Genomic DNA, 57,671 nt, shown 5'->3' with positions numbered 1-57,671 from the left:
TTGCCGGCTCCATGATGAAGATCGCGCTTTTCGCATTCGCAGTCATGTACATGTCAGGTACTCCAGTGAGCTTCGCGCAGGCCATCGGCTTCATCCTCATGCTGGGCATCACCATGATTGCAGCACCAGGCGTGCCGGGTGGTGCCATCATGGCTGCCGTCGGCATCCTCGCCAGCATGCTCGGCTTCACTGACGAACAGAACGCACTGATGATCGCCGCTTACATCGCTATCGACTCGTTTGGCACTGCGTGCAACGTCACTGGCGACGGAGCCATCGCCATGGTTGTCAACAAAATTGCGAAGGGAAAGCTCGACAAAGTAGACGAAAACAAGGACAGCATTATCGCGTAAATACCGGGTTCATATCGCGGATTTCCGCACCGTAGTTTTCTCCGCTTTTCCCAAGGTCCGACGTGCCATGCACGCCGGGCCTTTCCCTTTCAGTAAACTAATTAACGTGGACTACATTTCGACCCGCGATCCAAAGCGCACCCCAGCAAAGTTTTCCGATATTCTTCTCGGCGGCCTGGCCCCCGACGGCGGTTTGTATTTGCCGGCGGAGTACCCGCAGGTCGATGATGAGATGTTGACGAAGTGGCGCGCCGTTCTTGCCAATAACGGCTACGGCGCCCTGGCAGCAGAAGTTCTTCAACTGTTCGTCGACGACATCCCAGCAGAAGATCTGAAGGCTATTTGCGCCCGTGCCTACACCACTCCAAAGTTCTCGGACGAAGCAATCGTCCCTGTGACAGAGCTGGAAGACGGCCTTTACATTGGCCACCTATCCATGGGGCCAACTGCTGCGTTCAAGGATATGGCAATGCAGCTTTTAGGCGAGCTTTTTGAATACGAACTGGGCCGTCGCAACGAGACCCTGAATATTCTTGGCGCTACGTCCGGCGATACCGGTTCTTCTGCGGAGTACGCAATGCGCGGACGTCCAGGAATCAGCGTGTTCATGCTCACCCCAGCTGGGCGTATGACACCATTCCAGCAGGCGCAGATGTTCGGTCTGCAGGACGAGAACATTCATAACATCGCACTGGATGGCGTTTTCGACGACTGCCAGGATGTCGTGAAGGCAGTGTCGGGCGACCTGGAGTACAAGAAGTCGCACCGCATTGGTGCGGTGAACTCAATCAATTGGGCACGCCTGATGGCTCAGGTCGTGTACTACGTATCGTGCTGGATCCGAGTTACGGGCAACAACGGCCCAGAGGCAGACAACTCGCAGAAGGTCAGCTTCTCAGTTCCTACCGGTAACTTCGGCGATATCTGCGCCGGACACATCGCACGCTCTATGGGCGTTCCCATCGACCGTCTCATCGTTGCTACGAACGAGAACGACGTTCTCGATGAGTTCTTCCACACCGGTGGCTACCGTGTTCGTTCCGCGGAAGAGACGTTGGCTACCTCGAGCCCATCGATGGACATCTCCCGCGCCTCGAACTTCGAGCGTTTCGTTTTCGACCTGCTAGATCGCGATGCCGAGCGCATTGCGGAACTATTCGGAGTCAAAGTGAAGGAAGGTGGCTTCTCCCTCACTGCCGATCCCGTATTCCCCAATGCTTCGTCGAAGTACGGTTTCATGTCGGGTCGCTCACACCACGCGGACCGCATCGAGACGATCCGCGACTGCTGGGAGCGCCTCGGTGTCATGGTTGATCCGCACACTGCGGACGGCATCCACGTGGCCCGTGAAGTACGCGATCAGGTTGCTACCCCAATTGTTTGCCTCGAAACTGCACTGCCAGTGAAGTTCGCCGAGACAATCCTCGAAGCAACTGGTCAGCAGCCAGATACTCCAGAGCGTTTTGCGGGCATCATGGATGCACCACGTCGCGTCGTCGATCTGCCAAACGATGTCGAAGTTGTGAAGAACTTCATTTCTGAGCACGTGGCGAAGTAGTCACGTCGCTGTAGCGTCACTCGATAACGGGTGGGCACCTATCTCGGTCTTTTTCTGATCGGTTGGTACCCACCCATTTTCTCTTTTTGACGATCGATCCTGCGCCGTTGAATCTGCGCCGCCGCACCTTTCCCCAGTTCCTTCGCTGAGCCATTAAAGCCATAGGACCATCCCATGATCACCCCCGACCCCCGCACACGAGAAACAGCACCCCCACCCCCGAACTCGCACATTTTCACCCCCACTTCCAGATTTGGAATGAATTCAATAAATACCCGCCGGAGCTGGGTTTACACCGACAACCAACTAGGTAAACCTGCTCTAATAACACCCTAGACCTCCCGAAACTGACTTCGAGCTGTCACAATCGTCGGTGCACATTCACCGTCTTGGCGTTATCGTCGCCTACCCGCCCTCTTTCCAGCTCGGAGTTCCGTTGTCCCCATCAGACTTCACACAGTTCGTAACTAACCGATATCAATCCCACACAATCGGACATTTGGAAACTTCGACGACGTCGTCAGCCATCGCTGATGTTGTGCGCGACCGCGCACATCACGCCTTCGGCCTCGTCGGTAATGCGAACTCACATGTTGTCTCGGATCTCACCTCCCAGGGGTTCCCCTACACGGCGGTCCGTCACGAAGCAGCTGCTGTAACAGCGGCTGATGCTTTCTACCGAGCGTCGTCACGTTCGGAGAGAATCGCAGTTGCGACAACGACCTGTGGCGCTGGTTTCACCAACACCATTACTGCGCTGGCCGAAGCGAAGTACGCGCGAATTCCCCTTGTTTTCATCGCGGGCACCGCGCCGGCTGCTGCGCCACGACACTTCGATGTCGACCAGGCTGCGCTTCTCGACGCAATGGGAATCATCTACCTCACCGTCTCACCGTCGTCGGCACGAATCGAAACGTCGATTGCCTTTGATCTCGCGGAGTCACTGCGAGAGCCGGTCGTCATTCTGCTTCCACATGATCTGCAGGAGAGCCAGCTGGAGCATGATGGTGCCATCGCACGCAATGCTCATCATGATCCGTATTGCGTCTCGTCGGCGGCAGCCCCGCACGCCGCTGATGCGTCGATGCCAGCCTCTGACACGCACGCTGGCGATTCCCTCGCCGACATTGCTGAGCTGCTGTCCACCGCCCACCGGCCTGTCATCGTGTCGGGTCGCGGTGTAGTGCTGTCACACACAGAAGAAATGGCGGCAAAGCTTGGCGACGAAATCGGCGCCATCCATCTCACCTCCGCGATGGCGAACAACGTCTTCGATGCAGCTCCAGAGGCGGACAGTGAGCTATTCGCCGATGTAGTCAGCCTTGGTATATCCGGTGGGTTTGCTCACGCAGAGGTAGTCGATGTCATGCGCAGCGTAGATGCCATCTTGGTTCTGGGCGCTAGTTTCAACCCATTCCAAGCTCGCGGCGGCAAGATGTTCCCTGCCCACGCAACTGTGGCGCACATTATCGACGAGCCACATCCAGCAGCTATGCCCGTCGATAAGCGGGTGTACGCCGATCTGAGAGATGCTCTACCTCAGTTGCTCAGACTGATCACGAAGAATGAGTACGCCGATGGCTGGGATCTGGCAGAGCTCCGCCTCCAATTGCAGCGTGGCGACTTCACGCCAGCGCCAGCTCATACCGTGGGTGAGGACGGACGGCTCGACCCACGCGCTGCTCTACATGCGTTGAATCTCTTGCTGCCTCAGCAACGCTGCGTGTGTACAGATGGTGGCCACTTCTTGGGCTGGGTGCCGCAGTACTTGGACACGCCGGATCCAGATGCGCTCGCACTTGTGGGATCGGCGATTCAGTCCATCGGGCTTGGCTGTGGCTCTGCTGTGGGCATCGCGGCTGCACGACCGAGTAACTACACAGTCCTTGTTACCGGCGATGGTGGCGGATTGATGGCCCTGTCAGATCTGGAATCTGCCATTCGCGCAATGCGCGGCAGAAACGGAACCCCTGGGGGCGCAATCGTCGTGATGAATGACGCTGCATATGGCGCCGAACTGCACCAATATGCCGCCGCTGGTCTTGACACCGAGTCCATGGTCATCGATGACATTGACTTCGCAGCACTTGGTTCAAGCCTCGGCGCACGTGGCATCACCATTCGCACCATGGCTGACTTCGATCTGGTGGCAACTGCACTTCACGACAATCCGGCAGATGTTCTCGTCCTCGACGTGAAAATCTCGCAGTGTGTTGTCGCGGACTTCATCAAAGAGGTTTTGCAGAAACGTTAGAACGATCCGCCACCGCCGGCACCGGAAAAGCCCGAGCTAAACGACGTACTATTGCCACCGTCCGTCGTCGCAGCGACATCAGCATCATGCCAGGTTGACATCACCATGAACGGCACCCAGTTGTTATAGCCAGAGCCAACGCGGTAGTTCGCATCCCACAGAGCAGGTGCGTGGCGTTCGCCGTCCTTCATATCGAGGTCATCGAATTCCTTCTCACGGATGATGTCCATCACCAGCGCATAGTCGTGAATCAGCTGCGCGTAATTGTCCATGAACGCGTCGCTTCGTACATCTCGACGCAGCTGATCAGCAGATGCCTCTAGTTGCGCAAGACGCTCTCGAATTTCGGCGCCCTTGACATCGGATTGTGCCTTGATGATGTCGTCGCGAAGCTCGCTTAGTTCTTCAATACGCACCGCATCGTCACCATGTTCCATGTCCCATAGACGGTCGATATTCTTCTCCGCATTGGTCATGCGCTCGGTGGCTTCATGCGCCTTGTTGATGTCGCCAGCTCGCTGCCTCAACACCGCATCGGTCTTCTTGCCCTCCGGCATCTTCTCGTGCATTTCTTCAATCCGGGTATTGATGTGCATCATGCCATCTACCAGTGAATTCACTGCAAGAAATTCGTCGCGTACCTGCTCCCATTGGGAACGCAACTCGGCATTCGCGAATGGCGAGTTCAAGTTGTGCGCCCGCACGTCGATCTCCCCCAGACGCAGCCCGACACTGGCGTAGTGTTTCTGCACAAATGCCAACTTCTCACGGGCTGTATTCGCCTTCTTCTTGCGAGATGCTGCAACTGCGACCGTCGTCACGCCCGCAGCTACTGCCACAGTCGTAGCAGCTACAGTGAGCCCAATAGTCTTTTCTTTTTTCGCATCTTCTTCAGCTTGTCGACGATCACGCTCGATTGTGCTCGTATCGACGGCATACTTCGCGCTAGCGACGAGACCATCAACGAGCTGCTTGTCTTTCAGCGCGGGTCGACCGGCTTCCAGAATGTTGTCGAGACGAGTGTCGTTACGAAGGTCAATGTCTGTGGCAACATCCTCACCGGCATAAGCACCGTTAGAGCGAGGATCTTTACCGTAGGCAAAAATGAGCGCGCCATCACGAAACACGTCCTCCAGGATGAGGGGCGAGTTCTTGTCACGGAGGTGCTCTTCGACTGAGTCGTTGATGTTATCGTCAACATCTTCCATCAAGAGGTACTCAATGTCAGTGACTGACCCGGGCACTAGAAGTGCTTCGGTCTCTTTGAGCAGTCGGGTTTCATCAGCGGGAGTAAGCAGATCATCTGCATCGTCGATTGAAACGTTGATCTCCGATGCTGGCTTGAGCTCGCTGTGTGTACCGATTGACGCTTCCGATGCCGTAGCAACCCCCAAACCAATACCAGCACTGACCAGCGCCAGCACTGAAACACCGGTGCTTGCGAAGAACCGCACCACATAGCGATGCCGTTGGGATTGAGTACTTGTGTAACTTTTGCGGGTCATCGCTACTGTCGCCTTCATTGCCAAGATCGAATAAACCGGGTTGGTGTTTCGCAGTTACTTTCCAGTCTAAAGAGTTCTACACTCGTCCAGAGTGAGCACTTCGTCGAACCCCAAGGATCCCGCACATTCCACTAGAGGGCATTCTTCGCACTCCCCAGCGAGAGACCGCCAAGTTCGCGACCGCCCGCACCCACGTGAGAAGCTTGCGGCCCGCGCCCTCGTCGTGTGGGCCGCTGCCGTATTGGTGTATATCGTTGCCATCACAGGTCGTACGTCACTTGGTGTTGCAGGCGTACAAGCGCTGGACAGGTTCGACATTGACGCTTCCCGGCTCGCGGTATTCACCGCAGTTCAGGTTGGTGTGTACGCACTGGCGCAGATTCCCGTCGGCATCATCATTGACCGCATTGGCGCTCGGAAGACGATGGTCGCCGGAGCACTTCTCATGGCGGTGGGCCAGGCCGTACTTGCCCTCTCCACTGCATATCCGGTCGCAATTGGTGCCCGAATTCTCATTGGCGCAGGCGACGCCACCGCATTCCTGGCAGTGATGCGACTTCTTCCAGCGTGGTTCCCACTGAAATCCACGCCAGTCTTTACCCAGCTCACCGCAGGTCTTGGCCAGCTGGGCCAGTTCATCTCGGCAGTGCCGTTCTTGGCTCTATTACACGCCGAAGGCTGGGTTCCAGCGTTCTTGTCCATTGCCTCGGGTGGCGCCATTATCGCGCTAGCTGCTGCTGTTGCTGTACGGGATAGACCCGACGATTCGCTGTATCGAGAGTCGTCGGTCAACATTCGGCCAGTCACCACCCAGCCACCTGCAACTCCGCCACAGCGGGCATCAATCCGTTCGATGCTGGGCGTCGTTTTGCGTGATCCGTCCTGCTGGCAGGGATTCTTTACCCACTGGACGGGACTGCTGAATCAAAACGTGTTCCTGTTGCTGTGGGGCATGCCGTTGATGACCCTTGGTATGGGATTGGAGCCATCCCAAGCCAGTGCTGGCTTGGTCATCAATACGGTGGCAGTGATTTGTTCGGGGCCCATCGTTGGCATGATTTCGTCGCGCCTGGGTAGTAGCCGATGGAAGTTCCATACCTTGATGACCACCTCCGTCGCCATGGCCTGGGTCTGGTTCTTCCTCTCTCCTACACCGCACACGTTTATCGTCATCATCGTGATGAACGCCCTCCTCGGTCTTGCCGCATCGACTTCCAACTATGGTTTCGATACCGTCCGCGAGAATGTCGATCGCTCTGTACTCGCAACTGGTACAGGTCTTTCCAACATGGGTGGGTTTGTGGCAGCGATGGTGGCGTCGCAAAGTATTGGTGTCATTCTCGACATTTCCAGCGACGGTAGCGCCTACCAGTGGGCTGATTTCCGCCTCGCCTGGGTTGCGGTGCTCGTGGTGTGGCTGATCGGCATGATCGGGCTGTTCTCCGCGCAGATTGCTTTGCGACGACGCGCTGCAGCAGCACCGTCTCACAAGTTTGAGCTCGCGTAAGGGGCGAACTTCCGTAGCCTGGGTGCATGACGTTCCCTACTATTGCCTCTCCATTCCGAGACACGCTTTTTGATCTCACCGAGTCGTGCCGGCACCGGTCCGGTGGTGCAAATGCTGAGTACATCCCTGCGTTGAAAGACGTAGATTCCCAGCTCTTTGCCACCGCCGTGATGACTCCAACCGGAGATATGTATGCCTTCGGGGACACCTCTCATGAGTTCACCATCCAGTCGATGTGTAAGCCCCTGGCATACGGACTAGCAATCGAATTGATGGGCTTGGACGCCGTTTCGGAACGTGTTGGTGTGGAACCAAGTGGTGACGCATTCAACGAAATTTCTTTGGATAAGTACGGTCGTCCAGTCAACCCGATGATTAATGCCGGCGCGATCACTGTGCACGGACTGCTCATGGAATACGTTGGCCCGGATGGTGACGCCGTAGAAGTCGTTCGCCAAAACCTGTCCGACTTGGCTGGACGGGAATTGAAGATCGACCACGAGGTCTCAGAAGGCGAGGTGGAAACTGGCTTCCGAAACCGCGCCATCGCCAACTTGTTGCGTTCGACCGATACGATCACCTGCGATCCGCTGGAGGCGTTTAAGGGCTACTGTCGCCAAAGTGCTGTCGCGCTGAACGTGTGTGACCTCGTCACTATTGGTGCAACACTCGCTTCGGGTGGAATTCAGCCCATGACCGGCAAGCGAGTTTTCCAGCCTGAGACGGTTCAGTGGGTGCTGTCTGTCATGTCTACGTCAGGCATGTACAACGCTGCGGGTAACTGGATGAATACGGTAGGAATTCCGGCAAAGTCGGGCGTCAGTGGTGGCATCGTCGGCGCGATCCCAGGCGAACTCGCGTTGGCCAGCTTTTCACCGCCACTAGATCAGTTTGGCAACTCTGTGCGTGGCAACGAATTCTTCCACCGCGCATCAGAGGATTTGGGCTTGCATATGATGCGTGTTTCGCAACGTCCTCATGGCGCTCTTCGCCAGCGCGCGTTGGTTGATTTTGATTCTGACGGCATTCAAGACACCACCTTGCTCCGCCTGTATGGAGACATCAACTTCACGTCATTCCAAGTTGTCGACCGCGAGGTCGGCAAAGGTGCCGCGTCAGGTACGCAGCTCTTCCTGGATCTGGTTGAGGTGCGCAGCTTCTCCCCTCTTGCCCGCGAGCTCACTCAGCAGTTGCTCGAATCAGTTGGTGCGCAAACGACCGTGTACGTGCACGACCCGTCGGATCTCCTGGACAAGGATGCCTGCACCACGCCACAGTGGGTCGACCAGGCGAATGTTCGCGAGTACCGTAGCGCGAAACCAGAGCGACTCAAGCCTCGGCGATGGCACAGCCGTTTGGGTCGCACGTATCGACGACGTCGTTAAGTCCACACCCCCACCGGTATAGCTTTCAAGTTGCGGGAGCTCGCCACTACTGCTACATTGTTGACACATCATCATTAACATGAGAGGGTTACACAATGAAGCTTGGCATTATCACCGGCACCACCCGCAAGGGCAACGCAGGCACTGCAATTGGTCAGTGGGTCCACGAGGCTCTGCAGGGCCGCACTGACGTTGAGCTGGCTGAACTGAGTGTCGCAGATTTCGACTTGAACTTCCTCACCGAAGAAACCATCCCAGGCATGGCAAACGGTGTCTACGAAGATGAGAAGACCACTGCATGGGCAGCCGCAATCAAGGAGCTCGACGGCTTCCTGTTCGTCACCCCTGAGTACAACGCAGCGCCACCAGCTGCCATGAAGAACGCAGTTGACCTGCTATTCGCTGAGTGGTCTGAGAAGCCAGTTGGCTTCGTTGGCTACGGCTTCCACAAGGGCGTGCGTGCAGTCAACCAGTGGCGCGACATTGTTCGTAATCTGAAGATGGTCGACGCTGAAACCGCAGTCGAGATCGACCTCGGTGCTGAAATGGCTGATGGATCCTTCGCTCCAGCTGAGGGCCAGGTCGAGGTCCTGAACAAGGTCGTCGACGAAGTTCTCGCAGCAGCCAAGTAATTACCAGCGATACCTCGCTGGCGACGAGCCTTTAGAACAGCGAAAGCTGTTCCGGTTCGCCACCTGAATCATCACCGTCATTTCCTCGAGTGTTTTCACTCGAGGTTTTGTCGTTTGTAGGGTCTGTTTCACCGGTGTCGTCTGCATTAACGATCCCATCAGCACTGCCTGTGCTGTTGGTGCTGCCATCGCCGTCAGCGACCTCGCCACTGTCGGCAGTCGCATCTGACATCGGCATCGGCAACTCCAGGATCTCCTGCAACTGCAAGGAGTGCACCATCTTCATCAGGTGTTCCTCAAAGAGCGGACGCATCGACTCCGTATTGGCGACGTGCACCAGCTGCTGATACAAACGCTCAACGTCCCAATCGACCTGGATCAAAGCCGCACGCACCGAATCTTCGGTGAACACCCACCGGGTGACGGCACCAGTTTTGTCTCGTTCCGCCAAGAAGTCCAAAGCCGCTGCGACATCATTGGTTGGCACGCCGAAAGAATGTGCGTACAGCATTGGTGCCTTACCGTCGTCGTCGCGATGTGGTTCGGACAACACAATGGAGCCCTGCGATTGTGGCCCCTCCACCACCACGATGCTGGCAATGAGCTCTGCGACATCTTTAGGCGCCAAATCTTGCTCAGTAAACCACGCATCTGCAAGGGCGATCGCAATCGCATCGGCATGCCACGGGGCTTCGCCATCGAGGAAAATGCCAAGTGCTTCAGCACCCTCCATGGCGGTGTCAATACTGGATTGCAGATCAACTTGCAGCACATCGAAAGCAGCCTGGAACTGCCACACCATATGGTTATCAATGCAGCAGCGGTAATACTTGTGACCTTGTTCCAACTCCACCGCGAGCATCACAATTTCCCGATGCATCCGTCGCTGCGTTCGCGCCGCCACCTGTGCAAGCAACACCGAATCGCCAACCCAGTACTTTGCGATCTGCTCTTCCGACTTACCCGTCAGCCAACCTGCCACGAGCCATGCCCAACGTTCTACCGTCGTACTGCTGAACCAATAGGACAAAGCATTGGTGGTGACTCCGCCGGTGTCTTCGTCGACAAGTCCGGCACATACAAGCATGTCGACGACCACCGTCATCACATCAGGATTCGCCCCAATGGTGACAGCGAAGTCGATGATCTTCTGCTTGCCTTCCATCTCGAATGGGCACAGCACCTCAGTACCTGCCCACTGCAAGTACGCCGAAGCGCACGACACTGCGCGCTGCCAGGGACGTTGTTGAGCGGCGAAATTGTCCTTTTCTGCAGCCGGGAATTGTTCGCGTTCATGTGGTCGTGGAATGAACCACTCGGAGCCACGCAATGCGAGGGAGACTGGCGAGACCATCGACGCGTTGAGCTCGTCGCCGTATTCCATTGGCGTGGTGAACGACACCGCCAACAAGTGCTCCTCGGCCCATTCGACGGCTTCTGCTCGCGAGGCGCTCCAAGTACGACGATCCAGCCGAATTGCTTCCTGCGCGAAGTACTTCAACTGCTTCTGCACCTTCAACGGCGCCATTGACACCAATGCGCGAACCTTGCGTGGCGAGCACAAGAAGTCACGCAGTCGCGCCAAAGTCTCATGCTCCTGCAAGTTTTCGTTGCCGCCCAACATTCCCAATCGACGCATACGCTCGCGCAGTAGATCCGGCTCCACCAAATCGATCAGACACTGCACCGGCGTTGCCATCGTCGGTTCTTCGCCAAAGACCCGCGAAACATGTGGCGGTAAGTTCCACACTCCCACTGGCTGTTCCCACACGAGTCCCAGATTGCGGGCACGGTGCAGCCTGTTCAGCAGCTCGCTTTTCGACGCCCGCTCTCGCCGCTTGGACACTACGACACCCTTTTCGTGTGGACTGGTGTCATCATCTGATGCGAAATAGGCGACTTCGGCGAGATCGTCCAGCGTGGCTGAATCCTCCAGCACATGAACAAGCTGGATTACCGATACGACATCAATTGTGGCGAACGACAGCGCATTCAACGCAGCATCATCGCTCAGCAGCGCCATGATGGATTCAGCGCGAGTGCGTGGCTGTTCCGCCGTGTGATCACTACCGCTGGCGCGAAGCAAAAAGCGCAGGTCAGAATCGCCCAGAGTGCGAAGGTGATCGCGGTAATCTGGGCGGCTCGAGAAATCGACCTGGTTGTTCATCCGAACCATTATGGCCTATACCTCGTGAGTAGGAGACTCCTCACCCCAGAAAACGCGATCGACGACCCTTCGTGATAGACGGGTGACACGCAAATAGTTCTCCATAAAACCATTGGAATCCATGGGATCCCAGCCCGCGGCACCTGCTACTTGGCCCAGCTGAGGTCCTGGCTGTGGCAGCTCGTCCGTGCGTTTGCCACGAGTCAGAACCAGCGCATTTCGTGCCTTTGTCGCAGTTAACCACGCAGTACGCAGAGTATCGGTGTCTTCTCCATCGAGAATGTTCGCTTTCTGCAGCGCATCCAGACAGTCCAGTGTTGAGGTGTTGTGCAGTTCTGGAACTTCATGTGCATGCAAGAACGTCAACAGTTGCACGGTCCATTCGATATCGGTCAGCGCACCCGAGCCAAGCTTCGTATGTGTACGACGATTCGCTCCACGTGGCAGTCGCTCATTATCGACACGAGCCTTCATGCGCCTCACTTCGCGAACAATCTTTTCGTCGACACCCCCTGCCGGATAGCGCATTGAGTCAATGCCTTCGAGGAAACGCTGACCTAGTTCTTTATCGCCGGCGATCCATGTTGCACGCAGCAGCGCCTGAAGCTCCCAGGTCTCTCCCCACCTCTCGTAGTACGACAGATAAGAATGCAACGTGCGGACGATCGGCCCCGAACGTCCTTCTGGGCGCAGGTCAACATCGACTTCCAATGCTGGATCCTGGCTCGGTTTTGCTAGACGACGACGCATTGCATCACAAATCCGTGTTGCCCACCGAACAGCCGTGGAATCTTCGACGACAGGCTCCCCTGCTTCATCTGTGGCGGGATCGCAGACGAACATCACGTCAGCATCTGAGCCATAGCCAAGCTCTGCACCACCAAGACGCCCCATGCCGATGACTGAGATCTTTGCCGGGACTGGTTCATCGGGGTGGGCCTTCTGCCAACCACGAATCTCTGCCGCAAGCGCTGCTTCCAACACTGCATCCCACACCAGCGACAGGGAGCGACACACATCGCGCACATCCATCATGCCCAGTAGGTCTGCAGAAGCAATACGCGCCAACTCGGCACGGCGAAGTGCACGAGCTACCTTGATGGCCTTGTCGGGATCGTCATGACGCCCTGCCGCCGCCACCAATGACCGGCCCACCGTCTGCGGATCGGTATCCAACAATTTCGGGCCGACGGCACCGTCGCCAAGCATACGAACGGTTTCCGGCGACATCATGAGCAAATCGGAAGCGTATGGTGACGTGCCCAGAATGTGCATGAGCCGATGGCCGACGATGCCCTCGTCGCGCAGCGTGCGAACAAACCATTGCTGGTGGTAGAGGACCTCGGACAGCTTACGGTAGTTCAGCAGACCAGCATCGGGATCTTGGGTTTCCGACAGCCATTCCATCAGTGTCGGCAAAATCATTGCTTGGATGCGAGCCTTACGGGAACCACCCGAGGCGAGCGCGGTGAGGTGCTCATATGCGCGGTCTGGGAAGTCATAGCCAAGTGCTGCGAGCTGACGTTTCGCGGCGTCTGCAGACAACTGCATCGTGCCAACGTCCAGCTCAACTACCGAATTCAACAGAGGACGGTAGAACAGCTTGTTATGCAGCGAACGAATCTGCATCGAGGTTGCGCGAAAACGCTTGTTCAGGATCTCGGCTGCATCGGCCGAACCCTGCATGACTAGTCCCGATGCGCGAGCCAACCAACGACGATTTTCTACGTCTTCAGCAGGTGGCAGCGTGTGCGTCCGACGCAGTTTCTGCAGCTGCAAACGATGCTCCAGCAGCCGCATGAATTCATAGGCACCAATCAGATTTCGGCCGTCTTCGCGGCCGATGTAGCCTGCCTCAACCAGTGCTTCCAAGGCATCAACGGTGGAAAGGACGCGCAGGGTTTCGTCGTAACGCCCATGCACCATCTGCAGTAGCTGCACCGCGAACTCAACGTCGCGCAAACCTCCGACACCGAGCTTCAACTCGCGTTTACGCAGATCATCGGGAACATTCTCGATCACACGTCGCCGCATGGCCTGAATATCCGGTACGAATGAATCTCGCTGGGATGCTTCCCACACCATGGGTCGCAGCGCATCGATGTAGGCATTGCCGAGGTCCAAATCGCCCGTCATCGGACGAGCCTTTAGCTGTGCCTGGAACTCCCATGTTTGCGCCCACCGCTTGTAGTACGCGACATGCGATTCCAGGGTGCGCACCAACGCTCCGCTTTTGCCCTCTGGCCGTAGTGCAACGTCGACTTCAAAGAAGCATCGACAGGAAATGCGGACGAATTCACCAGCAAGACGGGTCGCTCGCGCGTCCGGTGGCTCTGCCACGAAGATTACGTCCACATCGGAGATGTAATTCAACTCCTGGGCGCCGCACTTGCCCATCGCGATGACAGCCAACCTTGTGCTCACCGGCGAATCTGGATAGACCTTTGCGACGGCGACAGACAGCGCTGCTGTCAACGCTGCATCAGCGAGGTCCGATAAGGCCTCTGCGATCTGTACAAAAGGCACGACAGGCTGACCTGGCCGACGTGGACCTCTCGGATAAGTTCCTGCGAGGTCAGCAGCTGCGATGCGCATGATGAGGTTGCGGTACGCACGTTGCATGGCAATTTCGGCCTCACGACCGGTGATCCCGGCGCGATATAACCCCGCGCCTTCCAAATCGGGGCTTGACTCGGTGGGATAGTGCGCTTCGAGGTCATCAGCGGCGGCAACGTTGTCGGGATCGGTGAGAACTGGTGACTCCGGCATCGCTTCCACGGCGGTGAGCAGTTCACGGAACATGTCACCTTGCGTTGGTAGATCCGCTTGGAGTTGGATCCATTCTGTCGGATTGGCGATCAGGTGATCTGCCAGTGCAGCCGAGCCACCCATCAACGCAAACATGCGCGTTCGCATCAATACCTGGTTGCGCAATAATTCATCGAGAGCAGACCATGTTGCCCAGTCAGGCAACGTTCCGGCTGCTTCTTTCGAATCGAGCGCTTCCTTCAGTCGAATGAGGCCAGCGAGTGCCAAGTTCGGATCGGCAGCACCCGCAAGTCCCCACAGAAGTTCCAACGAATCCTCGTTGTACCAGTGCAGCGCTTCGAGATCGTCATGCGTGCGTTGATCCGCATTGAGTCCCAGCACAGCAGGTCGAGGCACTGATTGACGACTCGTGCGTGGACGGTTATTCATCACCATTGTTGTGTTACACCCCAGGGACGTTGTTTAGTAGTCCAGGTTTGTTTTGAGCTCCCATGCCGTTACTTGGCGCTGATAGTCACGCCACTCACGCCACTTGTTGCGGAGGAAGAACTCGTACACATGGTCGCTGAGGGTGTCGGCGACAAGCTCCGAGCGCTCCATTTCCAGCAGGGCTTCTTCCAATGACGTCGGCAAATCCCGGTAACCCAACGCACGACGTTCCCTGCGAGTCAGCTCAGCGATATTGTCCTCTGCCTGTGGTGGCAGTTCATAGCCTTCCTTGATGCCCTTCAAACCAGCAGCCAAGACAACCGAGTAAGCCAAGTACGGGTTACATGCAGAGTCCAGCGAGCGAATTTCTACTCGACGGGAATGCGCCTTGCCTGGCGAGTACATCGGCACTCGAACCAGCGCAGAAATATTGGCCATGCCCCATGTTGCAGCTGTCGGCGCTTCCGCACCGAAGACGGTGCGTTTGTAGGAGTTCACCCACTGATTCGTGACCGCAGAGATCTCTGGCGCATGCGTCAAAATGCCGGCGATGAATCGGCGGGCGGTGGTGGACAGCTGGTTTTCGTCGTCAGGATCGTGGAAAGCATTGTTGTCTCCCTCGAACAGGGAGAAGTGCGTGTGCATACCGCTACCCGGCTGATCTTCGAATGGCTTCGGCATGAACGTCGCGTGGACACCGTTCTTCAACGCGGCCTGCTTAATGATGTAGCGGAACGACATCACGTTGTCCGCCATCGTCAGCGGATCGGCGTAACGCAGGTCGATTTCCTGCTGGCCCGGCGCGTTTTCGTGATGCGAGTACTCCACTGGAATACCCACCGATTCGAGTGATGTAATCGCATCCTGCCGGAATCGCGGTGCCCTATCGTAAACCGCTTGATCGAAGTAGCTGCCATTGTCGGTTGGCTTCGGTGGACGGCCATCGGTGTCCAACGATTCCACCAAGAAGAATTCGATCTCTGGGTGGACGAATGCTGTAAAACCTTCGTCGGCAAGTGCTTGAATCTGACGACGCAGTACGTGGCGTGGATCAGCCCAGCTTGGCTGCCCGTCCGGCATGGTTACATCGCAGAACATGCGTGCCGACGGGAGTTCTTCGTCACTGCGGAACGTTGGCAAGACCTGGAACGTTGAGGGATCGGGTCGCGCGATCGTGTCTGCTTCAGAGACTCGCGAAAAGCCTTCAATTGCGGAACCGTCGAAGCCGATGCCTTCGTCAAAGGATCCTTCAAGTTCGGCAGGAGCAACCGCAACCGACTTCAGATAACCGAGGATGTCGGTAAACCACAGTCGGATAAATCGAATGTCCTGTTCTTCGATGGTGCTGAGCACAAATTCCTGTTGGCGGTTCATATGCTCAAACGTACCTGTGACTTTGACCCCGGCGTGGAAAGTATTGACTACTCTCTAGGTATGAGTACCCGCAAGATTCGTATTAGCGACCTGGCCAAGTGGAAAGAAGAATCTCGTCCCTGGGCCATGCTGACCTGCTATGACTACTCGACGGCTCGCGCGTTTTCCAACGCAGGAATCGAAGTTCTCCTGGTAGGAGATTCTGCCGCGAATGTCATGTATGGATACCCCACTACTGCAGAAATCACGCTCGATGAACTTATTCCGCTCAACAAGGCGGTCGTTCGTGGTGCCCCTAATTCGCTTGTTGTCGCCGACCTACCATTTGGCACATACGAAGCTTCCGATGAGCAGGCGGTGCTGAGCGCAGCGCGCATGATGCGTGAGTCTGGTGCCCACATGGTGAAAATCGAGGGTGGCGTTCGTATCGCACCTCGCATTAAAGCACTCACCAATGCCGGCATTCCGGTGATGGCGCATATCGGGTTCACGCCTCAGTCCGTGAATGCTCTGTCCGGTTTTAAGGTTCAGGGTCGTGGTGCCGGTGCTGACCAGTTGCGAGCAGATGCCCAGGCTGTCGCCGAGGCCGGTGCCGCTGCTGTCGTGATGGAAATGGTGCCAGCAGATTTGGCTGCCGAGATCACGAAGGAATCCCCGATTCCAACGTGTGGCATCGGTGCCGGTAATCAGTGTGATGGCCAGGTCCTCGTGTGGCAGGACGCTTTTGCTGTCCCTGCCGATGGTCGACGCCCATCGTTCTCCTCGGTTTTTGCTGAAGTTGGGCAGATGCTCACCGACGGTGCTGCCGAATACAAGCGCCAAGTAGAAAACCGCTCTTTCCCCACCGAGGCACAGAATTTCTCAGGTTAGGAATTTAGGTTTTCGGGGGTAGAATCGGGGGCATGACTGAAAATGCTGCCCCACAGGATGCTCCGACCAAGAATCTCGAGATCGAAGCGAAGTTTGTTGCCGGTCCTAACGCCGTTGCACCCAGCTTCGATTTCGTTCCCGGAGTTGGTTCTTCCACTACCGAAATCCGTGAGCTCTCAGCAATCTATTTCGATACTGAGGACCTCCGCCTCACTCGAAATAAGCGCACTTTACGACGACGCACTGGCGGCCCCGATGCCGGCTGGCATTTGAAAACCCCAGCAGCGAATGGACGTATGGAGTACGGTGCACCGATGCAGGATGATGTCCCTGCATCTCTCCTGGCACCAGTGCGTTCGTTGGTACGCAACCACGAATTGAAACCTGTTGCACAGGTGGATAATGAGCGTCACGTCACCATGCTTTTTGACGCGGCGGGATCTCCTATCGCTGAGTTCTGCGATGATCATGTGACAGCTAAGTCGTTCCTCGAAGGTGGCGAGGAAACCACGTGGCGCGAGTGGGAAATCGAGCTGATCGGTGACATCGCGGAGACCCCTGAGGGCGCCGAGCTGATGGACCGACTGACTGCCGTGTTGAAGGTCGCTGGCGCTGTGGAGTCCGATAGCCCTTCGAAGTTGGCATCTGCCCTCGGCGACTCGGTGAACTCGGCACCGCTTCCGCCTGCCCCGGCGGACCTCCCCGAAGGCACCCCCGGTCGCGCGGTAGTTGATGCGTTGGCGGCGAACGTCGCAAAGCTCATTGAAGTTGATCCTGCAGTACGTCGCGACGAATGGGACTCCGTGCACCAGATGCGTGTGGCCACCCGTGAGCTGCGCAGCCACATGCAGACGTTCCATGGCATTTTGGTTGGACCACAGATTTCTCGTATCGAGAACGAGCTGAAGGTGCTTGCCGGCATTCTTGGTGTCGCTCGCGATGCAGAAGTCGTTGCCGAGCGTTTCGAGAACCAGCTCAAGCGCGACGAAGCCGATGTGATTAGCGGCGAGACGCGCGAGAATCTGATCACCGATATCCGTCGCGATTACGACCGCGCGCACAAGCACTGCGTGTTCGCGTTGGATTCTGATCGGTACCTGACACTTCTCGACGATCTCGAGGACCTGCTTGCCAATCCCCCGGTGAATCCTGAGGATGAGCACGAGTCTGAGGAAACTCAGGCAGCTGAGAGCACCGAGGAAGTGAAGGGTGCCGAGGCAGTTGCAGACGCCGAGGCTGAGATTGCTCTCGAAGCTCCAGAAGCACCTGAGCACGAGGACTTTGATCGCACCGAGACTGGCGAGATCGTTGAAACCGCGCCAGTGGTCACCCCAGCAACCGCACTCATCGACGACGACGCCGAGGCTGATTCCGAGGCTGAGGTAGCGGCGGCCATCGCAAAACCAGAGCCAGAAGCGGAGTCTGTAGACGTAGCAGAAGTTGAAGTTGCTGAGCCCCAGCCTGCTCCGGAGACTGAGGAGAAGCGCGAGCTGACTCCGGAAGAGGTGCGTGAACAAACCAATCGTGTGCTGGCGAAGCACCTGCGTGGCACGTACAAGAAGTTTGAGCGTCGCCACCGTGCAGCCATCGCTGGCCGCGAGGATCAGTCCTTGTCGGTTCGGGATCGTGAGGAGCGTTTCCACGACGTTCGTAAGGCTGCCAAGAAGGTCCGCTACTCTGCGGAAGCTGCACGGGCAACGGGTCTGCCTACCGACAAGCTGTACGCAGCGTGCAAGAAGTTGCAGTCCTCTTTGGGCGATTTCCAGGACACGTGCACGGCCCGCGAGGTGCTCTTGGAGAAGGCTCGTCGCGCTCAGGTCCATGACCAGGACACGTTCGGCTACGGCGTTCTGTACCAGATCGAGCGGTACGACGGCCTCGTCTCCCTGCAGGCATACGACGATGACGTGGAAGGCGTGATCAAGGCATTCGCGAAGTTGGAAGCAAAGATTGAGAAGGCTCAGGCAAAGGCCGACCGCCGTTCCGCGAAAAAGGCAGAGAAGGCTGCAAAGACCTTGAAAGAGAAGCTGAAGAAGTAGCTTCCACTGACTCAACCGAGCCAGCACATAGCTGTTGACATTTCAACATAAAGGCTATGCGCTGGCTCGTTGCGTTGCGAGAGGCACATGCATTAACCTATTTGATGACACATCAACATCTTTCAACTTGTAGGAGTTTTGCATGACCTTTCCTGCCCTACCGGCAACTATTCGTGACCTCATCGGCCTCATCGCACGCATTGCTTTCGGTGTGGTTCTCACCGCACATGGCTGCCAGAAGCTTTTTGAATGGACTATGTCCGGTACGGCGGAAGCCTTCGCCGGCATGGGAGTCCCAGCCCCATCGCTCAGCGCTTGGATTGCCGCACTCGTGGAGTTCGGAGGTGGAATCCTGATCGTGTTCGGAGCTTTCCAGACGATCGTAGGAATCCTCGTTGCCGTACAGATGCTCGCAGCCTGGATCTTCGCCCACACCGGTAACGGCCTGTTTGTTGCTGATGGTGGCCCGGAACTCGTCATCATGATCGCCGTCGCAGGCCTACTCATTGCAGCATTCGGTTCAGGTCGCTTCTCCGTCGACGCAATCCTTGCTCGTCGTAAGCAGCCAGGAATCGCTGAATCGGCAGCCTAGTTTCTACCGGCTTTGCGACACCCCATAGAAGAACAAAAAACCTCAGTACCTGCCACGGCACTGAGGTTTTGCCTATTCAGGGGATTCGATGGCCAACCAAACAATGGGATTTCCCCGTTATGACTTACTTGTCCTGGGATGCAGCAGGCTTGCCCCACTCGTCGTCTTCTTCGTCCCAATCGTCAGCAGCTTCATTACGCGCTGCGACGCGCTCCATAGCTGCTCGTGCTTCCGCTTCGGAGTCGTACGGCCCCATGCGGTCATCCCAGCCGGTGGCTTTGCCCTTGAAGACTTCACCAGTCGACGGACGGTAGTACCAGGAGTTATCGGCATCGGGATTATCATTCTTGCCAAACATAGCTCGGCCTCCTTCTAGTGCAACGGGTATATTAAATAAGACTTTCACAAAGTTTCGATTAGCATGTGCGAAACCGCATTACTGCGGTTTCCCGGCTGCCAATTCAATATTGCTCATCCGCTGTTCTTTCTACCCACGCTAGCGAAAGGTGCTTCATGTCTGCCGCTCCTACTGTCGTCAACAAGGTGTTCGATGTAGTTGGTGACGGCGCTTCGGTGGCTTTCGCCCCAGGGTCGGTCGATTTGCTGGGCGAAGAATGCGCAGCTACAGGTGGCATGCTCCTTGCCTCTGCAATTCCTGTTTACGCAGCAGTTGGTGTGGAAGAGATTCCTGAACAAGAACTCGTCGTGGTTGTTGGTCGCGAAGAGCACCGTATGCCCTACCCGGATTCTGTGCCGGAGGCATACCCACCTGTCGTGACCGCTGTGATTGCTGCCATCATCGCTTTGCAGCATTCAGTTCATCTCGTGCCTCGCACTTCAGGCGGTGTGAAAGTCACTGTCGTTTCCACCATTCCGGAACGTCGTGGGCTTGGCGAGCTGCAGGCTATTCAGTCGGCCCTTGCCTTGGCACTCAATGCTCGGTGGGGAGATCGAGATGATGTGCCAACTCGTGCTCGATTCGCAACAGCAATGCACGAAGTCTCGCTGCCACATTTCGGTCCTCAGTGGGCTTTGCACCCATACACAGTGTCGCTCCGCAGTCGCCCAGATTCTGTCCTGTGCTGCAATCATTCCGATGATGCAGTAACCCAGGTCGAGCGCCCACAGTCGTTGGCGTTGCTAGTTGCGTATTCGCCGGACATTACCGGCGGTTCGCCACAAGTTGATCGCCAGGTCTTTTTCGATGAGGCCTGCGCAGCGTTCGGCGTCGAAACGCTCCATGGTCTGCCAGAAGCACAGCCACGGGTGCTTGATTGGATTCGGGCTCGCCACGAAGTTCATCCTGACGACGACGTGCCAACTATCAGCCGCGCCAACCAATGGCTGGACGAAGCGTCGGGAAGCTCCGACCGTGCGCGCGCTGTGTCTGGGCACCTCCGCCACGCAGATTTGGCTGCCGTGCTCTCCGGGGTGAAGCGAGATATTGCCGAGCGCGATTCCGCACCTGCGGAAGGTTCGACGCTGGCTCGTCTGCTTGACGGAGCAGCTGACGATATCGTTGTCCGCTGTGTTCCCGCCCCAGGTGCTTCGATGGTCGTGTGGTGTTCGCCAGAAGAAGCTGGCGAACTCGCAACCGTAATCACCGGCAATTGTGGTCGCGTCATCGCAATCGAGGACACCTCCGCAGGCGCTGCCGTCGTCGACGCCTAGTCTGCTATATCTGTTTAATCCGCTGGCCAGGCAAACTCGACATCGAGTTCTGCCGGCACTGCGCGGATCAAGCTCACCAGTTGCTGGGTGCCTTCCTCAGGTGCGCCAACACAGTTCGCAAATACAGGTGGATTTTCCACGAATACCTCGGACTTCTCCCCCTTGTTGTGCAGCACGGCAGCATCAAACGTATGCCCGACCCACGGCTCCAACACAACGGCTTCGGTTTTATTCAAGCACGCACGATCGGCATTCGAAGCCAGCGCTGATGACGACTTCATCGAGTCAATAGCTTGATCAATCTGCTCATCCACCCACGCAGGCACTTCGATCGACGCTGTCTCTCCCCTGCGCTGCGCCGCAATGGCCAGGCAGTACTCCAGTCCAAAACGGTCAATCAGTCGGCGCAGCGGTGCCGTCACATGTGCGTACGAGCCACCTACACCAGCATGCACCGGCATCTCGTCCGTCGTACCCACGCGGACATATCCAGACCCGCGCAAAAGGCGTGCTGCATCCTTCATCACTGCCATGCCCCGAGAGGTCGATGCATCCACTCCAGCCAGGAACTGTGCAATTTCACCGATTGACACTTCGGCACCCGCGCCACTCGCGCTCCCCGATCCACCCGTACCGAGGTCGAACCCCAACGCATGCGCAGCGACAGTGAACTCACGCGTGTCCCTTTTCGACGCTGGCATCAGCGACCGCATCACACCGATGCCAGCCTCCGCCATCATCTCGCCTGCCATCATTCCCGCGAGCAAGGACATCTCCGAGTTCCAGTCCATAACCGGCGGGCGATCATCAAGTCGCAGTTCCCACCGACCGTCATCGGTCGGGACCACACTTTGCGACGGCAACCGCAAATTAATGGCATTCCGTCGCAAAGCGGAGCCTTGTCGTGCCCGTCCTACGTCCGGCAGCAGCGCAATCGATGGATGCGGCTCACCCGCGTCAATGCTGCGCTGGACCTCCATGTATTCCAGGCGAGCAACAGAGCGGATATGAGCCGGATAGATATCGGCGGACTGGGCTTCTCCGTCGTCGCCGACAATTACGTCCCAGACGAGGGCGACGCGGTCTTGGTCAGGAAGCAGGCTCGCTGCGCCTTCACTGAACTCGGCGGGGTGAAGGCGAGTTGGTTCATCGGGTAAGTAGATGGTCTGGCCGCGTCGCAAAGCTTCGAGAGCAACCTCCGAATGTGGATCCAACAATCCACCTACATCCGCGATGGCGTAAAAGACACGCCACCCGGCGTCGACCTTCTCGATGAAAACTGCCTGATCCAAATCCATCGAGCCCGGAGGGTCGATGGTGACAAACGGCACATGCCGCATATCTCTTCTGGACACCCGCCGATCCGAAACATGCTTCGCCCCTTCGTGCAAGGCAGGTGGAAAGGTCTCCGGAATCCCAAGTTCCTGGGCGATTTCACGGAAGTTCAACTCGGCGGCGTACAGCTTCATATCGTCAACAGTAATGGCCGAAATGCCAACTCGCCGGATGTTGCGACAACCACAATACTGCTAATTAGTTTCATGATTCACATTCGCTCGACCCGATGACTCGCCCACGGGGCTGGCCTCAGTAGCGTATGGTCATGTCCAATTTCAATGAAAACACGATGACAAAGGCCATTCTGCCCGAGTCCGAAATGCCCACCCGTTGGTACAACCTGGCCGCTGACTTCCCGGAGCCACTGCCACCACACCTCAACCCAGGCACCCGCGAGCCTCTGCAAAAGGAGGAAATGTCGCAGATCTTTGCGACGGGACTCGTCGAACAGGAATTTTCGACAGACCGGTGGGTAGAAATCCCGGAGCCAATCCGTGATATTTACCGGATTTGGAGGCCTTCCCCACTTGCACGTGCTCATCGGCTGGAGAAGGAACTGGGCACCTCGGCTCGTATCTACTACAAGAACGAATCCGTATCACCGATTGGTTCCCACAAGCCCAACACGTCAGTAGCGCAGGTCTACTACAACAAGCTTGATGGCGTACAGAAGCTGACGACTGAAACCGGCGCTGGCCAGTGGGGCGCGTCCTTGTCATTCGCAGCTCAGTTCTTTGACCTGGATGTAGAAGTCTGGCAGGTCCGCGCATCATATGATTCCAAGCCATACCGGCGCATGCTGATGGAAGTCTTCGGTGGCACTGTGCACCCATCCCCGTCCGATCTCACCGAAGCTGGTCGCGCGATCTTGGCAGAGACTCCAGATACCCCAGGATCGCTGGGCATGGCTGTGTCTGAAGCCATTGAGGTTGCCGTGAATTCCGAGGTGAAGGCACGATACACGCTCGGCTCAGTGCTGAACCACGTCATGCTGCACCAAACCATCATCGGCCTGGAAGCATCCAAGCAGCTTGCGATGTTTGGCGAAGATGGCCCAGATGTCGTCGTCGGTTGTGCCGGTGGTGGCTCGAACCTGGCTGGTCTGACTTTCCCATTTGTTGGCAACAACACCAGTAATGACATTCTGCCGGACACCAAGACCACGCCACGCATCATTGCCTCCGAACCAGCCAAGTGTCCTTCGCTCACTCAGGGCGAGTACCGCTACGACTTCGGTGACGTTGCTGGGCTTACCCCACTGTTAAAGATGCACACCCTCGGCAACGAGTTCGTGCCAGATCCAATCCACGCTGGTGGCCTTCGCTACCACGCTATGGCGCCGATGGTGTCCCACGCTGTGGATCAGGGGCTCATGGAAGCAACTGCGGTCGAGCAGGAAAAGGCTTTCGCTGCTGGCATTACGTTTGCGCGTTGTGAAGGAACTGTGCCAGCACCAGAGTCGAATCATGCTCTGGCAGCTGCATTTGAAGTTGCTGAACAGCACAAGGGCGCTCCGGGGACGGGCCCGGTCATCCTCGTAGGCCTGTCCGGCAACGGCTTCTTGGATCTTCCGTCGTACGAGAAGTTCCTGTAAAAAACACAGGAAACGTTGGCGTGAACGAGCCAACCTATGAGCCGGATTATGTCCCTCGCCAGGGCTTTCGCCTTGGCGAGGTGATGACCATCCATCTCGACGTTCCATTGCTGGACGCCTGAAGCAGCTAACCCGCGAACTCAGGCGAGCAGCCCTCAATCATTCGCGCAGGCACACAAAAGTGCGCCCTTTTGCCTTGCTCCCGGTGGGGTTTACCGAGCCACCGCAGTCACCTGCGATGCTGGTGCGCTCTTACCGCACCTTTTCACCCTTACCTGGTTGCATCCGAAGATGCCCCGGGCGGTTTATTTTCTGTGGCACTGTCCCGCAGGTCGCCCCGGGTTGCCGTTAGCAACCACCGTGCTCTGTGGAGTCCGGACTTTCCTCGACGCCGGGCCTGACACTTGTAGTATTGGTCCCCGTGCCGCGGCCATCCAGCTGGCTCGCTCACGTCCGGAAAGTCTACCGCAAGTGCGCTGTCTCATTAATCAGGGTGACGGAGGTCGGCCCATCTGCATAAAACTCGGCCACAGAAATGGACGCCAAGTCCAGGTGAAGCCGCATATATAACTCAAACCCCGCAGCTAGCCCCTGTCGCAGCAGCGCCTTAATTGGGGTGACATGACTGACCACCAGCACATCCGTTGCACCATAGCGCTGGGTGATCCGCGCTCGTGCTTCAGCAACTCGCGCATCCACCTCAGCGAATGCTTCCCCACCTGGGGGTGGCACGGTCGGGTCTTGCAGCCACGTCATGTGCTCGTCTGGAGTCTTTGCCCGCGCCTGCGAAAAGGTCAACCCTTCCCACTCACCAAAATTGGTCTCGCGGAGATCCTCGTCAGTGTCGACGTCTAGGCCAAGGTGCTGTGCGACGTACTGTGCCGTCTCCTGCGCCCGCAACTGTGGAGAGGCGACAATTCCAGCAAAATTCCATGGTTTCCCACCCGCTTGAGCTGCAATTTGTTCAGCAGCCACCTGCGCCTGTGCGTGTCCCAGATCCGTCAATGCTGGATTGGATGCCGAACCTGAGTACAGACGCTGGATACTCATAGGCGTTTGCCCATGTCGCAGCAGCACCAGTCGAGTGGGCGCACCCACAGCTCCGGTCCAGCCCGGCGCGGAGTCGGCAGCTCCAGATGAGGCCGATGTGTCAAGTGTCATGGTGGTCTTATGCCTTGTCACCAGCGGCGAGAGTCTGAGGACGCACAATGACTGCATTGCACTCCGGGCAGGTGGTGACGGCTTCAACAGGCTGTGCGTCGAAGCTCTTCAACGTCGAAATGTCCAGTTCCATGAAGCAGCTTTGGCACGTCCGGCCGTCGAGACGCGCAACCGGAATGCCATTTTCTTCCCTCAGCCGATCGAAAATCTTCAGAACGTCACTGGGCAGACTGCCACGAAGCTCGTCCATGCGACGTTCCACTCCAGCAATGCGCGCTCGTAGATCAGCGTCAGCATCGGCGAGCTTCTTCTCTGCGTGGCGTACCTTTTCGTCGAACTCGTCGAAACCAACCTCGGAATTGATACCGTGTGCCTTCTGCATGCTCTTGGCATTGTCAATCTTTCGTTGCAATGCATCGACTCGGCGCTGTGTCGACTCCAGATCATGCTTAGCGTCACGGCGGCCAACGGTGTTCTCGATAGCCCCCAGCGCCCGTCGATTAGCATCCAGTCGGCGCTTGAGCTTCTCCATGTCTGATTCCATGCGCTGGATCTCGCTGCCGAGATCGGTCGCATTGAGCGACGATTTCGCAGCATTTGTCTTGTGCTTTGCGCGCTCTGCGATCAGCTGCGAAAGTTCTCCGCGCTCTGGCATCGAATGCCGTCGAGCTTCCAACCCATCAAGCGTTGTTTGAGCCTCGCTCAGCTCGAGAAGCTTGATTTGGTCTGCGATGGAGATTTTCATGAGAAAAGGACTTTCGCTTTCTGGTTGCGTATTGAGTTCTTGCTTTACGACGTTACCGTCCGCGCGACGCTACCGTCCACGGGTCAGTGCGCTCGGAGAGCACCTCCGCCGGTATTCCTAGCTCTCCAGACAGCAAATCTGCTGCCTGACGGCACCACGGGAATTCGCTTGCCCAGTGGGCGGTGTCGACGATGCATGGGGCGGCTTCGCCCTGTGGCCCACCTGCTCGGAGTGCTTCGTCGACAGGATGGTGGCGCAAGTCGGATGTCACGAAGGCATCGACGCCAAGCTTGTGTACGGTGTCCAGGAAAGAGTCGCCGGAGCCTGAGGCCACGGCAACGGTGTGGATCATTCGCTCGGGATCGCCCGCTCCGCGTACTCCCCATTCGGTTTTTGGCAGACGCTCGGCAACGCGCTCGACGAAGTCCTTGAATCGCATTGGGTAATCGAGCGTGCCGACGCGACCAATACCCAGCAACTCCTCTGGCTTGAGGCCTGTTGCCTGAGATTCCACGATGTCAAACGCTGGCTCTTCGTATGGGTGAGCTGCCACCAGTGCGGAAAACACGCGGGTGCGAATGGACTTGGGTGCAACAAACTCGATGCGTAGTTCGTTGACCTGTTCGGTTGCGCCAGCAGCACCCAGGAAAGGTTCGGCATCGTCCGATGGTGTGAACTGTCCGGTGCCTGCAAGCGTAAACGCGCACTCAGAGTATTCGCCGATGGTGCCGGCACCTGCGTCAAACACAGCCTTCTTTACTTCTTCTGCATGTGACTCTGGAACCTTCACGGACCATGAATCCAATGCTGGTGCAGGCTTGGGAGCCAGGGGCGCACCTGGGGTCACGCCAAGGAGTTCAGCAAGTTCGTCGTTGACACCAGGGCGAGCCGAGTCAGCATTCGTGTGCGCCGAAAACAGTGCAACACCTGCACGAATAAGCTTGTGTACGATCCGCCCCTTCGCGGTATCGGCAGCGACGGAGGTGACTCCGCGCAGCATCAGCGGATGATGCACCACGATCATGTCCGCTCCGGATTCGATCGCAGCGTCAGCTACCGCGTCGGTGCATTCGAGTGCAACTGCAATGCGACGCACTGGCTCTGCCGGATCACCACACGTCAGGCCGACGCGGTCCCAACTCTCTGCCAAGTGTGGCGGGTACGCGGTGTCCATCACGCGACGTACGTCTTCTACAGTGACGGTCGCGCGCATGCTCTCTGGGTTGTTAGTGCTCATGATCGGTCCCTTTCACGTAGGAATGTACTGCAGCAACCAGCGTACGAACTTGTGCGGATTCACGCACTGCTAGTCGCCACCAGCTGCTGTCCAACCCGGGAAAGGTGTCGCATCGTCGTACAGCGATGCCACGGTCGTGGAGATACTCGCGAGCGGCTTCCGCATTCGCCACTGGTGGTGTTGCAAGCACAAAGGGGCCCTGACCCGGTGCGACGGACCATTCGGCGTCGCGAAGAATGTCGACCATGTCCTTCCGCTCGGCTTTGATCGCATCTCGAATGGTCGGCAATTCAGCTGGGCCATGGGTCGCGATCGCCAGCATCGCTCGCATTTGTATCGTCCCCATGGGCCACGCCGGCCGACGCTTCGCCAACCTCGCGAGTGTCTCCGGCGTCCCGATCGCATACCCGCATCGAAGACCTGCGAGCGCCCACGTCTTCGTCATCGAGCGCAGCACCAGTAGTTCCCCTTGTGTTTCGCCCGCCAGCTCATCATTGACACAGCCCGCCACACTTGGGTCCACCCCGCCCGGATAGTCTCCCGGATGGATCACATCCATGAATGCCTCATCGACCACCAACAGATCGGTGTGTCCACGCAGCGCCAACACATCTGCACGCGAATGCACAAGCGAGGTCGGATTCGTCGGATTCCCCACCACCAGCATCGGCCACCGCCGGGTGCTAGACGATACCTGCGCAATATCCCACGGCTTATCCGTAATGACCTGCTCTGGAGTAACGTCCGCAGCTGCGAAGGCTACCTCGGGTTCCGTGAACTGCGGATACACAATTGCTGGTGATGTATTGCTTTGCGACGACTCGTCGACAAGCAGATCCGGCAACAAACTGAAGCCTTCGGCAGCACCTGACAGCAGCAGAATATTGTCGGCGTGCACTCCGTGGTTGGCGGCGAGTGCACAGCGGACCTCTGCATCAAGGGCGGGGTCTGGATAGGAGCTGAGCTCACCGAGCGAATCGGTCAACGCGTGGGTGAGCCAGTCGGGCATGCTGCCGCGAACGTTGACGGCGAAATCGATGGTGGCGGTTCGTGATGCGACGTCACCGTGGTATCTAAGGAGGTCCGCGGGAACGGGACGACCGGAAGTGCTCATGAACTTAACTGTAGTGATTGGCGGTGCGGACACTTCTGCAGGTCACGTGCAGCGCACTTAGGCTAGAGCCATGACTTCGACAGCCAACGTCTCCCCACCTACCGTGCTCATAGATGTCGACGGCACAATCTCAGATTCGTTGCCCGGCATTCAGAATGGTTTCCGGGTGGCAATGGCTGCGATTGACCACCCAGCTCCCGATGCTGCTTTTATGGCAAAACTCGCTGGTCCACCCATGGTCGAGTCGATGGCGGCGCTTGGGTTGAGTCCCGCTGCAGTCGCAACGGCGATGGATGCATACATGCACCAGCAGCGCAGTGGCGGATGGGCCGACACCACGATGTTCGACGGCTGGCCTGAATTACTGACGAGTTGGCGTGACAGTGGTTTCCGCTTGGCGACGGCGACGTCGAAAGGCGAACACTTCGCGAAGAAGGTGTTGGACACGTTCGGACTTCTGGAGTTCTTCGACTTCATTGGTGCCGCGGATGATTCGGGCTCCCGGCGCACGAAATCAGCCGTGATTGAGTACACGCTGCAAGGCTTGGGCATTGCGTACACAGATGAGCAGGGCGAGCTGTTGTGGCCGTCGGGCGTGGTCATGGTGGGCGACCGTATTCATGACTTCGCATCGGCAACGCAGTTCGGGCTTCCGTCCATTGCTGTCGGCTGGGGCTATGGAGATGACGAGGAACGCGCACTCGCCTCGTCTACTGCAGCTTCACCGGAAGATTTAGATGCGGAAGTCCGACGACTTCTCGCGCTGAGCTGATGAAGCCGATTTCCCACTAGTTCGTTAGCCGTCTATCTTTTACAGTCGGCCCTAGTCATTTGGATATGTGCTCTCACCCGAGCAATGAAGGGAAATACGGTGCCTACTTTCCAGAATCGTTCTGGTCGCACAGAAACGCTCTACCTGGTGTTTGTGTGTACAGGTAACATTTGCCGCTCGCCGATGGCTGAAATCATCGCCCGCGATGCCCTGGAACACGCGAAGCTTTCCGACGATGTCCTCGTGAAATCATGCGGAATCGGTGGCTGGCATGTCGGCCAGGGTGCCGACGACCGTGCCCAGCGTGAATTGGTCCACAACGGCTATGACCCTTCGCACACGGCAGCGCAGCTTGGCGCAGAGCATGTCGATGCAACGCTGTACATCGCGATGGATCAGGGCCATGTTTCTCAGTTGATCGCTCGCGGTATCCCTGCTGAACGGGTTCGGCTCATGCGTTCTTTCGACCCGGCATCTCCTGAAGGCGCTGAGGTAGACGATCCGTACTACGGCGGTCCGGAAGGTTTCGTGCAGACTCGCGAAGAGATTGAGGCTGCAGTCCCGGGCATCGTGGCGTATGCCCGTAACCTGCTCGCGGATGTCTCGGCTCGATAAGCCTGTTAGTTGCCCGCTGCCGATTACTAGCTGCTAGCTGTTTGCTGTCACGACATTAGAGTTCTTTAAGTTCGACGCGTTCGCCAACACCGTTGCCGCGTCGTACCTTGCGTACCCGGAACGTCCACAACTTATTGATGAGGAAGTTGATCGGAGTTCCCAGCAGTACGCCCACCAGGTTTGCCCAGTAGAACGCAGTCCGAAGTCCCGACGAGTTGTCGAAAACATCAGACGGCAATGCCAACGCCGAAGTCGGGTTGGTGAGCACGGTGATGGCGACAAACGTCACCAACAATCCAGATAAACCAGCCATGAGGAATGGCACAAACTGGCGAAACCAATTCGGACGGTTGTCGGTGCGGAACGTCCAGGAGCGGTTGAGCTGGAAGTTCCACATGTTGGCAATGAGGAATGCAATCGTTGCGTACACGTGCGACCAACGCACATTCCACTGCGTGCCCAAAAGGTTCACAAAGACATCGTGTTCAGTAACGCCGAACTCAAGTCCAGCTTTGCGCGCCACAATTGCGACGAGAGTGTTCACCAAAACGCCCGTGCCACCGACCATTCCGAATTTCAGGAACTGACGAAACACGGTGCGATTGCGTGGCGAAAAAATCTTCTCGAACACAGACGCATCCTCTTTCTTGCAATTTAAGCTGTCGTTCCATTTTATCGAAGCCAAATACTCCTTCCCACATCCCACTCGGTGATAGAGGCCATAATCTGCCGACAGCGTAGAATCAGCGTCGTGATGAACAAGCTCCGTCAGTTTCTAACCCCAGGCTGGGTTCTCATCGTCATCCTTGCGATTGCCTTTTCCTACATCGCTTTCACGATCCTCGCACCGTGGCAGCTCGGAAAAAACGCAACCACGAAAGAACGGAACCAGCAGCTTCGAGAGGCCTTTGAGCGCGAACCTGTCGACATCGCAAAGGTTCTTCCCGCTGGAGAGAAGCTGGAGCACACGCAGGAATGGACGCGCGTTACTGCGCAGGGCCAGTTCCTTCCTGATGCCGAAGTGTTGCTGCGTAACCGACCAGTCGATGGGGACCCGGTCATTCAGGTATTGACTGCGTTCGAAACGGACGCGGGCACCGTGTACCTGGTCAATCGTGGCTATTTGCCGCCGCCATCGTCGGGGTTGCCGGACGTTCCCGAGGCACCGAAGGGGTCGGTGACACTGTCGGGATTCGTTCGAGCAAACGAACGCACGCCGGAAAAACCACCAATCGCTGCGACGGACAAAGATCCGACGCAGGTCTATGGCATCAATACGCAGCAGGTCGCGGAGCTTGTTGGCGATGAGCTGAACAAGGAAACCACCACAGCCAAGGATTCTGACAGCACGGCAACGCTGGAGCACGATTGGATTCAGTTGGACGACAATTCCGACGGTGTCCTCAACGCAATCACGTTGCCACAACTCGAAGATGGCCCGTACTTGTCCTACGGCATTCAGTGGGTCGCGTTTGGCATTCTTATTCCGCTCGCTGTCGTGTGGTTCATTTTTGCTGAGCTTCGCGAACGGCGTCGCGACCGCGAGGAGCAGGAAGAAGCACTTCGACAGGTGCAGAAATCGTCGACCACAACCGGGTCTGCTGGTTCTGCGCGATCGGCAGGAACTTCTCAGCCAGATGCCACCACGCCGACAGAGTCGACAGCCGAGCCGGCATCTCCCGCTCCTGCCCCTACAGCGACAGCCGACACGGATCTCCGCGCCCAGCGACTAGCACAGCGCTACGGCGATTCCGGCCATCGAGCTGGCGGACAGCGTCGACCTAAGAAACGTGGTGGCGAGCGCTTCTAGCGCCCAGCTTCACCGTTGCGCTTCCCCGTCGACGCAAGCGTCATCGACACCGCTAGACCCCCAAGAACAAGTCCAAGGCTTATGTCTTGGACTTTTTTCGTCAGGGCCACCGCTCGTCGCACGTCCGCTACGCGTGGAGCTGGCCCCTGCCCCATCGTCGGCCGATCTTCCACGCCTCCGAAGTACTCGGTGCGCCCTCCGATGGTGACACCCAATGCCGCTGCTGCTGTCGCTTCCGGAATCCCCGCATTCGGGCTCGGGTGCTTTCCTGCGTCTCGTCGCCACGCAGCAATTGCTTCACGACGATTCGGCCCCGACAGCACCGTCGCCAGGCCGGTCCACCTCGCGGGAAGATAATTGACGGCATCGTCGAATATCGCTGATGCCCACCCAAAGTTGTTCCACTTCTCCGTGCGATAGCCGACCATCGCGTCCAACGTGTTTGCGCAGCGATGCAACACCACTCCGGGAGCGCCACAGACAGCACCCCACAACAGAGTGCCGGTCACCGCATCAGAGGTGTTTTCAGCGAGTGATTCGACGGTTGCTCGGGATGCGCCCGCGAGGTCCAATTGTTGAGGGTCACGCGAGCACAACCACGGAACGAGCTCGCGGGAAGACTCCAGATCACCTGACTCAACTCGATTGGCCATTCGCTCTCCCGTTGTGGCTAGCGTCGTGCCACCTAGAGCGGCCCATGTCGTGGCGGACAAGGCAGCGTAATGCACCACTGGTGAAGTCCGGGACAGTGCGGCTGTGGCGACGGTGGGAAGGCCAACCGCGATCGTCGCAAAGAGAACACCGCGGGAACGGGAGTCGGCGTACATCCGGTCAATCAGTGACGTGGCAGCCGTTCCGAACATGGCAACTGGGTGGTGTTTGGCGGGATCGCCGAAGAGGCGGTCGGCGAGGTAGCCGGTTGCGAGTCCCGCAATAGAAACTGCGCAGTGCCGCTGGATGCGACTAGACAATGTCTGCCCAAAGGGCTGCGCGAAAGTCTGCACGGTGTATTCCGATCAATGAGCTGCCACCTATGGCTGACAGAAGATAGAAAAAGAAATGAAAAATCCCTACCCGATGTTAATGAAACATCGAATAGGGATTCGTTGTGCGGCGAGAGGGTTTCGAACCCCCGACCGCTGGTGTGTAAAACCAGAGCTCTACCGCTGAGCTATCGCCGCATGTACTCCGAGCACAAAACAAGCCACGCACAAAGTGCGTTGCTGCCGTGCTTGGCTACTCGCGAAACATTAGCACACTATGTACCCAATGTTCCTAATCCCCAGCTCACAGGCTATTTAGACGTTTCGCTTATGCCCACGCTGAACGAGGCACAGCCCCTGCCAATCGCCTAAACGAAGAGCAGAAGTAGCAGTCAGACCAGCAAGCTGTGCGGATTCGTCAACCAGGCCAGGCTCGATTGCACCAGGCTTGCCTGCACCAGGGGTCAGCAACCAGATGCTGCCGTTGTCATCCATCGGACGAGCGGCATCAACCAACCCGTCGACCAGATCACCGTCATCTGCGCGCCACCACAGCAGGACGACATCGACAACCTCATCGGTGTCTTCGTCTAGCAAGTCATCGTCCAGAACTTCTTCGATGGACTCGCTAATTGCGCTATCGCAGTCGTCGTCCCAGCCGACTTCCTGAACAAGCTGACCCTTCTTAATTCCCAGCTGCTCTGCGTAGTCACGAGTAGCGCCCGTGGCGTCGACCACTTCCGGTGTCCTCCTTAAAAACGTGGCCTCACGCGAGTACCGCACGCAGATTTCGCTGCGCGAGTGTTTTCTCGCTGGGCCATTGTGAAAAATGTACTCCCGCAAAGTTTAGCGCCCAACCACGAATTTCACAGCTATTGGGGCCATATTGTTAGAGAATCCATAAACATTGGCGACGGTTATCGTCGAGAAGTGTGAACCTGCCCTAATTCTTAATCGCTTTGTGAAGACGAGGTACGTGCGTCCTTTTCGGGACGAACGTAGAGTGAGTGACAACAAACAATTTCCATGGGAGGTATCCGATGTCAGACTCGACTGATCGGCATATTGACGACTCTAATTTCGCTCTGATCCGAGACGGAGTTGCCTCGTATCTAAAGGACACGGACCCTGAGGAGACAAGCGAGTGGCTTGAATCCCTCGACGGACTGCTTGAAGAAGCCGGCCCGGATCGCGCCCGCTTCCTCATGCTGCGCTTGCTCGAGCGCGCCACCGCCAAGCGCGTCGCGCTGCCTCCGTTGACTTCAACGGATTACGTCAACACGATTCCAACGACCATGGAGCCTGAGTTCCCTGGCGACGAGTCGATCGAATGGCGCTACCGCAAGTGGATGCGCTGGAACGCAGCCATCATGGTGCACCGTGCACAGCGACCAGGCATTGGCGTGGGTGGCCACATTTCTACTTATGCTTCGTCGGCGCCGCTGTACGAAGTCGGCTTCAACCACTTTTTCCGTGGCAAGGACCATCCAGGTGGTGGCGACCAGATCTTCTACCAGGGCCACGCTTCCCCTGGCATGTACGCCCGTGCGTTCCTTGAAGGCCGTCTGACAGAGGATGACCTCGATGGCTTCCGTCAGGAAGTATCCCACCCAGGCGGCGGTATCCCTTCGTACCCACACCCTCATGGCATGCCTGATTTCTGGGAGTTCCCAACAGTGTCGATGGGGCTAGGCCCAATGGATGCCATTTACCAGGCGCGCTTTAACCGCTACCTCCACGACCGCGGCCTCAAGGACACCTCCCAGCAGCACGTCTGGGCATTCCTTGGCGACGGCGAGATGGACGAGCCAGAATCACGCGGTCTGATTCAGCATGCTGCACTGAACAACCTGGATAACCTCACGTTCGTTGTGAACTGTAACTTGCAGCGTCTCGACGGCCCTGTTCGAGGCAACACCAAGATTATTCAGGAGCTCGAGTCGTTCTTCCGTGGTGCTGGCTGGAACGTCATCAAGGTTGTCTGGGGTCGCGATTGGGATCACCTGTTCGAGAAGGACAACGACGGTGCCCTGGTTAACCTGATGAACTCGTTCGTTGACGGTGACTACCAGACGCTGAAGGCTAACGACGGCGCGTGGGTCCGCGAACACTTCTTCGGTCGCGATCCGCGCACGGCAAAGCTGGTCGAGGATATGACGGATGACGAGATCTGGAATCTCCGCCGTGGTGGCCACGACTACCGCAAGGTTTACGCCGCATACAAGGCAGCGATGGAAACCAAGGATCAGCCAACGGTCATCCTTGCGCACACAATTAAGGGCTACGGTCTTGGCCACAACTTCGAGGGCCGAAACGCTACCCACCAGATGAAGAAGCTGACGCTGGATGACCTGAAGTTGTTCCGCGATAAGCAGCAGATCCCTATTTCCGATGAGGAACTTGAAAAGGATCCTTATCTACCTCCGTACTACCACCCAGGCCCAGATGCGCCTGAGATCCAGTACATGATGGATCGACGTAAGGAACTGGGCGGTTGCCTACCGGAGCGTCGTGAAGCGTACGACCCATTGAAGGTGCCGGAAGTGGAGACGCTGAAGAGCATCTTGAAGGGGTCGGGCAAGCAGAAGGTTGCGACCACGATGGCTGTGGTGCGTATCTTCAAGGAGCTCATGCGCGATAAGGAGCTCGGCGAGCGTTTTGTGCCGATCATTCCGGATGAGGCCCGTACGTTTGGCATGGACTCGTGGTTCCCTACGCTGAAGATTTACAACCCACACGGCCAGAACTACGTGCCGGTTGACCATGAGCTGATGCTGTCCTACAAGGAAGCTACTGACGGTCAGATCCTGCACGAAGGCATTAACGAGGCTGGCTCGATGGCGTCGTTCATGGCTGCGGGTTCGTCGTACGCAACGCATGGCAAAGCCATGATTCCGCTGTACATCTTCTACTCGATGTTCGGTTTCCAGCGCACCGGTGACTCGATGTGGGCTGCTGGCGACCAGAAGGCACGTGGCTTCCTGTTGGGCGCTACTGCTGGTCGTACCACGCTGACCGGTGAGGGCCTACAGCACATGGATGGCCACTCCCCACTGTTGGCTGCGACCAACCCTGCCGTGGTTACCTACGACCCAGCGTTCGCATACGAAGCGGCACACCTGATTCGTGAAGGCATCGACCGTATGTACGGCGAAGGTCGTGGCGAGGATGTCATTTACTACCTGACCATCTACAACGAGCCAACGCAGCAGCCACCAGTGCCAGAGAACCTCGATGTCGAGGGCCTGCACAAGGGCATCTACTTGTTCCAGGAAGGTTCTGGCGACAATCACGTCAACCTCTTGGCATCGGGCATCGGCATGCAGGCAGCTTTGCGCGCAGCCGAACTGTTGGAAGAGGAATACAACATTCCGTCGTCCATCTACTCGGTGACGTCGTGGAACGAGCTGGCTCGCGACGGCCTTGCTCGCGAAACCGAGGTTCTGCAGAACCCAACGAAGTTCCACGAGCGCCCATTTGTCCAGCGCAAGCTCGAAAATGCAGATGGTCCGTTCATCGCAGTCAGCGACTTCCAGCGCGCGATTCCGGAGCAGATCCGCAAGTGGGTTCCAGGCGACTACACCGTGCTTGGCTGTGACGGTTTCGGCTTCTCGGACACCCGCGAAGCGGCCCGCCGCTTCTTCAACACCGACGCGGAATCCATCGTGGTTGCTGCTCTCGCGGGCCTGGCTCGCGAAGGCAAGCTCAATCCGGAGCTTGCTCAGCAGGCTGCCGAGAAGTACCGCATCACCGACCCAACTGCAGTCGCGAACCCAGAGCCGGAAGCCTAGATTCATGACTCGCAGTTTGAGCGAAGCCCTTGGAGCTCTGCTTTCCGACGACGCCACCACCACTTCATCAAAGAAGAAAGGTGGCGCGTCGGGTGCTTCGGCATCGGATCAGCCTAAGGACCGCAAAGCTGCCGTCCGCGGTGATGTGACGGAGATCCTGCGTCGCGTCTCTGGCGGGTTTGGCGATGAGTCCGCCGACGGTGAGGATGCCCCACCACCGGCACTGGATGCACCACTGGCCAGTTTTGGCCTGGATCGCCTCGGTGTCATCGAGTTAGCGGTCCGGTGTGAGGAAGAGATCGGCGTGCGCGTCGAAGATGACGATATCGCTGGTTTCACCACTCTTGGCGACGTCGTCACGTATCTCACTGACCGTATTGAGGACTAGCTCGGCGATTGACCGATTGGCGAACTTGGCGCACTCTGCCAGCGTGATTGCGGCAGAGCGCGCTACATGACTGCGCGGGTATCCCTGATGTCGCGGACGTTGTCGAGATGAACGACGTCGCAGGGTGCAATGATCCACTCGTCGTCGGCATAGCCGGCGGTTCCGGGGCGTAGGGCTTCCAAATGCTGATCCCACGGGCCGCCGAGCGCTTCATCCATGGCTTCAGTCATGGCAGCGCTATCCCCTTCGTGGCGCCGCATGATCGACCGAATCGTGTTTTCGTTCAGAACGACGTTGCCGATGTCGTCCGTGACAGCCGCGTACATGCCTAGTTCCGGCACGCGGCAGTAGCGCGCGCCGTTGCCACCAATCGGTGCGTCGACAGCTAGCTCGAAAGTCAGGTCTGGCCAGCGTTCCAAATCGCTAACAAGTTGTTCTGCAGCGCCGGGTTGTGCGCGCCAACTGAGTTCGGCGCAGATTCGACGGTGACTGTCGTGTGGACGGTGGCTGTTGTGTGGATTGTCCGGACGGACACGCCACATTGCTCGTTCTGGTCGCAATCCTTCAGGCGTGGTGAAACCAGCCCGAGCGATTGCCCAGACGAGATGTGGCTGCAGAGCCTGCGGAGCCGAGTGGATCCACAGAACTCCCGTGCACGCGTGTTCGCGCATGACAAATACCTGTGTGGGTCGATGGAAAGACACTCGCGCCGGAATCTGTACGCGATGAAACTCACGCACAGGCCAGCAGCGTTTGCCCTAAGACGAGGCTCGTCTTCCCCTTACGTCCTCGTTTCGAACCATCACACTGTTGTGATTTATGTTCCATAGTGTGGCCCGTGTTGCAGGACGCGACAACCCTAAAGTGCTGCTTGATTCCCCCATTCATTCAAGCAACACTTGAAGGTTTTAGGAGTCAAGCGCCTGCCACAGCGCATCGTTGAATTCGGTCCACAACGGCTTCGCCCAGTCACCGAATGGGCGCTCGGTGAGCACGATTGCCGCTCGCCCTGTCGCCTTATGCAGCCACACGAATGTTCCAGCCTGCCCGAAGTGACCCACAGTGTCGCCCGGCATATCCGCGCCAAACCACAATCCGCCACGGGATTCCGGCTGGGAGTAAATCTGAAAACCCAGCCCCCAATCAGCCGGCTTCTGCAGGCCATAGCCGGGCACAACACCATTAAGACCTGGGAACTGCACCGTCAGTGCTTCATCGACCGTCGCCGGATCAAGCAGCGTTGGCTCCAGAATTTCGTCCACAAAGTTCATTAAGTCAACAACGTTGCCTTCACCCGCATGCCCGGCAGAACCATGCAGCGCGGACGATTCCATTCCCAACGGCTCAAACGTCGCCAAGCGGAGGTACTCCGAGAAGCTCATTTCGGTTTCAGCAGCGATTGCATCGGCCACCACATCAAAACCTGCCGACGAATATAGCCGACGCTCTCCCACAGGCTTCTCTGGCTTCGGCGATGCGAAGCCAACGCCGGAGGCATGCGACAAGTAGTGACGAACAGTCGCCCCCTCCGGGCCGCGCGGCGACAGATCCGTATCCAGGTCGAACACGCCCTCTTCATACGCCACCAACATCGCGTGCGCACTCAGCAATTTGGTCACCGAAGCCAGACCATAGCGGTCCCTAATATCACCGTGCGTAATCCACTCGCCGGAGCCATCGCGCACAGCTCCTGCCACACGCGGGACCGGCCAATTATCAATGGAACTCAACACAGAAAGGACTGAATCAGCTGGAGTTACTTCTTGCGATGACGTCATGCCTTCACCCTAGCGAGTTCACCGGATCACGGCTGTCGAGGCATTTTTCGACCGCAATTCATAAGCAAAAACCGCCCCTTGGTAGCATGTTCCTGCGCGCTTCACGACGGTCGCTGCTGGGTGTTTACCGCCCAACTTTCCGACTTTCCGTGGAGGTCGCGATGCCCCTATAGCTCAGTCGGTTAGAGCCGCGGACTCATAATCCGCTGGTCGCAGGTTCGAGCCCTGCTGGGGGCACTTTTTTGCGCTTTTCCCCCGCCTCACCCGTTTTCGAACACGTGGGTCCGGCGATCGTGGCAGAGTATGAGTTATGGCTCAGAATATTTCGGGTACAAATCCGACTGTTGTTGTGTGCGGTTCTATTCACCAAGACACGATGGTGTCCATTGACACGTTTCCAGAGCCCGGCCAGACCATGATTGTCAACGAAGGCGTAAAAGCCCTAGGTGGCAAGGGCGCTAACCAGGCTGTTGCAGCTGCGCTCGCAGAGGCTCAAACCAAAATCCTTGGCACTGTCGGTGAAGACATTGCTGCTGACGAAGTCCTAGCGGAACTGACTGCGAAGGGCGTCGATGTCCATGCGGTACAAACGACGTGGGATCGTCCCACTGGCACCGCGTTTATCGCATCCGAGCGCGAAGGCGCCCCACGCATCTTTGTGCAGCGCGGTGCGAATATGGAGACTGACCCGACAGACTTCGCCGATGACATCGCGAAAGCTAACGTTCTACTGTCCCAGGGTGAGCTGATGCCCGAGGCAATCGAGACTCTTGCCTCTCTGGCGAGCCTCAGCGGTACCCGGTTTGTGTTGAATTTGTCGCCGGTGACCGTCGCAACCCCAACGCTGATTGACAATGCAGATCCGCTTGTCGTGAACACCCGGTGTTTGTGGGAAGTGTTGTTGGAACTCGATCTGACCACTGGCATTCGTCGTGGGGATCTCTCCACACAGATCGATGCGCTTCTGCAGTACGCCCCTTCTATTGTGGTGACGCTGTCCGACAAGGGCTGTGTTTACTCTGAAGCAGAAGTAGACGGCGGTGATGGAAAGCTCTGGTACCAACCAGCAGTGACCGTTCCGGCTGATGAGGTCATCGACGGCACGGGTTCAGGCGATGCCTTCTCGGGCACTCTCGCCGCTGAACTAGCTCGTGGCTCCAGCTTGCAGGAGGCCGTTGAGTTGGCTGTGTGCGCGGGCTCGCAGGCCGTGCGCTCACTGGGCGCGACATCCTCGTACGTCGAACTTCCTGTGCTGAAACGCATGGTCGCAGAGAATGTCCTGCCAGAGCGCATTGAGTACGTGGACTCGTCGACAGTTGCGGACTTCGTCGATACGTTGAGCGAAAAGCAAGAAGCTGGCGAGCGACGCAAGCGCGCCGCAACATCCAGCTTCTCCGCCATCCAGGTAGAAAACCTGGACGGCGACTCAGGCAACTAGCCCTGCTCCAGAAGGTCGGTGACCAGCTCGGCAATACGCGAGCGCTCCGACCTCTTGAGGGTCACGTGTGCAAATAGCTCGTGGCCCTTCAGCTTTTCGATAACCGCCTGCACACCATCATGGCGGCCAACGCGCAGGTTATCGCGCTGTGCCACATCGTGTGTCAGTACTACGCGAGAGTTCTTGCCCAGTCGCGACAGCACGGTGAGCAAGACGTTGCGTTCCAGCGACTGCGCTTCGTCGACGATCACGAAACTATCGTGCAAACTGCGACCACGGATGTGCGTCAGCGGCAAAACTTCAAGCATGTCGCGCGCCTGAATTTCCTCCATGACGTTGTCGCTGACAATGCCTTCCAGCGTGTCGTACACTGCCTGCGCCCATGGATTCATCTTCTCGTTTTCCGAACCCGGCAGGTAGCCCAAGTTCTGCCCACCCACGGCATACAGCGGACGGAAGACAACAATCTTGCGATGCAGACCATGCTCCAGCACAGCCTCCAACCCAGCACACAACGCCAGCGCTGACTTACCAGTACCCGCACGTCCGCCGAGTGAGACAATGCCCACGGAATCGTCGAGAAGTAGATCCAACGCAATGCGCTGTTCCGCAGAGCGTCCGCGCACACCGAATGCTTCGAGCTCGCCACGAACAAGCTTGACGACGCCATCCTTGCCCAAGCGACCAAGCGCAGATTGGCTACCTGCGGTCAATTGCACACCGCAGTGGATGGGCAGCTCGGCGACAATTTCACCATCGGTGGTCTGTTCTTCGCTGAGGTCGACGAAACCGTTGCGGTACAGCGTGTCGATGGTGTCAGCGCCGGTTTCTACATGAACGAAACCGGAGTAGCCAGTGAGCACGACATCCTGAGCATGGTATTCATCTGCGGGCAGGCCGACGGCACCGGCCTTGACGCGGAGTGGAATATCTTTCGTCACCAGCACGGTGTCGTGCCCCTCTGACTGCAAGTTCAAAGCACACGTCAGAATACGGTGATCGTTGGTGTCGTTTCGGAATCCCGCAGGCAGGATTGATGGGTCGGAATGATTGAGCTCGATATGCAAAAACCCGCCTTCATTATTGGCGGGTACTGGTTGATCGAGACGTCCGTGCTGGTAGCGCAGCTCTTCCAGATGACGCAGGGCGGTTCGTGCAAACCAGCCGAGCTCTGGGTGGTGTCGCTTGGCCTCAAGTTCACTCACCACAACGAGTGGCAGAACAATCGTGTGTTCTGCGAACTTGCGGAGTGCATGAGGGTCGGACAGCAACACCGAGGTGTCCAATACATAGGTTCGCAAGGTTGACTCCTAGTGGGTTGCTCCTGGTGAGCAGCCCGTTTGGGGTGTAGCTGACAACTTCCCCTTGCCAGCTAGCTCCCAGCGTAGGTGTCGGAGGTGTAAATCACGTTGGTGTGAGATGAATTCCGGGTAAACGTGGTGACTATTTCATTACGGCGAATACCGTTTCGCGCCACGTCCCCGGAACACACAGGTTAATCGCTGTGGCTAATCGTTACGACGAACCTGTCGGCCAATAATTTGCTTCCGCAGCGGATCGACTGCTGCTGTCATTAGTGTCGCGATCACGATGCTTGCGAGGAATATGCCGATGATAACGACGCTACGCATGGTGAACGTGTCTTCGGCGAACTGGCCGAATGTGAGGTAACCAATGCTGTACCCAAAGCCGAAGCCAAGTGCGCCCATCACGAGCATCGGCACAAAGATCTGCTGGATGGCCACGCTGCGGTGGAACGCAAACGGCGTACCAATGAAGTCCAGCGCCCGGGTTAGCGGTGCTTGTTCATACACGGTCGAGGCTTGGTTCAGCAGCGTCGACATCAGCATGATGATGAATCCGACAATGAACGTAATTGCCACACCTGGGACCAAATCGCGCTGGATCGCGAGATCACCGAACTGTTCATCACCGTCCATCGGCATCAAAGTGATGTAGCCCAGCAAAACACCCAGGAATGTCATTGCGCTGACGCGACGCCATGCCTCTTTGCCATTCGTTGCCACTCGACGAGTCGCTACAAAAGCAGTCTTGCCAGGCACAATGCGAGATACCCATGCAAGTACCTGCAACATGAATGGTGCGATGATATTGACAGAGCTGACCATGACAAACAGCACGAGAGCCAAAAAGACGAAGCCGAAAATCTCCGAAGAGGCTAGCTCTGCCGATGGGTCGAAAGTGTTGACATACATGACACCTGCGCCAACGATGACCGCAAAAGCAATGACGCGCCACCACTTCAATGCCTTTGGAATATCACGCTTGGACACGCCCAAAGGAGTCACCAATACTCGCTTCAAACCAATGACCGATGCCACCAGTGCCAGCAGCATGATGATGAACCACACAACTGGGTAGCCCCACCACGGCAATAGGACTTCCCACGTGGAAATGCGTACGTCCTGGAAAGTTAGCAAGGCCCAGAATGGGGCTGTTGCGACAGACAAGATGGTGCCGAGTGCGATTCCGAGCAGCGCCTGTCCGGCTGTCTCCACCATGGTCATCCGGGTTACTGCACCGTTGGAAAGGCCTAAAAGACGGAGCGTCGCTAAGCGTTGTTCCCTACCGGATGCGCCCAACACAGCCGATTGTGCAATGAGAGACATTGTTGTGGGGATGACGAACACGCAGGCGACGAGCGCGAGAAAGATGTAGAACTCCAAGACGCCTTGTGATTTGAGTGGCTCGAGTTCTGGGATGGGATCACGCCACCGTTCGACAAACATCCATGTTCCACCGGCGACAATCATGATCGCCCAGGTGCTCACGGTGACTGCGAGAACGGCGAGAGTAGACAGCCAGCGGCTTCCCGTCTTACTTTCGCGGCCAGCGCGTTGGAAGGAGACACCGAGATCAACGAGGGCCTTCGTCGGAATGCGCGTGACGTCAGATCGAGTGAGCTGAGCTGTTGCCATGCTTAGTTCACCCTTTCGACTGAACGGTTGTTGAGTACGCTGTGGGCGCCCGCTCCGGCGAGCATCCGATCGTCGTGAATAATGCCGTCACGGATCTCGACCCGACGCTGGCACCAGTTGGCGACCTTAGCGTCATGCGTCACCATGATCAGCGTGGAACCGGACTGCTCCACGACTGCGATGAGTTGCTGCATCACTTCGTGGCCGGTCTGCTGATCGAGGGCACCTGTTGGCTCGTCGGCAAAGATCACTTGTGGCTTCGTAGCGATGGCGCGGGCAATAGCGACGCGCTGCGCTTGGCCACCAGACATCTTGCCGGGACGACGCCCAAGCAAATCGCCGAGGCCAAGGCGGGTCAGCATATCGTCGGCAGCTTTCAGCGCGGCTCCCCTGGGCTCACCTCGCAGGATTGCTGGCAATGCAACGTTTTCGCGTGCGGTCAGTTCAGGCAGTAGCTGTCCGTCCTGAAAAACGAAGCCGAATTTGTTTAAGCGAAGCGCCGACCGCTTAGCGTCGCTGAGGTAGCTGATGTTGGTGTCCCCGAGGAAGACCTTGCCCGCATCTGGAACGAGGACTCCGGACATGCAATGCAGCAGTGTGGACTTGCCGGAGCCGGATGGGCCCATGATGGCGACAGTCTCGCCGGGTTGGATGGTCAGCGAGATGCCAGTCAGTACTGGCGAGTTGTTGAACGACTTTGTGATGTCCTGCAGAACCACGGCGCCTGCCCCAGTCGCGCCCTGGTTTCGTGTTGTTGTTTCTGTGCTCATGTTCCCTATTTCACCTGTTCGCACAGCGTAAAACGACAGTGCTAGAAACCAACTTACGGTAGTGCTGGCACTACCCTCCTACTTCGCGACGGACTATCGTGCTCCTGCTGAGCTTCGTATCATGGCGACCATGAAGTCATTGCGGGAGTTGCTGGGCTGGGGTCGTCGGCACGATCGCTATTCCGACGATGCGCCGTCCCGTGGTTCGTTGTCTCGGAATGCCGTATCTCGTAAGTCACTGAGGCGTAATCAGCTTCCCGCAGCCACAACATACGAGGAGATGGCGGTCGCTCGAATCGCGGAGCTGACGGAGTCTCGGCGCTCTATCGCTCAGGCCTACGAAGTTGAGCGTCGACGCATTGAGAATGATCTCCATGATGGTGCGCAGCAGTACTTCGTCGCCGCTGCGTTGAAACTCGGAGAGGCTGAACTCGAAGCCATGGATACCGGCAACGATGAGCTGATGGCTCTTATTGCCGAGACTCGCGCGCGATTGGAAGAAGGCCTTACTGCTTTACGACGCACCGTTCACGGCATTCACCCACAAGTTCTGCGGGATCGCGGACTGGCAGCTGCGCTTGAAGAGGTCGCCGAGGGATACGGCCCGCATGTGACGGTGCAGTGCCCGCATCCGTTGCCGACAATCGACCCCAATGTGCTGGCCGCGGCCTATTTCTTTGCCACGGAGTCTCTGACGAATGCAGCAAAGCACGCACCTGATGCGCCAGTGTCAGTGCTGCTAACCAGCGATGACCGGTTACATATTTCAGTGATGGATCAAGGCCCGGGTGGTGCCAAGGTGGTGCGTGGTCATGGCATTTCCGGCATGACTGAACGGCTCGCAGCTTTCGATGGAGAGGTAACCATCGACTCGCCTGTTGGTGGCCCAACGCGGATTGCTGCCAAAATTCCACTGCTGTTGAATCGTGGCGAAAGTGGCATCGCCGATGGCGCTGGTGGCAGGGACGATACCGACTGTGCCACCACAGGCAGCGCTACCCCGCTAACCCCAGGAGAATCCCAGTGAAAATCATTATCGCCGATGATTCAGCTTTGTTGAGGGAGGGCGTTGCTGGGCTCGTCGAAAAGCGCAGCCATGAAGTTATTGCCAAGGTTGACTCTGCGAATGCCCTCGTCGAGGCGGTTGACTCCGTGTGGGAAGCGACGGGGACGTTGCCGGATTTGGTGATCACCGATGTGCGGATGCCTCCAACAATGCAGGACGATGGTTTGCGTGCTGCAGTGGAGCTGCGTGAAACGTACCCGGATTTGAATGTGTTGGTGCTGTCGCAGTACGTTGCGCCGGCGTATGCCCGTGAGTTGTTTTCGGGCGATAAAAACCGTGCGGGAACTGGCTATTTGTTGAAAGACAGGGTTTCGCACGTCATTGATTTTCTTGGCTCCCTCGACGTGGTCGCGGGCGGTGGCGTGGTCATTGACCCTGATGTGGCGACGGCGCTAATGCGCTCAGGTCATTCCGGGCTTGCCGAGCTCACGGCGCGCGAACGCGAGGTACTCGAACTCATGGCTCGAGGGTTGTCGAATACGCAGATCGCAGAGACGTTGGTGTTGTCAGCGGCGAGTGTGGCGAAGCATGTGTCCAATATTTTTGTGAAGCTTCGTCTGCAGCCTGGCGAAGAAAATCGCCGTGTGCGGGCAATCCTGGAGTATCTGACGGAGACAACTGGGCAGATTTAGTGGCCCACCAACCGCGCCGCTAGCCCGCGTAGGTCATGCGCCCAGAACACCTCGGGCAGCTCTGGCTCCGCGTTGAGGACGGTGTCCACCCATTCGCGAGGCCACACGGATTCTCCCCCAACCGCTCCGACGAGCGCACCCGTAATCGCTGCGTTGGTGTCGGTGTCACCGCCGAAGCCGATTGCCTCGACAACAGCTTCTGCCGGTGTCAGCGTTCCCTCGGCGACAGCTTTGAGCTTTGCGACGGCCAGCCCCAACACCAACCTGACCCAGCCAATGTGCTCGGCGTAGACGTCGTAGGTTCCGCGGAGGCCGTCGTCAAGCGCGCGATTGATTTCGGGAGTCTGGGCGGTGTCGACCATTGCGGTGAGGGTGGCCTGTGCATCGCCGGTGCGAATGGCAGTGGCGATGCCGACAGTGAACGTGGCGTTGGCGTCGAGAACAACATGGTTCGGGTGCGTGAGCGCGGCTTCTTCGTGGGCGAAGGTGACAGCCTGAACGGTGGAAATATTGTCCCGTGCGCAGTAAATACCCAGTGGGCTTACTCGCATGACCGTGCCGTTGGCTTCGGAGTGCGGGTTGAATCCTTCGCCGGAGAGAACGAGTTTGCAGGTATTGCCGATGTCAACGGGATTTGTGGAGTACCAGTACTGGTAGCGGTTGAATACGTCTGCGGGATCAAAAGTACCGAGTGCGTCGATACTGCGGGCAAGCATCATGGCCATTTGAGAATCATCGGTGACTTGCCCTGGAATGCGTCCCCATGGATCCGGGATTGCCATGTCTCGAACGCCGTCTGGGAACTCGGCCTTGATTTGCTCTGCTGTTTTGAATTCGACTGGAGCGCCGAGTGCATCACCGATGAACTGACCGAGGAGGCATCCGCGGGCACGATCCAAGCGGGAAGCGTTGTTGTGCGCCGACGTCGACTGCTCGTTATTAGTTGCGCCAGTTGGCTTGCTGGCGCCTGCTCGATCAGTATTCACACCAGTACCTTTAATTGCCCCTCAATGACAAGCGTATGTACAAGCACAGTGTAAAGAGAGGGGTGACAAATTGCCTGCCGTGCGAAAGGCGGGCGTGTTTACGGGAGCCAGTGCCTAGCGCTTCTTCCGCCGGTAATAGACCTGCCGTCGCACTATCGCGACCGTATCCCCTTCTTCATCGGTCACGGTAGTCTCGAACCAATGCAGGTACTTGTCACCGCCAGCGGTCTTTTCCTTGATGAGCTCATACGTCTCATCATCAATGCGCATGTCCGCCGAGATCGTTCCCCACCCCGGTTTCACAAACTCAACTTCCGCTTTCACGTCCCACACGTTGTACTCGCGCCCGAGCCGAGCCATCGATGCCAGCATGTAAAACGGATCAGTCATCGACATAATCGTGCCACCAAACGCAGTCCCAACCGCATTTTGTGTGAACTTTCCAAGGCGATGCGTGACGACGACTCGTGAGCCATCATCAGCGAACTCCTTGACCTTGATTCCCGCCCCGAGGAACGGTGGCCAGAACTGCATGTACTTTTTCAGTTGGTGTGGAGTGAAGGCCATCGCAGTGACTCCTGTGTGGGCTGGGACACAATTGGATATGTGTGTCAATATATCAATCGCCGTGATGGGTCGGAGCAGGTTTGAGTGAAAGTGCTTGTGAAGAATTTTGCTTGTGCCTGCCCTGGCCACGAGCAAAATCGGCGATCAGAACTGTTATCCAGCTGCCAACCAGGATGAGCATTGGGTGGACAAACACGACATACGCCACGATCAGGCCGTCTTGTCCGTCGGGCGGAGTCGTCGCAAAGACATAGACCATGAGTGCGGTTTGAAGCACAACGCAAGCGAGCGCGCCGACCAAGATGAGTGTCCACCGCCAGACCCGGACATAAGGCCAGCCGAGCAGGTGTGTAGCCAGACCAACGATCAGGGCGGGAATGATGATCGTCAGCGACCACACGATCACGCCTGAGGTGTAAGCGAGATTAGCGTCTGGCAAGAGGAACTGGCCGATCAACTCCCAAACCAGGGCTAACAGGAAGACGATGGAAAAAGCCGTCACCAGAGTTCGGGCGCGTGCACGAGGCCCCTCTTGAGGGATTAAAGAATCCATAATTTAACCATATTCACTGTTCGGACAATTTGCCCCCCCACAATGAAAAAACCAGGCCGGGAAACTTCCCTGACCTGGCGTATTTGCTCCTCCAGCTGGACTCGAACCAGCAACCCTTCGATTAACAGTCGAATGCTCTGCCATTGAGCTATGGAGGAATGCGCTTTGCGTGTTCACACTGCTATGCGCGGTGTTCCCTTGCAACGACTCAGTACTTTACCTAGCACCCTTCAACGAAACAAATCCGCTGGTTAAACACCATATTTTCCCGACCAACACTGAGCGTTCAGCCATAAACACCCCGTCCCGAATTACAAGAATGAAAGTGAGTCACCTACTCCAGCGTCGGCACTTGCACAGCTTCCGCCAGCAACTCGCGGCGATACTCCTCCAACGCAAGGAGGTCGGCGAACAACTGTCGGTAACCGGCCTCATCGTCCGCTGGGCGCATCCGCGACAGCAGCGCTTTCACCTGAGCAATCTGATCGCCCACCCACACTTCCTGCAAGCGCGCCAGCACCGCGGAGGCATAGCCACGCAGCGCTTCGTAGTCCACATGAATTGGTTCGACGCCTAACTCGGTAACTAGACGACGCGCCATCGCATCCGACGTCCCCGCCGAAATATCGGCGACCCACTTCGCGCCGCCGACACCGTCAACGCCTGCGCCGCCAGCCGCAGCTACGCCACCCGCAGCAGCAGCCACACCGCCAGCAGCCTGAATAGCGTCGAAAACAGCCCGGTACGTCGGATGCCCAAATGTCTCTGGAGCGAGCGCATCAAAAACAGGGCCAGTAAGCACCGGTTCTTGAATCGCAAGTTTCAGCGCCTCACGCTGCGCATGCAACACGGGATCGCGCGGATTCGGATACGGCAAGGTCGGCTTCTGGGACCCGGCCCCGGCTCCAGCACCCGCCCGAGCGGACCCAGCTGATGCAGGGGTGCGTCGTAAAGCTTTCTTTGGATCGGCGGGTCGACGCGCCTCGTTGCGCACCCGCTGCACCAGCTCAGCTTCATCGTTCCAGCCGACCCAACCGGCGACTTCGCGGGCGTATTCGTCTCGCAAAGAGGAATCACGGATCTGCGCGATGACGGGAACTACGCGACGCAGCCCCTCAACGCGGCCATTCGCGGTGGTCAGGTCGAAGTCCTTCAACAACGTGCGCAGCACGAACTCGACCAGTGGCACTCGATTAGCCACGAGGTCACGCACCGCTGCCTCGCCCTTTTCCATGCGCAGATCACACGGGTCCATGCCCTCCGGGGCGACCGCCACATACGACTGGCCGGTGAATTTCTGCTCACCTTCAAAAGCGCGCATGGCAGCCTTCTGCCCTGCTTCGTCTCCATCAAAGGTGTAAATCAGCTCGCCACGAAAGAAGCTGTCATCGAGCATCAGCCGGCGCAGCAGCTGCAAGTGCTCGTCGCCAAAAGCCGTGCCACACGACGCGACAGCGGTCGGCACACCAGCCGCGTGCATCGCCATCACATCGGTATAGCCCTCGACGATGACCGCCTGGTGCCCCTCCGCGATATGGCGCTTCGCCAGATCCAGGCCGAATAGGACCTTCGACTTCTTGTACAGCATCGTCTCAGGCGTATTCATGTATTTGCCGAGTTTGTCATCGTCAAAAAGCTTGCGCGCACCAAACCCGATCACGTCACCGCTCATGTTACGGATCGGCCACAGTAGCCGCCGGTGGAAACGGTCAATCGGCCCCTGCCGACCCATCTTGCACAGGCCTGCCTTTTCCAGCTCGTCGAAGCTGAAGCCCAGTCGCTGCAAATGCTTGGTCAACGTATCCCAGCCAGCCGGCGCGTAGCCACAGCCGAACTGCTTGGCATGCTCCGGCGTGAACCCACGATCCGCCAAAAACTTCCGCGCCGTCGCCGCATCCGGCGTGCCAAACTGCTCCGCATAAAACTTCTGCGCTTCACGATTCGCAGCAATCAACCGCTGCCTAGTACCAGGTTCTTCACGACGACCCGTGCCGCCACCTTCGTAGTTAATGCGGTATCCGATTTTCTCGGCGCATGCTTCCACGGCTTCCGGAAATGTGAGGTGTTCCATTTCCATGAGGAAGCTGAACACGTCGCCACCTTTGCCTGTGGAAAAGCAGTGGTAGTACCCATGATTCGGACGGACATGGAAACTCGGGGTGCGCTCGTCCTTGAAAGGCGACAATCCTTTGAGGGAATCTGCACCGCCAGGTTTGAGCTGAACGTAGTCACCCACGATCTCTTCGATCGGAGTGTTTTCGCGAATTGCAGCGATATCACTGTCCGGAATACGTCCCCTAGCCATGAGCACTACCTTAGCGCTATGCACGCGCCCTTTACTGCGGGCACCTGGCGAGGGGCAGATCGCGGAGCCAATCCGACCTTCATGAGAACATAGACTCATGGCTGAGAATTCGTGGAAGAAGATCGCTGGCGGCTTGGGTGCTGCAGCACTGGTTATTGCAGGTTCGTACTTTGGACTAGAGGGCACCGACTCCACAACATCGGGTAACACGGATACCTCTACCGACTCTGGTCAAAACGCAAACCAGACAACCGGCCAGCCAACAGGCAAAACCAAGGGCCAGGAAACGAACAAGCCGGCCAATGATAGGAAGTCGAATCAGCAGGGATCGTCGTCAAGCGATACCTGCCCAGTCACCGAGCTACCAGAAGAAGCAGACGAGGTCATCGACCGAATTCTCGCTGATCAAGACCATATTTACTCACAGCACGATGGCAAGCACTTCGGCAACTACGAGAATGTTCTGCCGAAAGAAAAGAGTAGCTACTACCGCGAATACACCGTGGAAACGCCAGGCATCAATCACCGCGGTGCGCGACGTATCGTGGTTGGCGGTGGCACCGAAGATGATCCAGATGTGTGGTACTACACCGACGATCACTTCGAGAGCTTCTGCGAAATCCCGGACGCAGAAGAATAGCCTCCATCAGCCCCAGGCCGCAGTGAATCCTGCGATGCGATGGTCTAGCTGTTCAACCTGCGACTCCGTCATCGACGCCAACTGATCCACGATGACGCGCAGTCGCCCAGCATCCGAATCCGCTTGCTCGTACAGCCACCGGAACATCGGATCAAGAGCGCCCGGCGCGCCTTCCTTTAAGTACTCGGCGACCCGGTGCAAGCGGTCGCGTTCACGATCTTGACGACGAAGATGCGCCGGCAAATCCATCACGTACAACACAGCGATGGTTTTGAGCATGGTGACTTCAGCGAGAATTGACGCAGGAACGGCAAGGTTAGCGTCATAGCGCCCCAGCGGCATATCCGTGTTCGCTGCCTTGCGGGTACCCGCCACCGATGCGGTGACGAAGCGACCAACCAGCTCCGAAGTCATCCGCTTCAAGGCGACATGAGCTTCGAATGATCCGTCGTAGGAGGCAGCTCGCGCGACGACTGGCAGGCCAGCGAGCCGTCCAGCAGCTTCCACCAGTTCGGCAGGGTCACCGCCAAATGCCTTGGCACCCTTATCAGCGAGGTTCGACAACTCGACCATGTCCCACAGCACGCTGAGGTGAACACGACCCGATACGATACCGTCTTCGACATCGTGCACGGAGTAGGCGACGTCGTCAGCCCAGTCCATGATCTGAGCTTCCAAACACTGCTGACCATATGGAGCGCCCGAGCGAATCCACTGCAGAATCGGCGCATCTTCCATGTAGGCGCCGTACTTCGGGCGGAGATTACCCTCGCTGTCGTATGCAGTCCACGGGTATTTACACGCAGCATCAAGTGCAGCCCGTGTCAGATTCAAACCACACGGGTAGCCGGTATCGTCCAGGACTTTCGGTTCCAATCGGGTCAGAATGCGCAGCGTCTGCGCATTGCCCTCGAAACCACCGCAGCCTGCTGCGATCTCGTTCAACGCCCGCTCGCCGTTATGCCCATACGGCGGATGCCCAATATCGTGCGTCAACCCAGCCAACTCGGCGAGGTCCTGATCCGCACCCAAATCTCCCGCAATGCCACGCGCAATCTGCGCCACTTCCAACGAATGAGTCAGACGTGTTCGCGGCGTGTCCCCTTCCCGCGGACCGACGACCTGGGTCTTATCGGCGAGTCGTCGTAAAGCAGCCGAATGAAGCACGCGAGCGCGGTCTCGAGAAAAATCACCGCGATGAGCCTCCACTGATTCCGAACCAGGAAGTAAAGACTCTTTCTTACCTTCCTGCAAAATGCGCTCGAAATCGGACGGAGAGTAAGCGAACAAAGCAGTCACCTCCCCATTGTGGCTGGCGCACGCGCCTTTGCGCTCCACGACACGGCGACCGAGGTAGGTATCTTAGAAAGCATGAGTCCTAAGAGAACTGCAGCAGCCCTTTGTGCCGGCGTCTGCGCCGGAGTCCTGGTCACACTCGGTCCGGCCAGCGTTGGTCTTGTTAGCGTTGATCTCGATAGTTTCGCGCCGACCGCCGTCGCCGAAGCGCCTGACAGTTTTCCGGGCACTGTGCTTGATACCGCCGGTGTGTTGACGTCGTCGCAGAAGTCCGACCTAGAAGCGCGCATCAAGGAGAATCAGGCTGATTCCAAGGCAGTGCTGTTCGTTGCCTACGTCAGGACTTTCGACGGCATGTCCGGTGAAGAATGGGCCAAGGCGCTTTACGACGCCCAAGGCAGCACCAGCAACACCGCCGTCGTAGCCATTGCTACCGAGGAACGAAACCTCGGCATTTGGGCTGGCGATGACTATCCAGCCTCCGTCGACCAGCTCTCGGATGCCGTCTACGCTCCCTTGACAAACGACGATTGGTTCGGAGCTGGCAACGCTGCAGTCCAGCAAAGTGGGGGCGACGCCACTGGTGTCGTAGGTCTTGGTGCGGGACTTGGCGGCGCAGCTGTATTGGGTGGCGGTGGCCTGCTGTGGGCTCGTCGTAATAAGAAGAAGCGCACTGCTCAGGAAGTTGTCGAGGGTCGCGCAATTAACCCAGCAGATGTCAATGCGCTTGGGGAACTCAGCACCGACGCGTTGGACACGTTGGCGCAGGAAGAACTGGTCTCTACGGACGAGTCGATCCGCAAGGCCCAATCCGAGCTGGAGATGGCCCGCAACGAGTTCGGTGATGCCCGTGTGCGCGACCTCGAACAGGCCCTGGCAAATTCGCAGCGCACTCTGGACAAGGCTTTCCAGATGCGCCAGCGTGTAGATAGCCACCGCTCCATGTCAGAGTCTGAGCGTCGCTCGATGCTGTTGGAAATCGTCTCCACGTGTGGTGTCGCCGACGATCAGCTCGACGCTGAGGCCGACCGTTACCGCGAAATGCGCGAGCAGCTCATGAACGCGCCTGAAACTCTCGACCGCTACACCCAGCGCGCCATCGACCTGCGCACGCGCATCCCGAAGGCTGCCACGGTGCTGGACAGCCTACGCGCGCGTTACGACGCGACGATGCTCACCTCCATCGCCGACAACATCGACATGGCCACCGAGCATGTGACCATGGCAGAGCAATCTATCGATAACGCGCGTTCTATCTTGGAGCGTCCTGCCGGCGAGCAGGCCGGGTTGGTGGACGCGCTGGCGAAGTCTGACATGGCGCTTTCCCAGGCAGACCAGCTTATTGCCGGTATTGAACACGCGGATTCTAATATCAGTCAGGCAGTGTCTGGCCTCGAAGCCTTGGTTGCCGAGGTTCGTGGTGAGGTTGACGAAGCACGCAATCTCCTGGGTACTCCTGAGGCAGCACAGTTCGACCGCACCGCACTTCGCTCTGCAATTGACGCTGGTACTGCTGCGCTGGCCGTCGCCGACCAACGTGGTTCCACAGATCCACTGTCTGCCTGGACCGAGCTGACCGAAGCAGATGCCGACTTGGATGAGCATCTTGCGTCGGCACGCGATGCCACTCAAGCTTTCGCGCGGGCCATGCAGACTCTGCAGAATTCCCTGGCTGATGCGCAGACTGCGATTGTCGCGGCGCGTGACACAATTGGCACCCGACGCCGCATTGTTGGCTCCCGTGCCCGTACCTTGCTTGCAGAGGCAGAGCGACACTACGCAGTCGCAGACACCATTGCGGTGACACCTGGCAATACGCCACAGAATAACCCGCGCACGGGCATTAACGAGGCTCGTGAGGCAGCACGACTTGCCCGCGAATCATCGAAGCGCGCGCAGCAAGACATCAACAACTATCGAAATCAGCAACGTGGCGGAGGCGACTCCGGTGCGCTCATTGCTGGCATGGTGCTCGGTGGCATGATGAACGGCGGTGGCGGCTTCGGTGGCGGTGGCTTCGGCGGAGGCGGTTTCGGTGGCGGAGGTGGCTTCAGCGGTGGTGGCGGCTCCGGTACCTCACTGCGGTTCTAGGCCCAAATGCTCCACCAAACCGCTAATTGCCCGCTTCTTCAATTGTTGGTTCTGGCGCGCGAACCAAAAGGTGAAAAGGCGGGCAATAAGTGCAAAAAGGTCAGCGTTAGGCCCCAAACAGACTTGCAAGTAAGTCAGATATAGACGTCCGGGTGCTCCATCTTCCAGCACACCAGTGCTGCAGCGACTAGCAAGTCCTGGGCAGGAAGCGCCTGGTCAGATTCCTCAAAGACAACGAAGCGACTCTTTGAGTATTTGGCAATCATGTGGTCGTCGTAAAGTACAAACCACGAGCGACCTTGCCGTTTGATGCGGACGGAATCCGCGGGACCAGACACGGTCATTTTGGTGGCGAGGAAACCATCGGGACGCGCGACATAATCCACATCAGGTGCGCTGATGCGAAACGCTTGGCCACGTCCCTCAATGGTCCACCCAGCGGTGAGTGGCTGCCCGTCTTCGTAGACAGTTGCGTTATCAAGCAGCCACATTATCTGCGCCTCTCTCCGCTCAGACCTATGCCACCCACGCCCACGCGAGGTAGGCGATCAGCAGGATCAGGCAGATGGTCAGAATCCACGTCGACGACACCATACGTGCTTCCAGCACCCGGCGGGCAGTCCACGCGAGGAAGATCTTCTGCTCATCCGGCAGCGCGCGACCAACTTCGGTGTCGTACTGAATCTCCGCATGGCGGACACCACGGCTCGCGCCGGTGAACTGGCCGATCTTGTCTGCGTCATTTTCGATGACGTAGTTGGTCGAGCCTTCACACACGATGCGTGCCGACGAGTCGCCGAAGTCAACGTTAATCGCCTTCGAACGCGCAATCTTCTTGCCATCCGCCGACGTAGCCGAGTAGACACGACCGTCAGGAAGCGTGCCGGAAAGCGAGTTTTCGTCAGCCTGCAGAGCCCACGTTCCGTTAGCTTCGATGGAGTCCTTGCCGTCGTGGCGAACGTACTCGCCGACGACCTGGTCCTCGCGAAGAATCGGAGTGCGGTCCTTCTTCGGATCACCCAAGCTCCACGATTCCCATGTGACGTGAGAACCGTCAGGCATCGTGACTTCGTGATCGCCCTCGTGATCGCTCATTAGCAGCCCACCAGACGCTGTGCGAGGTAGCCTTCCAGCTCGTCGATAGCTACGCGCTCCTGAGCCATGGTGTCGCGGTCGCGGACCGTGACAGCGTTGTCTTCGAGGGTGTCGAAGTCAACGGTGACGCAGTATGGCGTACCAATCTCGTCCTGACGACGGTAACGACGACCAATAGCGCCGGAGGTGTCGTAGTCAACCGACCAGAGGCCACGCAGCTTGTCAGCAACAGCCTCCGCGGTTGGGGTCAGCGTGTCCTTCTTCGACAATGGCAGCACAGCAACCTTGATTGGCGACAGGCGCGGATCCAGCTTCAGCACGGTACGAGTATCGGTGCCGCCCTTAGCGTTTGGCACTTCTTCTTCCTCGTATGCGTCGCACAGGAACGCCATGAGTGCACGAGTCAGACCGAAGGAAGGCTCGATAACGTACGGAATGTACTTCTCACCCGTGACCTGGTCGTGGTAGCGCATGTCTTCGGTGGAGTGCTCCAAGTGGCAGCCGAGGTCGTAGTCGGTGCGGTTAGCGACACCCATGAGCTCGCCCCACTCGTTGCCGGAGAAACCGAAGCGGTACTCGAAGTCGATGGTGCGTGCAGAGTAGTGTGCACGCTCGTCGTCTGGGACATCAAACTGGCGCATGTTATCCGGGTTCACGCCAAGGTCGATGAACCAGTTCCAGCACGCGTCTACCCACTCGTCGAACTTCTCAGGCGCATCGTCCGGCGCCACGAAGTACTCGATCTCCATCTGCTCGAACTCACGAGTACGGAAAATGAAGTTACCTGGGGTGATCTCGTTGCGGAATGCCTTACCAGTCTGGCCGATGCCGAATGGCGGCTTCATACGCGACGTCGTCATAACGTTCTTGAAGTTCACGAAAATGCCCTGAGCAGTCTCTGGACGCAGGTAGTGCAGGCCAACCTCGTTGTCCACTGGACCAAGGTAGGTCTTCATCAATCCGGAGAACAGCTGTGGCTCGGTCCAGTTACCTGGCTGGCCAGTCTCTGGGTCTGGAACATCTGCAAGACCGTTTTCAGGAGCGTGGCCGTGCTTAGCCTCGTATGCCTCAAGCAAGTGGTCTGCGCGGTAGCGCTTGTGGGTGTGCAGCGACTCGACCAGAGGGTCAGTGAACGTTGCGACGTGCCCGGAAGCTTCCCAGACCTGGCGAGGCAGAATAATCGACGAGTCGAGGCCAACGACGTCCTTGCGGCCGTTAACGAAGGTCTTCCACCACTGGCGCTTGATGTTTTCCTTCAGCTCGACGCCGAGGGGACCGTAGTCCCACGCAGAGCGGGTTCCGCCGTAAATTTCACCGCAAGGGTAAACAAAACCCCTGCGCTTACACAGGTTAGCGACGGTATCGACGACAGACTTAGGGGCCACTGCCTCTTCTGCTCCTTAGTTGCTGGACATGGATTCACCCAACTCTAGTCGTAAAGGACTGTGTTATGCACTTGAGGGTATGGTCAAGGTATGAAAGGCGCTAAGAAGATCGGCGTACGCAACACCCGCCAGCGAAAAGCCGTTGTCACGGTGATGAGCGAAGACCAGAATTTCCGCTCTGCAGCTGAGATCCACCGCACCCTTACCGATAAGGGCGAAAAAGTTGGTTTGACCACTGTTTATCGCACCTTACAGTCATTGGCCGAGATGAAGGCCGTTGACGTGTTGCACCACGATGGATCCGAAGCCCTGTACCGTCTGTGCAGCGATAGCCATCATCACCATTTGGTGTGTACCGATTGTGGCGAAACCGTGGAAGTCGGCGGCGGCCCGGTTGAGCAATGGGCAGACCAGTTGGCTACCGAACATGGTTTCCAGCTCACCGGTCATTCCGCTGAGGTTTTTGGTCTGTGCGGGGACTGCCAAGCCCCAGACACCGACACGCAGCCAGCCCAATAGCTCACTAGCCCGGAACCACACACTGTTGACTCTGCATCAGGTGCTCTGCACCAGGGCATTAGGCGCACTACATCAGAGTTGACCTAAGCGCGACCGAACCGTCGGTCGCGCTTCGCGTATTCCACAACAGCTTCCCGCAAATCTTCACGACCAAAGTCTGGGAATAGCTTGTCCTGAAACACCATCTCTGCATATGCCGACTGCCAGATCAGGAAGTTCGACGTCCGCTGCTCCCCCGACGGGCGCAGGAATAAGTCCACGTCCGGCATATCTGGCTCATCCAGGAACTGGCTAAACGACGACTCCGTTAAGTCATACTCGCTCAACTGACCAGCTGCTGCCTGCCGAGCAATTTCCTTCGCCGCGTCAACGATTTCAGCGCGACCACCGTAGTTGACGCACATGTACAACGTCAATGCGTCATTGTCATTGGTCTGATCTTCGGCAATTTCAAGCTCTTTAATGACGGAACGCCACAATCGTGGTCGTCGTCCAGCCCAGCGCACCCGGACGTTCTTGCCATCCAGCTCATCGCGACGCCGACGCAATACGTCACGGTTGAACCCCATGAGGAAACGCACCTCATCAGTGGAACGTCGCCAATTCTCCGTGGAAAATGCGTAAGCCGACAGGTGCTTCACGCCCATTTCGAGGCACGCATCAACACATTCCATCAGCACGGCTTCGCCACGCTTGTGGCCTTCGGTGCGCTTCATGCCACGTTCTTCTGCCCACCGGCCGTTGCCATCCATGACAAGGGCAATGTGGTTCGGCACGAATTGTTCTGGCACTGGGGGATTCAACGTAGTCACCCTTCTATTGTGCCTTACGACGACCCGGTAAATGTCGCTTGCCACTGACCATCGAGCGCGCGCCTACCACTGCGCATCGACAAGTTTGAGCGCCGTAATCCGTCGCCCCAGATGAAACTCAAGATGAGCCGTCGCCAATGCCCGCG

50 protein-coding genes, 3 tRNA genes and 1 other RNA gene (2 of these 54 running past the window's edge) are annotated in these 57,671 nt (G+C 57.6%); 23 read left to right on the top strand and 31 right to left on the bottom strand.

Annotation, left to right across the window (positions count from 1 at the left end; genetic code table 11):
* The 3 genes from WG938_RS08240 to WG938_RS08230 all read left to right on the top strand — a co-directional run.
* On the top strand, positions 1–353 hold the 3' end of the coding sequence (locus WG938_RS08240; RefSeq protein WP_339979610.1) for a dicarboxylate/amino acid:cation symporter. The gene continues 856 nt to the left of window position 1, outside the view; 353 of the gene's 1,209 nt are visible here — the last part of the coding sequence; its start codon lies beyond the left edge, outside the window; the stop codon is at positions 351–353.
* Positions 354–459: 106 nt separating this feature from the next.
* Complete coding sequence (thrC, locus tag WG938_RS08235) at positions 460–1,911, top strand: threonine synthase (protein ID WP_339979609.1); 1,452 nt, start codon at positions 460–462, stop codon at positions 1,909–1,911.
* A gap of 499 nt (positions 1,912–2,410) precedes the next feature.
* Positions 2,411–4,165, top strand: a complete 1,755-nt coding sequence (locus WG938_RS08230; protein WP_339979608.1) for a thiamine pyrophosphate-binding protein — start codon at positions 2,411–2,413, stop codon at positions 4,163–4,165.
* On the opposite strand, the gene WG938_RS08225 is transcribed toward WG938_RS08230, so the two are convergent.
* Positions 4,162–5,670 carry a DUF5129 domain-containing protein gene (locus WG938_RS08225; protein WP_339979607.1) on the bottom strand — a complete coding sequence of 503 codons (1,509 nt, stop codon included), beginning with the start codon at positions 5,668–5,670 and terminating at the stop codon, positions 4,162–4,164. The two genes, WG938_RS08230 and WG938_RS08225, sit on opposite strands and share 4 nt — an antisense overlap.
* A 91-nt stretch (positions 5,671–5,761) precedes the next feature.
* Between WG938_RS08225 and WG938_RS08220 the strand changes: the two genes are divergently transcribed.
* The 3 genes from WG938_RS08220 (at position 5,762) to WG938_RS08210 (ending at position 9,194) form a co-directional block, all read left to right on the top strand.
* Positions 5,762–7,177, top strand: coding sequence for an MFS transporter (locus WG938_RS08220; protein ID WP_339979605.1), 1,416 nt, complete (start codon positions 5,762–5,764; stop codon positions 7,175–7,177).
* A gap of 26 nt (positions 7,178–7,203) precedes the next feature.
* A complete protein-coding gene (gene glsA / locus WG938_RS08215; protein WP_339979602.1) occupies positions 7,204–8,562 on the top strand; it encodes a glutaminase A in 1,359 nt (452 codons plus the stop codon).
* Positions 8,563–8,657: 95 nt separating this feature from the next.
* A complete protein-coding gene (locus tag WG938_RS08210; protein ID WP_339979600.1) occupies positions 8,658–9,194 on the top strand; it encodes an NADPH-dependent FMN reductase in 537 nt (178 codons plus the stop codon).
* A gap of 31 nt (positions 9,195–9,225) precedes the next feature.
* On the opposite strand, the gene WG938_RS08205 is transcribed toward WG938_RS08210, so the two are convergent.
* From WG938_RS08205 to WG938_RS08195, 3 genes are read right to left on the bottom strand one after another with little or no spacing between them, the layout of a single operon-like run.
* Positions 9,226–11,361: a hypothetical protein gene (locus WG938_RS08205; RefSeq protein WP_339979598.1), complete on the bottom strand. Its 2,136-nt coding sequence runs from the start codon at positions 11,359–11,361 to the stop codon at positions 9,226–9,228.
* A 15-nt stretch (positions 11,362–11,376) separates the two neighbouring features.
* The gene (locus WG938_RS08200) at positions 11,377–14,565 is read right to left on the bottom strand and encodes a bifunctional [glutamine synthetase] adenylyltransferase/[glutamine synthetase]-adenylyl-L-tyrosine phosphorylase (RefSeq protein ID WP_445292906.1); all 3,189 of its coding nucleotides are present in this window, start codon (positions 14,563–14,565) and stop codon (positions 11,377–11,379) included.
* A 27-nt stretch (positions 14,566–14,592) separates the two neighbouring features.
* Positions 14,593–15,933, bottom strand: coding sequence for a glutamine synthetase family protein (locus WG938_RS08195; RefSeq protein WP_339979596.1), 1,341 nt, complete (start codon positions 15,931–15,933; stop codon positions 14,593–14,595).
* 60 nt (positions 15,934–15,993) lie between these two features.
* Between WG938_RS08195 and panB the strand changes: the two genes are divergently transcribed.
* From panB to WG938_RS08180, 3 genes are all read left to right on the top strand, one after another.
* A complete protein-coding gene (panB, locus tag WG938_RS08190) occupies positions 15,994–16,803 on the top strand; it encodes a 3-methyl-2-oxobutanoate hydroxymethyltransferase (protein ID WP_339979594.1) in 810 nt (269 codons plus the stop codon).
* 32 nt (positions 16,804–16,835) lie between these two features.
* Positions 16,836–18,842 carry a CYTH and CHAD domain-containing protein gene (locus WG938_RS08185; RefSeq protein WP_339979592.1) on the top strand — a complete coding sequence of 669 codons (2,007 nt, stop codon included), beginning with the start codon at positions 16,836–16,838 and terminating at the stop codon, positions 18,840–18,842.
* A 142-nt stretch (positions 18,843–18,984) separates the two neighbouring features.
* Positions 18,985–19,434, top strand: coding sequence for a DoxX family protein (locus WG938_RS08180; RefSeq protein ID WP_339979590.1), 450 nt, complete (start codon positions 18,985–18,987; stop codon positions 19,432–19,434).
* 124 nt (positions 19,435–19,558) lie between these two features.
* Here WG938_RS08180 and WG938_RS08175 read toward each other — a convergent pair whose 3' ends face one another.
* Positions 19,559–19,792 carry an SPOR domain-containing protein gene (locus WG938_RS08175; protein ID WP_339979588.1) on the bottom strand — a complete coding sequence of 78 codons (234 nt, stop codon included), beginning with the start codon at positions 19,790–19,792 and terminating at the stop codon, positions 19,559–19,561.
* Between the two features lie 155 nt (positions 19,793–19,947).
* Here WG938_RS08175 and WG938_RS08170 point away from each other — a divergent pair, with 155 nt between their 5' ends.
* Positions 19,948–21,105 (top strand): hypothetical protein, encoded by a 1,158-nt coding sequence (locus tag WG938_RS08170; RefSeq protein WP_339979585.1) that lies wholly within the window; start codon positions 19,948–19,950, stop codon positions 21,103–21,105.
* Positions 21,106–21,119: 14 nt separating this feature from the next.
* On the opposite strand, the gene WG938_RS08165 is transcribed toward WG938_RS08170, so the two are convergent.
* Positions 21,120–22,574, bottom strand: a complete 1,455-nt coding sequence (locus WG938_RS08165; RefSeq protein WP_339979583.1) for an RNB domain-containing ribonuclease — start codon at positions 22,572–22,574, stop codon at positions 21,120–21,122.
* Between the two features lie 128 nt (positions 22,575–22,702).
* Here WG938_RS08165 and WG938_RS08160 point away from each other — a divergent pair, with 128 nt between their 5' ends.
* Entirely contained in the window at positions 22,703–24,037 is a 1,335-nt protein-coding gene (locus WG938_RS08160) for a TrpB-like pyridoxal phosphate-dependent enzyme (RefSeq protein ID WP_445292905.1), read from the top strand.
* A 21-nt stretch (positions 24,038–24,058) separates the two neighbouring features.
* Here the strand turns inward: WG938_RS08160 and rnpB are convergent.
* The 5 genes from rnpB to cobC all read right to left on the bottom strand — a co-directional run bounded on the left by rnpB (position 24,059) and on the right by cobC (position 28,294).
* An RNA gene (rnpB, locus tag WG938_RS08155) (RNase P RNA component class A) lies at positions 24,059–24,483 on the bottom strand.
* Positions 24,484–24,499: 16 nt separating this feature from the next.
* Positions 24,500–25,198: a histidine phosphatase family protein gene (locus WG938_RS08150; RefSeq protein ID WP_339979577.1), complete on the bottom strand. Its 699-nt coding sequence runs from the start codon at positions 25,196–25,198 to the stop codon at positions 24,500–24,502.
* A 7-nt stretch (positions 25,199–25,205) separates the two neighbouring features.
* Positions 25,206–25,943 carry a zinc ribbon domain-containing protein gene (locus WG938_RS08145; RefSeq protein ID WP_339979575.1) on the bottom strand — a complete coding sequence of 246 codons (738 nt, stop codon included), beginning with the start codon at positions 25,941–25,943 and terminating at the stop codon, positions 25,206–25,208.
* A gap of 52 nt (positions 25,944–25,995) precedes the next feature.
* The gene (locus WG938_RS08140) at positions 25,996–27,180 is read right to left on the bottom strand and encodes a Nif3-like dinuclear metal center hexameric protein (protein ID WP_339979573.1); all 1,185 of its coding nucleotides are present in this window, start codon (positions 27,178–27,180) and stop codon (positions 25,996–25,998) included.
* On the bottom strand, positions 27,170–28,294 hold the full coding sequence (gene cobC / locus WG938_RS08135; protein ID WP_339979570.1) for an Rv2231c family pyridoxal phosphate-dependent protein CobC: 1,125 nt from the start codon (positions 28,292–28,294) through the stop codon (positions 27,170–27,172). Before cobC ends, WG938_RS08140 begins: the two co-directional genes overlap by 11 nt.
* A 70-nt stretch (positions 28,295–28,364) precedes the next feature.
* Between cobC and WG938_RS08130 the strand changes: the two genes are divergently transcribed.
* Both WG938_RS08130 and WG938_RS08125 read left to right on the top strand, forming a co-directional pair.
* Positions 28,365–29,066 carry an HAD hydrolase-like protein gene (locus WG938_RS08130; RefSeq protein WP_339979567.1) on the top strand — a complete coding sequence of 234 codons (702 nt, stop codon included), beginning with the start codon at positions 28,365–28,367 and terminating at the stop codon, positions 29,064–29,066.
* A 99-nt stretch (positions 29,067–29,165) separates the two neighbouring features.
* Positions 29,166–29,681: a low molecular weight protein-tyrosine-phosphatase gene (locus tag WG938_RS08125; RefSeq protein WP_339979565.1), complete on the top strand. Its 516-nt coding sequence runs from the start codon at positions 29,166–29,168 to the stop codon at positions 29,679–29,681.
* Positions 29,682–29,736: 55 nt separating this feature from the next.
* Here WG938_RS08125 and WG938_RS08120 read toward each other — a convergent pair whose 3' ends face one another.
* The gene (locus tag WG938_RS08120) at positions 29,737–30,312 is read right to left on the bottom strand and encodes a GtrA family protein (protein WP_339979563.1); all 576 of its coding nucleotides are present in this window, start codon (positions 30,310–30,312) and stop codon (positions 29,737–29,739) included.
* Between the two features lie 123 nt (positions 30,313–30,435).
* On the opposite strand from WG938_RS08120, the gene WG938_RS08115 reads away from it, so the two are divergent.
* Positions 30,436–31,491: an SURF1 family cytochrome oxidase biogenesis protein gene (locus WG938_RS08115; RefSeq protein ID WP_339979653.1), complete on the top strand. Its 1,056-nt coding sequence runs from the start codon at positions 30,436–30,438 to the stop codon at positions 31,489–31,491.
* On the opposite strand, the gene WG938_RS08110 is transcribed toward WG938_RS08115, so the two are convergent.
* The 3 genes from WG938_RS08110 to WG938_RS08100 form a co-directional block, all read right to left on the bottom strand.
* A complete protein-coding gene (locus tag WG938_RS08110) occupies positions 31,488–32,495 on the bottom strand; it encodes a CobD/CbiB family cobalamin biosynthesis protein (RefSeq protein WP_339979562.1) in 1,008 nt (335 codons plus the stop codon). The genes WG938_RS08115 and WG938_RS08110 overlap by 4 nt on opposite strands.
* A 105-nt stretch (positions 32,496–32,600) precedes the next feature.
* A tRNA-Val gene (locus tag WG938_RS08105) sits at positions 32,601–32,672 on the bottom strand.
* Positions 32,673–32,789: 117 nt separating this feature from the next.
* On the bottom strand, positions 32,790–33,212 hold the full coding sequence (locus WG938_RS08100) for a DUF3052 domain-containing protein (protein ID WP_339979560.1): 423 nt from the start codon (positions 33,210–33,212) through the stop codon (positions 32,790–32,792).
* Positions 33,213–33,514: 302 nt separating this feature from the next.
* Between WG938_RS08100 and aceE the strand changes: the two genes are divergently transcribed.
* Positions 33,515–36,265, top strand: coding sequence for a pyruvate dehydrogenase (acetyl-transferring), homodimeric type (gene aceE / locus WG938_RS08095; protein ID WP_339979558.1), 2,751 nt, complete (start codon positions 33,515–33,517; stop codon positions 36,263–36,265).
* A gap of 4 nt (positions 36,266–36,269) precedes the next feature.
* Positions 36,270–36,653, top strand: a complete 384-nt coding sequence (locus tag WG938_RS08090; protein WP_339979556.1) for an acyl carrier protein — start codon at positions 36,270–36,272, stop codon at positions 36,651–36,653.
* 62 nt (positions 36,654–36,715) lie between these two features.
* Here the strand turns inward: WG938_RS08090 and WG938_RS08085 are convergent, their stop codons facing one another.
* Entirely contained in the window at positions 36,716–37,324 is a 609-nt protein-coding gene (locus WG938_RS08085) for a DUF3145 family protein (RefSeq protein ID WP_339979553.1), read from the bottom strand.
* Positions 37,325–37,561: 237 nt separating this feature from the next.
* Positions 37,562–38,431: a serine hydrolase domain-containing protein gene (locus WG938_RS08080; protein WP_339979551.1), complete on the bottom strand. Its 870-nt coding sequence runs from the start codon at positions 38,429–38,431 to the stop codon at positions 37,562–37,564.
* 163 nt (positions 38,432–38,594) lie between these two features.
* Here WG938_RS08080 and WG938_RS08075 point away from each other — a divergent pair.
* Both WG938_RS08075 and WG938_RS08070 read left to right on the top strand, forming a co-directional pair.
* A tRNA-Ile gene (locus tag WG938_RS08075) sits at positions 38,595–38,668 on the top strand.
* A gap of 73 nt (positions 38,669–38,741) precedes the next feature.
* Positions 38,742–39,869: a PfkB family carbohydrate kinase gene (locus tag WG938_RS08070; RefSeq protein WP_339979549.1), complete on the top strand. Its 1,128-nt coding sequence runs from the start codon at positions 38,742–38,744 to the stop codon at positions 39,867–39,869.
* On the opposite strand, the gene WG938_RS08065 is transcribed toward WG938_RS08070, so the two are convergent.
* From WG938_RS08065 to WG938_RS08055, 3 genes are all read right to left on the bottom strand, one after another.
* The gene (locus WG938_RS08065; RefSeq protein ID WP_339979546.1) at positions 39,866–41,170 is read right to left on the bottom strand and encodes a PhoH family protein; all 1,305 of its coding nucleotides are present in this window, start codon (positions 41,168–41,170) and stop codon (positions 39,866–39,868) included. The genes WG938_RS08070 and WG938_RS08065 overlap by 4 nt on opposite strands.
* Before the next feature lie 207 nt (positions 41,171–41,377).
* Complete coding sequence (locus WG938_RS08060) at positions 41,378–42,808, bottom strand: FtsX-like permease family protein (protein ID WP_339979543.1); 1,431 nt, start codon at positions 42,806–42,808, stop codon at positions 41,378–41,380.
* 2 nt (positions 42,809–42,810) lie between these two features.
* The gene (locus WG938_RS08055) at positions 42,811–43,578 is read right to left on the bottom strand and encodes an ABC transporter ATP-binding protein (RefSeq protein WP_339979540.1); all 768 of its coding nucleotides are present in this window, start codon (positions 43,576–43,578) and stop codon (positions 42,811–42,813) included.
* A gap of 280 nt (positions 43,579–43,858) precedes the next feature.
* On the opposite strand from WG938_RS08055, the gene WG938_RS08050 reads away from it, so the two are divergent.
* The gene (locus WG938_RS08050) at positions 43,859–44,605 is read left to right on the top strand and encodes a sensor histidine kinase (RefSeq protein ID WP_339979651.1); all 747 of its coding nucleotides are present in this window, start codon (positions 43,859–43,861) and stop codon (positions 44,603–44,605) included.
* Positions 44,602–45,276 (top strand): response regulator transcription factor, encoded by a 675-nt coding sequence (locus WG938_RS08045; protein WP_339979538.1) that lies wholly within the window; start codon positions 44,602–44,604, stop codon positions 45,274–45,276. The genes WG938_RS08050 and WG938_RS08045 overlap by 4 nt, the downstream gene beginning before the upstream one ends.
* Here WG938_RS08045 and WG938_RS08040 read toward each other — a convergent pair.
* The 5 genes from WG938_RS08040 to dnaG all read right to left on the bottom strand — a co-directional run bounded on the left by WG938_RS08040 (position 45,273) and on the right by dnaG (position 49,687).
* On the bottom strand, positions 45,273–46,262 hold the full coding sequence (locus WG938_RS08040; protein ID WP_339979536.1) for an ADP-ribosylglycohydrolase family protein: 990 nt from the start codon (positions 46,260–46,262) through the stop codon (positions 45,273–45,275). The two genes, WG938_RS08045 and WG938_RS08040, sit on opposite strands and share 4 nt — an antisense overlap.
* A gap of 114 nt (positions 46,263–46,376) precedes the next feature.
* Entirely contained in the window at positions 46,377–46,829 is a 453-nt protein-coding gene (locus tag WG938_RS08035; RefSeq protein ID WP_339979534.1) for a DUF4442 domain-containing protein, read from the bottom strand.
* Positions 46,830–46,881: 52 nt separating this feature from the next.
* A complete protein-coding gene (locus WG938_RS08030; protein ID WP_339979531.1) occupies positions 46,882–47,382 on the bottom strand; it encodes a hypothetical protein in 501 nt (166 codons plus the stop codon).
* Positions 47,383–47,468: 86 nt separating this feature from the next.
* A tRNA-Asn gene (locus WG938_RS08025) sits at positions 47,469–47,540 on the bottom strand.
* 176 nt (positions 47,541–47,716) lie between these two features.
* A complete protein-coding gene (gene dnaG / locus WG938_RS08020) occupies positions 47,717–49,687 on the bottom strand; it encodes a DNA primase (RefSeq protein WP_339979529.1) in 1,971 nt (656 codons plus the stop codon).
* Between the two features lie 97 nt (positions 49,688–49,784).
* Between dnaG and WG938_RS08015 the strand changes: the two genes are divergently transcribed.
* On the top strand, positions 49,785–50,327 hold the full coding sequence (locus WG938_RS08015; RefSeq protein ID WP_339979527.1) for a ribonuclease domain-containing protein: 543 nt from the start codon (positions 49,785–49,787) through the stop codon (positions 50,325–50,327).
* A 6-nt stretch (positions 50,328–50,333) separates the two neighbouring features.
* On the opposite strand, the gene WG938_RS08010 is transcribed toward WG938_RS08015, so the two are convergent.
* The gene (locus tag WG938_RS08010; RefSeq protein WP_339979649.1) at positions 50,334–51,617 is read right to left on the bottom strand and encodes a deoxyguanosinetriphosphate triphosphohydrolase; all 1,284 of its coding nucleotides are present in this window, start codon (positions 51,615–51,617) and stop codon (positions 50,334–50,336) included.
* A gap of 81 nt (positions 51,618–51,698) precedes the next feature.
* On the opposite strand from WG938_RS08010, the gene WG938_RS08005 reads away from it, so the two are divergent.
* Positions 51,699–53,714 (top strand): TPM domain-containing protein, encoded by a 2,016-nt coding sequence (locus WG938_RS08005; RefSeq protein WP_339979525.1) that lies wholly within the window; start codon positions 51,699–51,701, stop codon positions 53,712–53,714.
* Between the two features lie 134 nt (positions 53,715–53,848).
* On the opposite strand, the gene WG938_RS08000 is transcribed toward WG938_RS08005, so the two are convergent.
* The 3 genes from WG938_RS08000 to WG938_RS07990 are packed head-to-tail and all read right to left on the bottom strand — an operon-like array spanning position 53,849 to position 56,194.
* Complete coding sequence (locus WG938_RS08000; RefSeq protein ID WP_339979523.1) at positions 53,849–54,205, bottom strand: hypothetical protein; 357 nt, start codon at positions 54,203–54,205, stop codon at positions 53,849–53,851.
* 25 nt (positions 54,206–54,230) lie between these two features.
* Positions 54,231–54,809, bottom strand: coding sequence for a hypothetical protein (locus WG938_RS07995; protein ID WP_339979521.1), 579 nt, complete (start codon positions 54,807–54,809; stop codon positions 54,231–54,233).
* A complete protein-coding gene (locus WG938_RS07990) occupies positions 54,809–56,194 on the bottom strand; it encodes a glycine--tRNA ligase (protein WP_339979518.1) in 1,386 nt (461 codons plus the stop codon). Before WG938_RS07990 ends, WG938_RS07995 begins: the two co-directional genes overlap by 1 nt.
* 90 nt (positions 56,195–56,284) lie before the next feature.
* Between WG938_RS07990 and WG938_RS07985 the strand changes: the two genes are divergently transcribed.
* Complete coding sequence (locus tag WG938_RS07985) at positions 56,285–56,713, top strand: Fur family transcriptional regulator (protein WP_339979515.1); 429 nt, start codon at positions 56,285–56,287, stop codon at positions 56,711–56,713.
* 83 nt (positions 56,714–56,796) lie between these two features.
* On the opposite strand, the gene WG938_RS07980 is transcribed toward WG938_RS07985, so the two are convergent.
* Both WG938_RS07980 and recO read right to left on the bottom strand, forming a co-directional pair.
* Positions 56,797–57,525 (bottom strand): isoprenyl transferase, encoded by a 729-nt coding sequence (locus WG938_RS07980; RefSeq protein WP_339979513.1) that lies wholly within the window; start codon positions 57,523–57,525, stop codon positions 56,797–56,799.
* Between the two features lie 63 nt (positions 57,526–57,588).
* Positions 57,589–57,671 carry the 3' end of a DNA repair protein RecO gene (recO, locus tag WG938_RS07975; protein WP_339979511.1) on the bottom strand. Its footprint extends 628 nt past the window's final position, so the window shows 83 of its 711 coding nt (coding positions 629–711); its start codon lies off the right edge, out of view; it ends in the stop codon at positions 57,589–57,591.

It is taken from the genome of Corynebacterium sp. H113, from assembly GCF_037572315.1.
Lineage (GTDB): Bacteria > Actinomycetota > Actinomycetes > Mycobacteriales > Mycobacteriaceae > Corynebacterium.
Note: the sequence above shows the minus strand (reverse complement) of the source record. Positions and strands in the feature narration are given on the sequence as shown.

Excerpts from the sequence above, each read along its gene's own strand:
- WG938_RS08225 (WP_339979607.1), bottom strand. The coding sequence starts at position 5,670 with ATGACCCGCAAAAGTTACACAAGTACTCAATCCCAACGGCATCGCTAT.
- glsA (WP_339979602.1), top strand. The coding sequence starts at position 7,204 with ATGACGTTCCCTACTATTGCCTCTCCATTCCGAGACACGCTTTTTGAT.
- WG938_RS08210 (WP_339979600.1), top strand. The coding sequence starts at position 8,658 with ATGAAGCTTGGCATTATCACCGGCACCACCCGCAAGGGCAACGCAGGC.
- WG938_RS08205 (WP_339979598.1), bottom strand. The coding sequence starts at position 11,361 with ATGAACAACCAGGTCGATTTCTCGAGCCGCCCAGATTACCGCGATCAC.
- WG938_RS08200 (WP_445292906.1), bottom strand. The coding sequence starts at position 14,565 with ATGGTGATGAATAACCGTCCACGCACGAGTCGTCAATCAGTGCCTCGA.
- WG938_RS08195 (WP_339979596.1), bottom strand. The coding sequence starts at position 15,933 with ATGAACCGCCAACAGGAATTTGTGCTCAGCACCATCGAAGAACAGGAC.
- panB (WP_339979594.1), top strand. The coding sequence starts at position 15,994 with ATGAGTACCCGCAAGATTCGTATTAGCGACCTGGCCAAGTGGAAAGAA.
- WG938_RS08185 (WP_339979592.1), top strand. The coding sequence starts at position 16,836 with ATGACTGAAAATGCTGCCCCACAGGATGCTCCGACCAAGAATCTCGAG.
- WG938_RS08180 (WP_339979590.1), top strand. The coding sequence starts at position 18,985 with ATGACCTTTCCTGCCCTACCGGCAACTATTCGTGACCTCATCGGCCTC.
- WG938_RS08175 (WP_339979588.1), bottom strand. The coding sequence starts at position 19,792 with ATGTTTGGCAAGAATGATAATCCCGATGCCGATAACTCCTGGTACTAC.
- WG938_RS08170 (WP_339979585.1), top strand. The coding sequence starts at position 19,948 with ATGTCTGCCGCTCCTACTGTCGTCAACAAGGTGTTCGATGTAGTTGGT.
- WG938_RS08165 (WP_339979583.1), bottom strand. The coding sequence starts at position 22,574 with ATGAAGCTGTACGCCGCCGAGTTGAACTTCCGTGAAATCGCCCAGGAA.
- WG938_RS08160 (WP_445292905.1), top strand. The coding sequence starts at position 22,703 with ATGGTCATGTCCAATTTCAATGAAAACACGATGACAAAGGCCATTCTG.
- WG938_RS08150 (WP_339979577.1), bottom strand. The coding sequence starts at position 25,198 with ATGACACTTGACACATCGGCCTCATCTGGAGCTGCCGACTCCGCGCCG.
- WG938_RS08145 (WP_339979575.1), bottom strand. The coding sequence starts at position 25,943 with ATGAAAATCTCCATCGCAGACCAAATCAAGCTTCTCGAGCTGAGCGAG.
- WG938_RS08140 (WP_339979573.1), bottom strand. The coding sequence starts at position 27,180 with ATGAGCACTAACAACCCAGAGAGCATGCGCGCGACCGTCACTGTAGAA.
- cobC (WP_339979570.1), bottom strand. The coding sequence starts at position 28,294 with ATGAGCACTTCCGGTCGTCCCGTTCCCGCGGACCTCCTTAGATACCAC.
- WG938_RS08130 (WP_339979567.1), top strand. The coding sequence starts at position 28,365 with ATGACTTCGACAGCCAACGTCTCCCCACCTACCGTGCTCATAGATGTC.
- WG938_RS08115 (WP_339979653.1), top strand. The coding sequence starts at position 30,436 with ATGAACAAGCTCCGTCAGTTTCTAACCCCAGGCTGGGTTCTCATCGTC.
- aceE (WP_339979558.1), top strand. The coding sequence starts at position 33,515 with ATGTCAGACTCGACTGATCGGCATATTGACGACTCTAATTTCGCTCTG.
- WG938_RS08090 (WP_339979556.1), top strand. The coding sequence starts at position 36,270 with ATGACTCGCAGTTTGAGCGAAGCCCTTGGAGCTCTGCTTTCCGACGAC.
- WG938_RS08085 (WP_339979553.1), bottom strand. The coding sequence starts at position 37,324 with ATGCGCGAACACGCGTGCACGGGAGTTCTGTGGATCCACTCGGCTCCG.
- WG938_RS08080 (WP_339979551.1), bottom strand. The coding sequence starts at position 38,431 with ATGACGTCATCGCAAGAAGTAACTCCAGCTGATTCAGTCCTTTCTGTG.
- WG938_RS08070 (WP_339979549.1), top strand. The coding sequence starts at position 38,742 with ATGGCTCAGAATATTTCGGGTACAAATCCGACTGTTGTTGTGTGCGGT.
- WG938_RS08060 (WP_339979543.1), bottom strand. The coding sequence starts at position 42,808 with ATGGCAACAGCTCAGCTCACTCGATCTGACGTCACGCGCATTCCGACG.
- WG938_RS08055 (WP_339979540.1), bottom strand. The coding sequence starts at position 43,578 with ATGAGCACAGAAACAACAACACGAAACCAGGGCGCGACTGGGGCAGGC.
- WG938_RS08050 (WP_339979651.1), top strand. The coding sequence starts at position 43,859 with ATGGCGGTCGCTCGAATCGCGGAGCTGACGGAGTCTCGGCGCTCTATC.
- WG938_RS08035 (WP_339979534.1), bottom strand. The coding sequence starts at position 46,829 with ATGGCCTTCACTCCACACCAACTGAAAAAGTACATGCAGTTCTGGCCA.
- WG938_RS08030 (WP_339979531.1), bottom strand. The coding sequence starts at position 47,382 with ATGGATTCTTTAATCCCTCAAGAGGGGCCTCGTGCACGCGCCCGAACT.
- dnaG (WP_339979529.1), bottom strand. The coding sequence starts at position 49,687 with ATGGCTAGGGGACGTATTCCGGACAGTGATATCGCTGCAATTCGCGAA.
- WG938_RS08015 (WP_339979527.1), top strand. The coding sequence starts at position 49,785 with ATGGCTGAGAATTCGTGGAAGAAGATCGCTGGCGGCTTGGGTGCTGCA.
- WG938_RS08005 (WP_339979525.1), top strand. The coding sequence starts at position 51,699 with ATGAGTCCTAAGAGAACTGCAGCAGCCCTTTGTGCCGGCGTCTGCGCC.
- WG938_RS08000 (WP_339979523.1), bottom strand. The coding sequence starts at position 54,205 with ATGTGGCTGCTTGATAACGCAACTGTCTACGAAGACGGGCAGCCACTC.
- WG938_RS07995 (WP_339979521.1), bottom strand. The coding sequence starts at position 54,809 with ATGAGCGATCACGAGGGCGATCACGAAGTCACGATGCCTGACGGTTCT.
- WG938_RS07985 (WP_339979515.1), top strand. The coding sequence starts at position 56,285 with ATGAAAGGCGCTAAGAAGATCGGCGTACGCAACACCCGCCAGCGAAAA.